The organism is Chromatiales bacterium (genome assembly GCA_024234935.1).
Lineage (GTDB): Bacteria > Pseudomonadota > Gammaproteobacteria > Steroidobacterales.
On record JACKNI010000003.1, the window covers coordinates 57,672 to 115,342 of the forward strand.

General features: G+C 63.0%; 54 protein-coding genes (2 of these 54 cut by a window edge). 29 read left to right on the forward strand and 25 right to left on the reverse strand.

Annotated elements, in window-relative coordinates; genetic code table 11:
• The 4 genes from H6979_08775 to H6979_08790 form a co-directional block, all read right to left on the reverse strand.
• A protein-coding gene (locus H6979_08775) for a cytochrome bc complex cytochrome b subunit (protein ID MCP5139936.1) crosses the window boundary here: on the reverse strand, positions 1 to 700 show its 5' portion. Its footprint begins 572 nt before the window's first position; only the first 700 of its 1,272 coding nucleotides appear in the window; it begins with the start codon at positions 698 to 700; the stop codon falls past the left edge of the window.
• Positions 697 to 1,290: a ubiquinol-cytochrome c reductase iron-sulfur subunit gene (petA, locus tag H6979_08780; GenBank protein ID MCP5139937.1), complete on the reverse strand. Its 594-nt coding sequence runs from the start codon at positions 1,288 to 1,290 to the stop codon at positions 697 to 699. Before petA ends, H6979_08775 begins: the two co-directional genes overlap by 4 nt.
• A 155-nt stretch (positions 1,291 to 1,445) precedes the next feature.
• Positions 1,446 to 2,702 carry a UDP-N-acetylglucosamine 1-carboxyvinyltransferase gene (gene murA / locus H6979_08785; protein MCP5139938.1) on the reverse strand — a complete coding sequence of 419 codons (1,257 nt, stop codon included), beginning with the start codon at positions 2,700 to 2,702 and terminating at the stop codon, positions 1,446 to 1,448.
• Between the two features lie 23 nt (positions 2,703 to 2,725).
• Positions 2,726 to 2,968 (reverse strand): BolA/IbaG family iron-sulfur metabolism protein, encoded by a 243-nt coding sequence (locus H6979_08790; GenBank protein ID MCP5139939.1) that lies wholly within the window; start codon positions 2,966 to 2,968, stop codon positions 2,726 to 2,728.
• 115 nt (positions 2,969 to 3,083) lie between these two features.
• On the opposite strand from H6979_08790, the gene H6979_08795 reads away from it, so the two are divergent.
• Genes H6979_08795 through mgtE form a run of 9 tightly spaced genes read left to right on the forward strand, consistent with a single transcriptional unit; the run spans position 3,084 to position 10,745 of the window.
• Complete coding sequence (locus H6979_08795) at positions 3,084 to 4,061, forward strand: KpsF/GutQ family sugar-phosphate isomerase (GenBank protein MCP5139940.1); 978 nt, start codon at positions 3,084 to 3,086, stop codon at positions 4,059 to 4,061.
• A gap of 13 nt (positions 4,062 to 4,074) precedes the next feature.
• Entirely contained in the window at positions 4,075 to 4,581 is a 507-nt protein-coding gene (locus H6979_08800; GenBank protein ID MCP5139941.1) for an HAD-IIIA family hydrolase, read from the forward strand.
• 3 nt (positions 4,582 to 4,584) lie between these two features.
• Entirely contained in the window at positions 4,585 to 5,157 is a 573-nt protein-coding gene (lptC, locus tag H6979_08805; GenBank protein MCP5139942.1) for an LPS export ABC transporter periplasmic protein LptC, read from the forward strand.
• Positions 5,123 to 5,785, forward strand: a complete 663-nt coding sequence (locus H6979_08810; protein MCP5139943.1) for a hypothetical protein — start codon at positions 5,123 to 5,125, stop codon at positions 5,783 to 5,785. Before lptC ends, H6979_08810 begins: the two co-directional genes overlap by 35 nt.
• 6 nt (positions 5,786 to 5,791) lie before the next feature.
• A complete protein-coding gene (gene lptB, locus H6979_08815; protein MCP5139944.1) occupies positions 5,792 to 6,517 on the forward strand; it encodes an LPS export ABC transporter ATP-binding protein in 726 nt (241 codons plus the stop codon).
• Between the two features lie 37 nt (positions 6,518 to 6,554).
• Positions 6,555 to 8,066 (forward strand): RNA polymerase factor sigma-54, encoded by a 1,512-nt coding sequence (locus H6979_08820; protein ID MCP5139945.1) that lies wholly within the window; start codon positions 6,555 to 6,557, stop codon positions 8,064 to 8,066.
• A gap of 34 nt (positions 8,067 to 8,100) precedes the next feature.
• The gene (gene raiA, locus H6979_08825; GenBank protein MCP5139946.1) at positions 8,101 to 8,421 is read left to right on the forward strand and encodes a ribosome-associated translation inhibitor RaiA; all 321 of its coding nucleotides are present in this window, start codon (positions 8,101 to 8,103) and stop codon (positions 8,419 to 8,421) included.
• Between the two features lie 38 nt (positions 8,422 to 8,459).
• Complete coding sequence (gene rapZ / locus H6979_08830) at positions 8,460 to 9,359, forward strand: RNase adapter RapZ (protein ID MCP5139947.1); 900 nt, start codon at positions 8,460 to 8,462, stop codon at positions 9,357 to 9,359.
• Between the two features lie 36 nt (positions 9,360 to 9,395).
• Positions 9,396 to 10,745 (forward strand): magnesium transporter, encoded by a 1,350-nt coding sequence (mgtE, locus tag H6979_08835; GenBank protein ID MCP5139948.1) that lies wholly within the window; start codon positions 9,396 to 9,398, stop codon positions 10,743 to 10,745.
• A gap of 9 nt (positions 10,746 to 10,754) precedes the next feature.
• Here mgtE and H6979_08840 read toward each other — a convergent pair whose 3' ends face one another.
• The 6 genes from H6979_08840 to tkt all read right to left on the reverse strand — a co-directional run bounded on the left by H6979_08840 (position 10,755) and on the right by tkt (position 19,118).
• On the reverse strand, positions 10,755 to 12,002 hold the full coding sequence (locus H6979_08840; GenBank protein ID MCP5139949.1) for a patatin-like phospholipase family protein: 1,248 nt from the start codon (positions 12,000 to 12,002) through the stop codon (positions 10,755 to 10,757).
• A 141-nt stretch (positions 12,003 to 12,143) separates the two neighbouring features.
• A complete protein-coding gene (locus H6979_08845; protein ID MCP5139950.1) occupies positions 12,144 to 13,409 on the reverse strand; it encodes an MFS transporter in 1,266 nt (421 codons plus the stop codon).
• A gap of 26 nt (positions 13,410 to 13,435) precedes the next feature.
• The gene (gene pyk, locus H6979_08850; GenBank protein MCP5139951.1) at positions 13,436 to 14,866 is read right to left on the reverse strand and encodes a pyruvate kinase; all 1,431 of its coding nucleotides are present in this window, start codon (positions 14,864 to 14,866) and stop codon (positions 13,436 to 13,438) included.
• A 5-nt stretch (positions 14,867 to 14,871) separates the two neighbouring features.
• Positions 14,872 to 16,038 (reverse strand): phosphoglycerate kinase, encoded by a 1,167-nt coding sequence (locus H6979_08855; protein MCP5139952.1) that lies wholly within the window; start codon positions 16,036 to 16,038, stop codon positions 14,872 to 14,874.
• 17 nt (positions 16,039 to 16,055) lie between these two features.
• Positions 16,056 to 17,069, reverse strand: coding sequence for a type I glyceraldehyde-3-phosphate dehydrogenase (gene gap / locus H6979_08860; protein MCP5139953.1), 1,014 nt, complete (start codon positions 17,067 to 17,069; stop codon positions 16,056 to 16,058).
• A gap of 21 nt (positions 17,070 to 17,090) precedes the next feature.
• Complete coding sequence (gene tkt / locus H6979_08865; protein MCP5139954.1) at positions 17,091 to 19,118, reverse strand: transketolase; 2,028 nt, start codon at positions 19,116 to 19,118, stop codon at positions 17,091 to 17,093.
• Positions 19,119 to 19,274: 156 nt separating this feature from the next.
• On the opposite strand from tkt, the gene H6979_08870 reads away from it, so the two are divergent.
• Positions 19,275 to 20,471: a methionine adenosyltransferase gene (locus H6979_08870; protein ID MCP5139955.1), complete on the forward strand. Its 1,197-nt coding sequence runs from the start codon at positions 19,275 to 19,277 to the stop codon at positions 20,469 to 20,471.
• Positions 20,472 to 20,525: 54 nt separating this feature from the next.
• Positions 20,526 to 21,851, forward strand: a complete 1,326-nt coding sequence (locus tag H6979_08875) for an adenosylhomocysteinase (protein ID MCP5139956.1) — start codon at positions 20,526 to 20,528, stop codon at positions 21,849 to 21,851.
• Positions 21,852 to 21,880: 29 nt separating this feature from the next.
• Here the strand turns inward: H6979_08875 and H6979_08880 are convergent, their stop codons facing one another.
• Positions 21,881 to 23,842, reverse strand: a complete 1,962-nt coding sequence (locus H6979_08880) for an LTA synthase family protein (protein MCP5139957.1) — start codon at positions 23,840 to 23,842, stop codon at positions 21,881 to 21,883.
• 233 nt (positions 23,843 to 24,075) lie between these two features.
• Between H6979_08880 and cpdA the strand changes: the two genes are divergently transcribed.
• Complete coding sequence (gene cpdA / locus H6979_08885; protein MCP5139958.1) at positions 24,076 to 24,834, forward strand: 3',5'-cyclic-AMP phosphodiesterase; 759 nt, start codon at positions 24,076 to 24,078, stop codon at positions 24,832 to 24,834.
• A 54-nt stretch (positions 24,835 to 24,888) separates the two neighbouring features.
• On the opposite strand, the gene H6979_08890 is transcribed toward cpdA, so the two are convergent.
• Positions 24,889 to 25,665, reverse strand: coding sequence for a hypothetical protein (locus tag H6979_08890; protein MCP5139959.1), 777 nt, complete (start codon positions 25,663 to 25,665; stop codon positions 24,889 to 24,891).
• Positions 25,666 to 25,937: 272 nt separating this feature from the next.
• On the opposite strand from H6979_08890, the gene H6979_08895 reads away from it, so the two are divergent.
• Both H6979_08895 and H6979_08900 read left to right on the forward strand, forming a co-directional pair.
• The gene (locus H6979_08895) at positions 25,938 to 26,810 is read left to right on the forward strand and encodes a TraB/GumN family protein (protein ID MCP5139960.1); all 873 of its coding nucleotides are present in this window, start codon (positions 25,938 to 25,940) and stop codon (positions 26,808 to 26,810) included.
• A 110-nt stretch (positions 26,811 to 26,920) separates the two neighbouring features.
• Positions 26,921 to 27,646 carry a TSUP family transporter gene (locus H6979_08900; GenBank protein ID MCP5139961.1) on the forward strand — a complete coding sequence of 242 codons (726 nt, stop codon included), beginning with the start codon at positions 26,921 to 26,923 and terminating at the stop codon, positions 27,644 to 27,646.
• 41 nt (positions 27,647 to 27,687) lie between these two features.
• Here H6979_08900 and H6979_08905 read toward each other — a convergent pair whose 3' ends face one another.
• The 3 genes from H6979_08905 to H6979_08915 are packed head-to-tail and all read right to left on the reverse strand — an operon-like array spanning position 27,688 to position 30,198.
• Positions 27,688 to 28,281 carry an LON peptidase substrate-binding domain-containing protein gene (locus H6979_08905; protein ID MCP5139962.1) on the reverse strand — a complete coding sequence of 198 codons (594 nt, stop codon included), beginning with the start codon at positions 28,279 to 28,281 and terminating at the stop codon, positions 27,688 to 27,690.
• Positions 28,282 to 28,302: 21 nt separating this feature from the next.
• Entirely contained in the window at positions 28,303 to 29,667 is a 1,365-nt protein-coding gene (gene mpl, locus H6979_08910) for a UDP-N-acetylmuramate:L-alanyl-gamma-D-glutamyl-meso-diaminopimelate ligase (GenBank protein MCP5139963.1), read from the reverse strand.
• A gap of 12 nt (positions 29,668 to 29,679) precedes the next feature.
• On the reverse strand, positions 29,680 to 30,198 hold the full coding sequence (locus tag H6979_08915; GenBank protein MCP5139964.1) for a hypothetical protein: 519 nt from the start codon (positions 30,196 to 30,198) through the stop codon (positions 29,680 to 29,682).
• A 65-nt stretch (positions 30,199 to 30,263) separates the two neighbouring features.
• Here H6979_08915 and H6979_08920 point away from each other — a divergent pair, with 65 nt between their 5' ends.
• Complete coding sequence (locus H6979_08920) at positions 30,264 to 31,379, forward strand: HRDC domain-containing protein (protein MCP5139965.1); 1,116 nt, start codon at positions 30,264 to 30,266, stop codon at positions 31,377 to 31,379.
• A 19-nt stretch (positions 31,380 to 31,398) separates the two neighbouring features.
• Here H6979_08920 and H6979_08925 read toward each other — a convergent pair whose 3' ends face one another.
• Positions 31,399 to 32,043 (reverse strand): adenylate kinase, encoded by a 645-nt coding sequence (locus tag H6979_08925; protein MCP5139966.1) that lies wholly within the window; start codon positions 32,041 to 32,043, stop codon positions 31,399 to 31,401.
• Between the two features lie 183 nt (positions 32,044 to 32,226).
• Here H6979_08925 and H6979_08930 point away from each other — a divergent pair, with 183 nt between their 5' ends.
• The 5 genes from H6979_08930 to H6979_08950 all read left to right on the forward strand — a co-directional run bounded on the left by H6979_08930 (position 32,227) and on the right by H6979_08950 (position 38,146).
• Positions 32,227 to 33,483, forward strand: a complete 1,257-nt coding sequence (locus H6979_08930; protein ID MCP5139967.1) for a 6-phosphofructokinase — start codon at positions 32,227 to 32,229, stop codon at positions 33,481 to 33,483.
• Positions 33,484 to 33,682: 199 nt separating this feature from the next.
• Positions 33,683 to 35,728: a sodium-translocating pyrophosphatase gene (locus H6979_08935; GenBank protein MCP5139968.1), complete on the forward strand. Its 2,046-nt coding sequence runs from the start codon at positions 33,683 to 33,685 to the stop codon at positions 35,726 to 35,728.
• A gap of 87 nt (positions 35,729 to 35,815) precedes the next feature.
• The gene (locus tag H6979_08940) at positions 35,816 to 36,607 is read left to right on the forward strand and encodes a hypothetical protein (GenBank protein MCP5139969.1); all 792 of its coding nucleotides are present in this window, start codon (positions 35,816 to 35,818) and stop codon (positions 36,605 to 36,607) included.
• Positions 36,608 to 36,614: 7 nt separating this feature from the next.
• Positions 36,615 to 37,646, forward strand: coding sequence for an amidohydrolase (locus H6979_08945; protein MCP5139970.1), 1,032 nt, complete (start codon positions 36,615 to 36,617; stop codon positions 37,644 to 37,646).
• Positions 37,643 to 38,146 carry a hypothetical protein gene (locus tag H6979_08950; protein MCP5139971.1) on the forward strand — a complete coding sequence of 168 codons (504 nt, stop codon included), beginning with the start codon at positions 37,643 to 37,645 and terminating at the stop codon, positions 38,144 to 38,146. Before H6979_08945 ends, H6979_08950 begins: the two co-directional genes overlap by 4 nt.
• On the opposite strand, the gene H6979_08955 is transcribed toward H6979_08950, so the two are convergent.
• On the reverse strand, positions 38,091 to 40,415 hold the full coding sequence (locus H6979_08955) for an EAL domain-containing protein (GenBank protein ID MCP5139972.1): 2,325 nt from the start codon (positions 40,413 to 40,415) through the stop codon (positions 38,091 to 38,093). The genes H6979_08950 and H6979_08955 overlap by 56 nt on opposite strands.
• 253 nt (positions 40,416 to 40,668) lie before the next feature.
• Here H6979_08955 and H6979_08960 point away from each other — a divergent pair, with 253 nt between their 5' ends.
• Together H6979_08960 and H6979_08965 are read left to right on the forward strand one after the other, a co-directional pair.
• Entirely contained in the window at positions 40,669 to 41,313 is a 645-nt protein-coding gene (locus H6979_08960; GenBank protein ID MCP5139973.1) for a protein-L-isoaspartate O-methyltransferase, read from the forward strand.
• Between the two features lie 43 nt (positions 41,314 to 41,356).
• Positions 41,357 to 42,709, forward strand: a complete 1,353-nt coding sequence (locus tag H6979_08965; protein MCP5139974.1) for a TolC family outer membrane protein — start codon at positions 41,357 to 41,359, stop codon at positions 42,707 to 42,709.
• Between the two features lie 20 nt (positions 42,710 to 42,729).
• Here H6979_08965 and waaA read toward each other — a convergent pair whose 3' ends face one another.
• From waaA to H6979_08985, 4 genes are read right to left on the reverse strand one after another with little or no spacing between them, the layout of a single operon-like run.
• Positions 42,730 to 44,022 carry a lipid IV(A) 3-deoxy-D-manno-octulosonic acid transferase gene (waaA, locus tag H6979_08970; protein MCP5139975.1) on the reverse strand — a complete coding sequence of 431 codons (1,293 nt, stop codon included), beginning with the start codon at positions 44,020 to 44,022 and terminating at the stop codon, positions 42,730 to 42,732.
• Between the two features lie 34 nt (positions 44,023 to 44,056).
• Positions 44,057 to 45,490 (reverse strand): bifunctional D-glycero-beta-D-manno-heptose-7-phosphate kinase/D-glycero-beta-D-manno-heptose 1-phosphate adenylyltransferase HldE, encoded by a 1,434-nt coding sequence (gene hldE, locus H6979_08975; GenBank protein ID MCP5139976.1) that lies wholly within the window; start codon positions 45,488 to 45,490, stop codon positions 44,057 to 44,059.
• A gap of 49 nt (positions 45,491 to 45,539) precedes the next feature.
• Positions 45,540 to 46,244 carry an NrdJb gene (locus H6979_08980; GenBank protein MCP5139977.1) on the reverse strand — a complete coding sequence of 235 codons (705 nt, stop codon included), beginning with the start codon at positions 46,242 to 46,244 and terminating at the stop codon, positions 45,540 to 45,542.
• A gap of 37 nt (positions 46,245 to 46,281) precedes the next feature.
• Positions 46,282 to 48,429, reverse strand: coding sequence for an adenosylcobalamin-dependent ribonucleoside-diphosphate reductase (locus tag H6979_08985; protein MCP5139978.1), 2,148 nt, complete (start codon positions 48,427 to 48,429; stop codon positions 46,282 to 46,284).
• Positions 48,430 to 48,872: 443 nt separating this feature from the next.
• Between H6979_08985 and H6979_08990 the strand changes: the two genes are divergently transcribed.
• The 3 genes from H6979_08990 to H6979_09000 are packed head-to-tail and all read left to right on the forward strand — an operon-like array spanning position 48,873 to position 52,497.
• A complete protein-coding gene (locus tag H6979_08990; protein MCP5139979.1) occupies positions 48,873 to 50,246 on the forward strand; it encodes a DegQ family serine endoprotease in 1,374 nt (457 codons plus the stop codon).
• A gap of 21 nt (positions 50,247 to 50,267) precedes the next feature.
• Positions 50,268 to 51,215 (forward strand): complex I NDUFA9 subunit family protein, encoded by a 948-nt coding sequence (locus H6979_08995; GenBank protein ID MCP5139980.1) that lies wholly within the window; start codon positions 50,268 to 50,270, stop codon positions 51,213 to 51,215.
• 25 nt (positions 51,216 to 51,240) lie between these two features.
• On the forward strand, positions 51,241 to 52,497 hold the full coding sequence (locus tag H6979_09000) for a multifunctional CCA addition/repair protein (protein ID MCP5139981.1): 1,257 nt from the start codon (positions 51,241 to 51,243) through the stop codon (positions 52,495 to 52,497).
• Positions 52,498 to 52,502: 5 nt separating this feature from the next.
• On the opposite strand, the gene H6979_09005 is transcribed toward H6979_09000, so the two are convergent.
• The gene (locus H6979_09005) at positions 52,503 to 53,687 is read right to left on the reverse strand and encodes an SAM-dependent methyltransferase (GenBank protein MCP5139982.1); all 1,185 of its coding nucleotides are present in this window, start codon (positions 53,685 to 53,687) and stop codon (positions 52,503 to 52,505) included.
• A gap of 64 nt (positions 53,688 to 53,751) precedes the next feature.
• Here H6979_09005 and H6979_09010 point away from each other — a divergent pair, with 64 nt between their 5' ends.
• Complete coding sequence (locus H6979_09010) at positions 53,752 to 54,534, forward strand: pteridine reductase (protein ID MCP5139983.1); 783 nt, start codon at positions 53,752 to 53,754, stop codon at positions 54,532 to 54,534.
• Between the two features lie 27 nt (positions 54,535 to 54,561).
• Here the strand turns inward: H6979_09010 and folK are convergent, their stop codons facing one another.
• The 3 genes from folK to tsaD are packed head-to-tail and all read right to left on the reverse strand — an operon-like array spanning position 54,562 to position 56,481.
• A complete protein-coding gene (folK, locus tag H6979_09015; protein ID MCP5139984.1) occupies positions 54,562 to 55,044 on the reverse strand; it encodes a 2-amino-4-hydroxy-6-hydroxymethyldihydropteridine diphosphokinase in 483 nt (160 codons plus the stop codon).
• 26 nt (positions 55,045 to 55,070) lie between these two features.
• A complete protein-coding gene (folB, locus tag H6979_09020) occupies positions 55,071 to 55,427 on the reverse strand; it encodes a dihydroneopterin aldolase (protein ID MCP5139985.1) in 357 nt (118 codons plus the stop codon).
• A gap of 25 nt (positions 55,428 to 55,452) precedes the next feature.
• Positions 55,453 to 56,481, reverse strand: coding sequence for a tRNA (adenosine(37)-N6)-threonylcarbamoyltransferase complex transferase subunit TsaD (tsaD, locus tag H6979_09025; GenBank protein ID MCP5139986.1), 1,029 nt, complete (start codon positions 56,479 to 56,481; stop codon positions 55,453 to 55,455).
• Positions 56,482 to 56,651: 170 nt separating this feature from the next.
• Between tsaD and rpsU the strand changes: the two genes are divergently transcribed.
• The 3 genes from rpsU to H6979_09040 form a co-directional block, all read left to right on the forward strand.
• Entirely contained in the window at positions 56,652 to 56,867 is a 216-nt protein-coding gene (gene rpsU, locus H6979_09030) for a 30S ribosomal protein S21 (protein MCP5139987.1), read from the forward strand.
• Positions 56,868 to 56,998: 131 nt separating this feature from the next.
• On the forward strand, positions 56,999 to 57,445 hold the full coding sequence (locus H6979_09035; GenBank protein ID MCP5139988.1) for a GatB/YqeY domain-containing protein: 447 nt from the start codon (positions 56,999 to 57,001) through the stop codon (positions 57,443 to 57,445).
• A 44-nt stretch (positions 57,446 to 57,489) separates the two neighbouring features.
• Positions 57,490 to 57,671, forward strand: the beginning of a protein-coding gene (locus tag H6979_09040; protein ID MCP5139989.1) for a DNA primase. Its footprint extends 1,609 nt past the window's final position; only the first 182 of its 1,791 coding nucleotides appear in the window; its start codon is at positions 57,490 to 57,492; its stop codon lies beyond the right edge, outside the window.

Genomic DNA, 57,671 nt, shown 5'->3' on the forward strand with positions numbered 1-57,671 from the left:
TGCCATCCGGATTCAGTGAGCCGGTGGTATGCAGCGCGAGGATATGCACGACGGCGAGGATCATCAACGCCAGCGGCACGGCAATGACATGCAGCGCGAAAAAGCGGTTCAGGGTGATGTCGGAGATGAAGTAATCACCCCGGATCCATTCGACGATCGCCGCGCCGACTACCGGAATTGCGCCGAACAGCGACACGATCACCTGCGCACCCCAGTAGGACATCTGGCCCCACGGCAGCAGATAGCCGGTGAACGCCTGCGCCATCAGCGCCACATAGATCAGCATGCCGATGACCCACAGCAACTCGCGCGGCGACTTGTAGGAGCCATACATCAGTGCACGGAACATGTGCAGGTAGACGACGATGAAGAAGGCCGAAGCGCCGGTGGAATGCATGTAACGGATCAGCCAGCCCCAGTCGACATCGCGCATGATGTATTCGACGGACGCAAAGGCGTCCTCGGCTGACGGCTTGTAGCTCATGGTCAGGTAGATGCCGGTCACGACCTGCAGGATCAGCACCAGCAGCGCGAGTACACCGAACACATACCAGGCATTGAAACTCTTGGCTGCGTAATATTCGGTGACGTGCTCTTTCATCATGGCCGTCAGGGGGAAGCGCTCATCGACCCAGTCGATGAACCGGGCAAAACGTCCGCCCTGGGAACCGCCCGCAGCCTTGGTACCTGCCGCACTCATGCGCTTGCTCCGGTGTCTTCGCCGACAATGATCATGGTGTCTCCAACAAAGCGGTACGGCGGCACCACGAGGTTGGTGGGCGCCGGAACACCGGCATAGACGCGGCCGGCGAGATCGAACTTCGATCCGTGGCAGGGACAGAAGAAGCCACCCGGCCAGTCCGCACCGAGCTCGGCATCCGCCGGCTGCAGCTTCTCGATCGGCGCGCAGCCGAGGTGCGTGCAGGTTCCAATGACGACCAGTATTTCCGGCCGTATGGAACGCGTGGCATTGGCCGCATAGGGGGGCTGTATCGATTCCCTGGAATCCGGATCGCGCAACTTGTCGCCGTGGTTGCCCAGAAGCTCCAGCATCTCCTTGCTGCGCTTCAGGATCCAGACCGGCTGGCCGCGCCACTGGACACGCACCATCGAACCAGTCTCGAGCTTGGAAATATCCACTTCAACCGGCGCACCGAGCGCCTGGGCACGGGCGCTGGGGCGGAATGACGCGATGAACGGGGCCGCCGTCATCGCCAGACCCACAGCTCCGGTAACGCTGGTGGCCACGGCCAGAAACCGACGACGACTGACGGACGCCTCTTCGCTCACGAGCTATTCCTCTTGAAATTCCTGGTTGCCAGCGACCCGGCAACGACAAGCCCGGTCGATTCGGACGAGCGCCCGGCAATCCCGGTGGGTCTGCGAAAGCCGGCAAATTATACACACGGCTTCCACGGGTTGCCTACCGGACATCTGCGTACTGCTCACGCGATCCGGCGGATCTGCGCACCGATCTGCCTGAGCTTCTCCTCGATGCATTCATAGCCGCGATCGATGTGATAGATGCGATCGACCACCGTTTCCCCCTCCGCCGCCAGGGCCGCGACCACCAGACTGGCCGAGGCACGCAGGTCGGTCGCCATTACCGGCGCGGCATGCAGGGCACGAACCCCCTGCACGATCGCGGTATGGCCCTCGATCTTGATGTTCGCGCCCATGCGCTGCAGCTCCAGCGCATGCATGAAGCGGTTCTCGAACACATTTTCGATGATTCTTCCAACCCCGTCGGCAATACAGTCGAGTGCCATGAGCTGGGCCTGCATGTCGGTGGGAAAGGCCGGATAAGGGTCAGTACTTATATCCACGGCCAGCGGTCGCCGGCCCTGCATGTCGAGATCGATCCAGTCCGGGCCAGTGCTGATGACTGCACCTGCAGCGCGCAGCTTGCTGAGTACCGCTTCCAGATTCAGGGGACTGGTACGACGGGCCCGGACATGACCGCCGGTGATCGCCGCCGCGACCAGAAAGGTACCGGTCTCGATGCGGTCGGGCTGTACCTGATAGCTGGCGCCATGCAGTCGCCGGACGCCGTTGACGACGATACGGTTGGTGCCCGCACCTTCGATCTGCGCACCCATCGCGCAGAGAAAAGCGGCCAGATCGATCACCTCGGGCTCACGTGCAGCATTCTCGATCACGGTTTCGCCGTCGGCCAGACAGGCAGCCATCATCAGGTTTTCGGTACCGGTAACCGTCACCTTGTCCATCAACAGGTGCGTACCGCGCAGGCGACCGGAGCGCGCGCGGATATAGCCGTCCACGATTTCGACCTCGGCGCCCATCGCACGGAGGCCGGCCACATGCAGGTCGACCGGTCTGGCACCGATCGCACAGCCGCCGGGCAGCGAAACATCTGCCTGTCCGTGGCGCCCGAGCAATGGCCCGAGTACCAGTATCGAGGCACGCATGGTCTTCACCAGGGCATAGGGTGCGGCACATTCACGGATCGTCCGTGCGTCCACCTCGACCTGCATGTCTTCATGCACGGTGACGCTCACGCCCATTTGCCCGAGCAGGCTGATCATGGTGGTGACATCGTGCAGGTGCGGAATATTGCCGACCGTCACCTCGTCATCTGCCAGCAGGCACGCGGCGAGTATCGGCAGGGCCGCATTCTTCGCGCCCGAGATGCGCACCTCGCCCTTCAACGGCCCCTTGCCGGTTATGGCCAGTTTTTCCAAGGCTTTCCGTCCTGCCGCAGCCCTCAGGGCTGTCGGGCACTCCATTCTTCCGGGGTGTAAGCCTCGATCGACAGGGCGTGGATCTCGGCACCGATGCGGCTGCCGAGCGCCGCATAGACCAGTCGATGGCGCTGCAGGGTGTGCTTGCCGGCAAAGGCCGGGCTGACCACCACCGCATCGAAGTGCACCCGGTCCGCGGACCGGACGCTGACGGTCGAGTCACTCAGGTGTGCATGAATCAGGGTTTCAATTTCTTCAGGGTTCATCCGGGTACCGAAAAGCGGTGATCGAGGCGCGCGAGTATAGACGGCGACGCCCCCATATCGTGATGACATACAATGCGGCCGAGGCGATTTTGACAGCAGGACCCCGGCAGCAACCATGAGCAGCGGCCAGCACGACTTCAGATCACGGGCCAGGCGGGTTCTCGAAATCGAGGCCAAGGCCATAACCGGCCTTGTTCCGCGCCTCGACCTCGGCTTTGACCGGGCCTGTCAGCTCTGCCTCGATTGCCGTGGCCGGATCATCGTAACCGGCATGGGCAAGTCCGGCCATATCGCGGGGAAGATCGCCGCCACGCTCGCCAGCACCGGTACCCCTGCCTTTTTCGTGCATCCGGGTGAGGCCAGTCACGGCGATCTGGGCATGATCACCCGGGCAGACCTGGTCGTCGCCATTTCCCACTCCGGCGAGACCGCGGAGATCGTCACGCTCCTGCCGCTGCTCAAACGCCTGGACATCCCGCTCATTACCCTCTCCGGCAACCAGCGTTCCACGCTCGCCACTGCAGCCACAGTGGCTCTCGACGTCGGTGTCAGCGAAGAAGCCTGTCCGCTCAATCTGGCGCCGACTGCCAGCACCACCGCCGCACTCGCCATGGGCGATGCGCTGGCCGTGGCCCTGCTGGAGAGCCGCGGCTTTACCCGCGAAGACTTTGCACTCGCGCATCCGGGCGGCACGCTCGGCCGGCGCCTGCTGCTGCGCGTGGATGATGTCATGCATACCGGCGACGGTATCCCGAAGGTCAGACCCGACGCCCTGCTCGCCCAGGGTCTGATCGAAATGAGCCGCAAGGGCCTGGGCATGACCGCCATCGTCGATGCCGACGACCGGCTGACCGGAATCTTCACCGATGGCGACCTGCGCCGGGTTCTCGATCGCGGTGTGGACGTACACAGGACGCAGATGCAGGAAATCATGCACGCCGGTTGCCGCACCATCGCACCCGGCGCACTGGCCGCCGAAGCGGTACACCTGCTCGAGCAGTTCAAGATCAACGCGCTGCTGGTTGTCGATCCCGAACAGCATGTGGTTGGCGCGCTCAATATCCACGACCTGCTGCGCGCGGGCGTGATGTAGGCAGGATATCCGCGTGATAGCCCACCAGGAACTGCTGGCCATCGCTGCCCGGATCAGGCTGCTGGTGCTGGACGTGGACGGTGTACTGACCGACGGGCGGCTCTGGTACGACGCGAACGGGCAGGAAATAAAGAGCTTCCATGTCCGCGATGGATACGGGATACAGCAGGTGCAGGCGGCAGGCATCACGGTGGCGGTGATTTCCGGTCGCGCCTCGCCCGCAGCGGCGGCACGGCTGGCCGAACTCGGGGTGCCGCATGTATTCCTCGGTCGCAATGACAAGAAAGCGGTACTCGATGCGCTGCTGACCGAACTCCACATCGCACCGGAAATGGTCGCCTGCGTCGGTGACGACACCACTGATCTGGAAATCATGCGGATGTCCGGGCTCGGTATCACGGTCGCCGACGCCCACCCGGACGTTCTGGCGAGAGCCACATGGACGACCCGCCAGTCCGGCGGACGGGGTGCGGTACGGGAAATCTGCGAGCTGCTGCTTGCGGCACGGCAAGCGGACTGAAGCATGCGTATGGGGCGCGGCAGCTGGCTGATCGTCCTCGCACTTGCGGCTGTCGGCAGCAGCGTGGTCTTCATGCTTACCCCCGACCGGCAGCCGCCGCCGGAACAGAAGATCCGTACGGAACAGGGCTACTACGTCAAGGACGGCCGGCTGACCGGTACCGGTGCCGATGGCCGGATCCTGTACGCCATCACCACCAGGATCGCCAGGCAGAATCTTGCCGATGGAACGATAGCGATGCAGGAAGTCGCGGTGAACTACATGCCGGCCGAGGGGGTCCCGTGGGACTTGCTCGCCACCCGCGGGCAGATCGCACAGGATAGTAATATCATCCAGCTCTCGGGGGACGTGCTGGTCACGTCCACGGCAGCCACTGCGGCAGATCGCCGCCAGGCGCCACTGACGATTCGGACTGATTACCTCGAGCTTGATCCGGATACGTATATCGCCACCACCGACCGACATGTGGCGATAAAACGGTCGCGGGATACGCTTTATGGCAGGGGGATGCGTGTCTACCTCAAACAGGACCGGCTGCAACTTGAATCCGAAGTCCGCGGAACTTTTCTGCCGTAGCCTGATTGCGCTGCTGTGCTTCAGCAGCATCTCTGTCACTGCCCTCGCCGCCGGCACGCCGCAAATCCCGGAAGCCGACCGGGCCGAACGCGCGCTGCCAATCGAACTCGACGCCGCCTACTCGGAACTCGACCGCCGCAACAACCGCCTGGTGTTCAGGAATCTGCACATCACCCAGGGCAGTCTGGCGATCAGCGCCGATGAGGCGACCGCTGACCCGGCCGACTTCGAGAACAGCACCTGGATCTTCACCGGCAATGTGGAGATCAGGAACGCCGGCCTGACGGCCTGGTGCGACAAGGCAGAGATGAGTTTCAGCAACAACACCCTTCTCCGGACCATCTTGCGTGGCAAGCCGGCACGCTTCGCGCAGCCGCGCCCCGGCGGCGGCTCGACCGAAGGCCGCGGTGACCTGCTCGAATACGACCTCGGCGCGCGAACCATCCAGATGACAGACAATGCCCTGCTCAGCGATGGCACCAATGAAATCACGGGTACGACCATCGCCTACGATCTGGGGCGGGAGGTCGTCACGGCCAGCAACAACGGATCCGGGCAGGTACGCATGAAGATCACGCCGCGCCCGAAACCGCCGCTGGCCAACCCGCCAGCACCGAAAGCGGACTAGTACAGCGTGAGCAGTCTGCGCGCCGAAGGCCTCTACAAGAGCTTCAAGCTCAGGCAGGTCGTCCAGGGCATCTCCTTCGGCCTCGAGAGTGGCGAGATCGTCGGGTTGCTCGGACCAAACGGCGCCGGAAAGACCACCGCGTTCTACATGCTGGTCGGACTGATCCGCTGCGACCGCGGCCGGATCCTGCTCGACGACCAGGATCTCACCGACCTGCCGATGCACCAGCGGGCGCGCCTCGGCCTCGGCTATCTGCCACAGGAAGCCTCGATCTTCCGCAAGCTGAGCGTCGAGGACAACATACTCGCGATCCTGCAGACGCGTCCCGAACTCGACCGGGCCGGCCAGGAACAGCGCCTTGAAGAACTGCTGGATGAACTGCACATCTCGCATGTACGCACCGGGATCGGCATGAGCCTGTCCGGCGGCGAACGCCGACGCGTGGAGATCGCGCGAGCGTTGGCTGCCGAGCCCCGCTTCGTGTTGCTGGACGAGCCTTTTGCCGGCGTAGACCCCATTTCAGTACTCGATATCCAGCACATCATCCGGCATCTCGCCTCGCGCGGCATCGGCATCCTGATCACCGACCATAATGTGCGCGAAACACTGGGAATCTGCAGCAGAGCCTATATTCTCAACGAAGGCGCAATGATCGCCGAGGGTGCACCGGCAGAAATTCTCGCCAACCAGCAGGTTCGGCAGGTGTATCTGGGTGAGGGCTTTAGACTATAGAAGCGGTCGCCTTTGGCGGCCTGTCTCAGGGATGACGATGAAGCCGGCACTGCAACTCCGAATCAGCCAGCAGCTGACCATGACCCCGCAGCTGCAGCAGGCGATACGCCTGCTGCTCATGCCGGTCACGGAGCTCAATACCCAGCTGGAGCAGTTGCTGGCCGAAAACATGATGCTTGAAGCCGAGGAGCCGGAGGCCACGCCTGCTGAAATGGAGGCGCATGTGCCGACCGGCAGCGCTACCGGCGACAGTGACAGCAATGGTGACAGCGGTGATGCGGAAAGCGACCCCTGGAATGCGGGCGATGACCCCGTGGAAGCGGTCGCCGAACCGTCTGGCAGTGAGGATATGGACTCATTGCTGTGGAACGAAACTTCCGGTGGCGGCACCAGCTTCGATGATGACGACGGACGCCCCGAGGCCAGCGACCGCAGCAGCGAGACCCTGCATGCACACCTTATGTGGCAGCTCGAAACCGAACACTTCAGTGCGCGTGAGTTCAGCGTCGGCGAAGCCCTGATCGACGCCATCGATGATGCCGGGTACCTGACGGAGTCGCTCTCATCGATCCTCGACATACTCGACCCGGACGCCGGCTATACGCTCGCCGAAATCGAACAGATCCTTGCAAAGGTTCAGGCGCTAGATCCGGCCGGCATCGGCGCCAGGGACCTGGGCGAATGCCTGCGCCTCCAGTTGCAGCAGCTGGACCCTGAAGAGCCTGGCCGCGAACTCGCGCTCGCCATCACACAGGACGGCCTTGATCTTGTCGCAGAACAGCAATACGCGATGCTGCGTCGCCGGCTCAGCGTGTCGGAAGCGGACCTGGACGCCGCGCTCGCGCTGATCCGCCATTGCAACCCGAAGCCCGGCCTCACCATCCACCCCGCACCCGCCGACTACATCGTGCCCGACGTCTACGTGCGCAAGCGCCAGGGACGCTGGCAGGTCGATCTGAACCGCTCGGTGACACCGCGCCTCAAGGTCAACCAGGAATATGCCAACCTGGTGCGCGGCGACAGCGCCCATACAGTCCTGCGCAACCAGCTGCAGGAAGCCCGCTGGCTGGTGCGCAGCCTGGAGATCCGCGACGACACCCTGCTCAAGGTTGCCACCTGTATCGTCGAGCGACAGTCTGAATTCCTCGATCGCGGCGACGAGGCAATGCGCCCGATGGTCCTGAAGGATGTCGCTGAACTGGTGGGCATGCACGAATCGACGATCTCGCGGGTGACCACCAACAAGTACATGTACACGCCCCGCGGCGTCTTTGAATTCCGGCACTTTTTTTCCAGCCAGGTTACCGGCGATGATGGCAGCGAACAGTCCTCCACGGCGATCCGCGCGCGGATTCGCCGTCTCATCGGCCAGGAGGACCCGGCCCGTCCGCTGTCCGACAGTCAGCTTGCCGCGCTGCTGGCGGAGGAGAACATCAAAGTGGCACGCCGAACAGTGGCAAAATACCGTGAAGCGATGCAGATCGAGCCGTCGAGCGAGCGGAAGCGCCGGCGGCGGCTGAGCGCCAGCAGCCAGGGATCGCAGCCCTGAGAATATCAACCACGACAACCAGGAGGCAGCCACCATGCAAATCAACCTGACCGGCCACCATGTCGAGATCACCCCTGCCCTGCGCACCTACGTAACCAGCAAGCTCTCCCGCCTCGAACGTCATTTCGAACACCTCCTGGATATCCACTGCATCCTTACAGTCGAGAAACTCCGGCACCGTGCCGAGGCCACCGTCAATCTCAAGGGGGCCACGCTGTTTGCCGACGCCACCGAAGAAGACATGTACAAGTCGATCGACATGATGCTCGACAAGCTCGACCGGCAGGTCAGAAGGCACAAGGGAAAGCTCAGCGACCATCACACCACTGAAACAATCAGGCGTGATGTGCCGTGAAGTACCTGCAGGCGCCTGACCAGAACTGCTGAGCACAGATGCGCCTGATCATCGTCAGCGGCCTGTCCGGTTCCGGCAAGACCGTTGCCCTCCATTATTTCGAAGACCTCGGTTTCTACTGCATCGACAACGTGCCGGCTGCCCTGCTGGCGTCAATGATCGAGCAGATCCTGGCCACCGAGGACCCGATGTACAGCAACCTTGCGATCGGCATTGATGCGCGCAACCGTGCCGCGGATCTCGCTCACCTGCCGGCCGTCACCGCAGATCTGCGCGCACGTGGCACCCGCTGCGAAGTGGTGTTCCTGCATGCCGATGACGACGTCCTGCTGAAACGTTTCGGGGAGACCCGTCGCAAGCATCCGCTCAGCGCGGCTGGTCTCAGCCTGCGCGAGGCCATAGACCGGGAACGCCAGTTGCTGGATCCGATCATCGGCGCTGCAGACCTGGTTATCGACACCACGCGGACCAGCGTCCACCAGCTGCGGGACATCGTCCGCCAGCGTATCGGCCGGCACGATCTGCCCGACCTGTCGATACTCATCGAGTCTTTCGGCTTCAAGAACGGCATTCCCGCTGATGCAGATTTCGTCTTCGATGTGCGCTGCCTGCCCAATCCCTACTGGGATGTATCGCTGCGGACACTGACCGGCAAAGATCAGAAGGTTGCGGACTTTCTGCTTGCCAGCAAGAGCGTGCAGCAGATGCTTGAGGACATACTCGGATTTCTGGAGCGGCGGATTCCGCAGTACATCGACTGCAACCGCAACTACCTCACGGTCGCCATCGGCTGTACCGGCGGCCAGCATCGCTCGGTCTATATCGCCGAGAAACTTGCAACCGAGCTTTCAAAACGCCACAAACAGGTCATGACCCGGCACAATGAGCTGCCCGAAACTGAAGGCCGGATCACCGTGCCCCAGTTCGGCGGAACCTGAATCCGGATCTCCAGCCAAAACCCGCGTATTCCCCGTATGGAACCGATCACCACGACGCCACTTGACCTCGACGAGCTCCACACTGCCATGGAGCGTGGTGACGTGGCGCAGATCAGCCGGCTGGTGGCCGACCTGTATCCCGCGGAGATTGCGAGGCTCATCGAGTCACTGCCGGCCGAGGAGCGGCGGGTGATCTGGGCGGCGGTTCCGGCCGACAGCGAAGGCGAGATCCTCGTCGAACTCAACGAAGAGGTCCGTTCCAGCCTCGTCGAGGCGATGGCCAGCCACGAAGTCGTGGCTGCCACCGAAGGCCTGGACATCGACGATCTCGCGGACTTCGTCGCCGACCTGCCGGAAAACCTGACCTACAAGGTCCTGCAGTCCCTGTCCGTGCAGGACCGGGAACGTCTGCAGGCCGTGCTCGCCTACCCGGCCGACAGCGCCGGCGGCCTGATGAACCCCGAAACGGTTTCCGTGCGTCCCGATGTCAGCGTCGACGTCGTGCTGCGCTATCTGCGCATGCGCGGCGAGCTGCCGGACAATACCGACTCGGTTTTCGTGGTGGACCGGGAAGACCGGTACCTCGGCGTGCTTACCTTTGCGCGCCTGCTGACCAGCGACCCGGAAGCAGCCGTCACTGCCCTCATGGATCCCTCCGTCGAGCCCATTCACGCCGCAAGCAGCGCGGCGGAGGTCGCCCGTGAATTCCAGGATCGCGACCTGGTCTCTGCCGCCGTCACCGACAGTGCCGGACGCCTGATCGGACAGATCACGGTCGACGATGTCGTGGACGTGATCCAGGAGCAGGCCGACCACGACATCCTCTCCCGCGACGGTCTGGACGAGGATGACGACATGTTCGCCCCGATCCTGACCAGCAGTCGCCGGCGTGCGGTCTGGCTGGTCCTGCACCTGACGCTGGCCTTCTGCACCGCTGCGGTCATCAATCTTTTCCAGCACACGATGAACCAGGTAATCCTGCTCGCCGTACTGATGCCGATGGTGGCCGCACTCGGCGGCATCGCCGGCAGCCAGACGCTGACCCTGATGATCCGCAGCATTGCGCTCGGCCGCATTCAGGGCTCGAACACCTCGCCGCTGCTGCGCCGGGAACTCGCCATCGGACTGGTCAATGCATTGCTGGGCGCAACAATAGTTTCAGTCGTCACCGCGGTTTTTTTCCGTGACTGGCGGGTGGCCGGAGTGATTGCGGCAGCAACGGCAGCCAATCTGCTGATCGCCGCAGCGGTAGGCTTCGGCGTGCCGCTGGCACTGCGGCGGCTGCGCATCGACCCGGCGCTGGCCGGCTCGGTGATCCTGATTACCGTGACCGACCTGGTGGGCTTTGTCGCCGTGCTCGGACTCGGGACCCTGCTGCTGACCTGAAGAAACGCCTCAGCGTGCGGCGGCCACCGCCGCTTCGTCGACCTTCAGCACCCTCAGGCGCTGCGAATACTCGTCGCTGAGGTCGCGCCAGCCGGAGATCCCGCCAAGCGCCTGCACCGGCTCACCTTCCATGAAGGAGATCAGCTCGGCCTGGCGCGCCATCGCATCCTCATAGCCGAGCTGGATCAGCTCCCGGGTATAACCCGACTCGAAGAGCAGATAGCTGAGCAGCTGACTGCCGGCGTAGTTGGTGGCACCGACACCGCGCATCAGCAGGCGGAACGCCTTCGGCATTTCATCGACATGCCGGCCGGCGATCTCGCGGATATCACGGCTCGGCAGCATGATCAGTGCATCCGTATGGTGCAGAACACCGAATTCGCCCTGCAACACGCGCCCGGGCAACTTTTCCAGGATCAGATTGATGCGCGTCAGGCTCTCCAGATCCGAAGACAGTCCGTCCATGAACAGCGCATCCAGCACATAACCGGCAATCTTTCCGAAGCTCGGATACGGCACCTGCTCACCAAAGCCGGGCAATGGATCGATGACCTCGTTGCGTACACCGATCACCAGGATGCGCTCTGCACCGAGGCGCAGAGCGGGCGACAGCGGCGTTGCCTGGCGCATCGCGCCGTCGCCGAAATACTCCTGGCCGATCCTGACTGGCGGAAAGATCATCGGTACGGCAATGCTCGCCATCAGGTGCTCCAGCGTGATCGTGGCCGGACGCCCTTTCCGGCGCACCCGGTCCCAGCTCTGGTGCGCCGGAGTCCCTTGGAAAAAACTCACCGAACGGGCCGAATCGTAGCCAGCGGCGGTAATCGCCAGCGCGCCCAGGTAACCCTGGTCGATGGCCTCCTGGATCGCATCGAAATTCAGCCGCGCACGGAGCAGTTCCCAAAGCGGCTCGTTGTCGAGCAGCGCACGCGGATTCTGCTCGCCCAGGCCACCGAAGATCAGCGCGGTCAGCCAGCGCAGGCTGCTTTTCAGCATCGTCGCGGTATCACAGCGGAAGATCTGCTCGGAACGGAAATTCGCCCACACGCGCTCGAGATCATTGGTGGCCGCCCGGAACACCCGTGCGCGGGTCGCGAGTACCGCGGCACTGATCGCACCGGCCGATGTACCACTGAGCACGGCGAAAGGATTCGGGGACCGGCGCGGCAGCAACTCGGCCAGTGCCTTCAGCACCCCGACCTGATAGGCGCCGCGGGCGCCGCCGCCCGGCAGGACCAGCCCGATCTGCCTCTCCATGGCCAGAGTCGAAGCAATCTGCTGTTGGCGCGTGCGGCTCATCTGCAGCATCTTCCCGGGAAGCTCACTGGTCGACAGCTAAACGCGATCTTAAGCACACGCAAAATGTCATCACAAGGAACGGGGCCGCAGTCCGCCCGTTCAATCCCGGCCCGGGGGCCGGTCCCTGAGCCGGGCCTGGTGCCCGAGCCACCAGCCGTTCAGTGCCCATAGCGCGGCAAGGGCAGCACCCAGCAGGGCGACACCGACACTGCCGAGTCCGCCCGCCTCAAGGGCTGTCTTGACCTGCGCGGAGAGCGCATCGCCACCGCGATAGACCGGCACGTCGATCAGGTTCTTGGCCTTGTACTTCGATTCGGTGTCGACCCGGCTGAAGAGCATTTCGCGGCCAGGCCGGATGAACGCGTATTCCCCCACGCGACGTGCCACGAATACCACGGCCAGTACCCAGAAGGTGTTCATGACCGCCAGGCCGACAAAACCCGCAACCATGACCAGCGGCACCAACGTCAGAAGGGCCACAACACCCAGACGGGAAGCCAGGCGCCCGGTGATGAACAGCTGCAGGATGATAGTCAGGCCCTGCACGATGTAGTCAAGACGCGCGAATACCTGGGTACGCTGGGCCGTATCCGTAAAGGTGTCGCTGACCAGCCGCAACTGCTCGAAATACAGGAAGGTATTGACCGAAGCGAGCAGGATCACAAACAGCGAGATGCCAAGCAGATATGGCGACTTGAGCACCAGCGTGAAGCCCGCGAACGGGTTGCCCCCCATCGGACGCTCGGGCGCCCGCACCCCGCCAGAGGATGCCGGAGCCGCCCAGATCCTGAGCAGCGCACGCTGGCAGATGATTGCGACGATGAAAAACCCCGCACCCATGAACAGCACACCGGGATTACCGACCAGAGGCACCACCAGGTCGGTCAGCAAGGGCCCGACCAGTGCTCCGGCGGTACCACCGGCAGCAATCACCCCGAACAGGCGCTGCGTCTGCGCGATATCAAACAGCTCGAGCAGGAAGCTCCAGAACACCGAAACGATGAACAGGTTGAGCACGCTGATCCAGACATAGAAGAACTGGGCAACGACGGTGTTGTGCTCGTCCGCGGCCAGCATCAGCCCGACGGCGACAAGTGAACCGGCAACAACGGCATAGATCCAGGGCAGGAACGCGCTGCGCCGGAATCGCGTACATGCCCAGCCATAGACAGGAACGATCAGCAGCGAAGCGATCCAGGTGACTACATACAGGTCGCTCACCCGGTCCGCACCGAGAATCGTACCGACCGTTTCGCGCACCGGCCGGACGGCGAAGTAGCCCCCGAGCACGCAGAAAAACAGCAGGAAAGCCGTGACGACGGACTGCGTCTCGTGTGTCTCGATATTGGTGGTCCGGCCCAGCAGACGGCCGAGCGATGACGAGGAGCGGCTCACTGGCTGCTGACAGACAGGATCTGCATCGAATTGGTTCTGCCGGCAATTCCCGACAGTTCGCCCTTGGTCACCAGCACCAGGTCGCCCTCGTTTACATGCCCGAGTGAAAGGAGCAGCTGGAAAATCTCGCTGTACATGCGCTGCAGGTCGGTATGCGTGATGTCGAATGCCACCGGGTAAACGCCGCGATACATCACTACACGCCGCCGTGTGGCCTCGTGCCGGGTAAAGGCGAAGATGGGAATATCGGAGCGGATGCGCGACATCCAGAGCGCAGTGGAACCCGACTCCGTCAGGGCGATGATGGCCTTCACCGGCAGGTGATTGGCGGTATACATGACGGCCATCGCAATGGCCTCGTCCACCCGTTCGAAGCGGTCATTCATCCGATGGTTCGGCCGGCCGAGGGTCAGGTAATAGCTCTCCGCGCCCACACACACTTCGGCCATGGAGGTCACCGCCCTGACCGGGTGCTCGCCGACCGCAGTCTCCGCCGACAGCATGACCGCGTCGGTCCCGTCGAGTACGGCGTTGGCGATATCGGACACTTCAGCCCGCGTCGGTACCTTGTTGTGGATCATCGACTCCAGCATCTGCGTGGCCGTGATCGCAATCTTGTGCCGGTGCCGGGCCATCTTGAGAATCTGCTTCTGCAGACCGGTCAGGCCCGCATAACCCATCTCCACGCCCAGGTCACCGCGGGCGACCATGACGGCATCCGCGGCATCGATCACCGATTCGAGATTGGCCAGCGCCTCGGCACGCTCGATCTTGGCGACAAGGTGGGCGTCACCGCCTGCCTTGTGCAGCAACTCGCGGGCCTCATGCAGATCATCAGCACAGCGGACAAAAGAAACCGCCAGCCAGTCCACACCAAGCGCCGCCGCCTGAACCAGGTCCTGACGATCCTTGTCGGTGAGGGCCGGTGCCGACAGCCCGCCACCCTGGCGGTTGATGCCCTTGTTGTCGGCAAGCAAACCGCCCTGAACGACCCTGCAGTGGATCTGCGTGCCACTGACACGCTCGACCGTCAGCGTGATGAAGCCGTCGTCGAGCAACAGGTTGTCACCGATGCTCACATCGCCCGGCAGCTGCTGATAGGCAACGCCGACGCCATCCGCCGTGCCGGCCAGCGGATCCATCGCGGCATCCAGTACAAAGGTTTTGCCCTCGACCAGCGACACCGGACCATCGCGGAAACGCTGGATACGGATCTTCGGCCCCTGCAGATCGCCGAGCACGGCAACGTACTTACCGCACTGCTCGGCCACTTCGCGCACCGTGCGCACGCGCTTTTCGCGGGTATCGGCATCCCCGTGCGAGAAATTGACGCGCACCACATCGACACCGGCCTTGAAGAGCTTCGCAAGCGTGGCCGGATCGTCCGTGGACGGCCCAAGCGTGGCGATGATCTTGGTACGACGCATACGGCTCAGCGTCGCCCGTTTCTCGCCCGCGCCTCAAGCGCAGCTACCGCCGGAAGCGTGGCGCCCTCGAGGAATTCAAGAAACGCACCGCCGCCCGTTGATACATAGGAGATCTGGCCGGTCACACCGTATTTGTCGAGCGCGGCCAGCGTGTCGCCGCCGCCGGCGATGCTGAAAGCGGGCGACTTCGCCACCGCCTCGGCGATCCGCCGGGTGCCCTTGCTGAACTGCTCTATTTCAAACACGCCGACCGGTCCGTTCCAGATGATGGTACCTGCCGCTGCGAGAAGCTTCGCATAGTGCGCCGCGGTCTTCGGACCGATATCGAGAATCAGCTCGGCTGCCCCGACCTCGCTGACCGCACGGACAGTCGCCGCAGCGGATGCCGACACGGCCTTGCCGACCACCACATCCACCGGCAGGGGAATCGACGCACGCTGGCGCTTGCCGGCCAGGCGCCTCGCTTCAGGAATGAGATCCGTCTCGCACAGAGACTTGCCAACCGGATAGCCGGCGGCAGCGAGAAAGGTATTGGCGATGCCGCCGCCGACGATAAGCTGGTCGACCTGTCTCGCCAGTGACTTCAGAATCGTCAGCTTGGTCGAGACCTTGGACCCCGCAACGATGGCCACCACCGGCCGCGCCGGCTTGCGCAACACGCGCTCAAGTGCCTCCAGTTCCGCCATGAGCAGCGGACCGGCACAGGCAACCGGCGCAAAACCGGCCACGCCATGCGTGCTCGCCTCGGCCCGGTGCGCGGTACCGAAAGCATCCATGACGTAGATGTCGCAGAGTTTCGCCATCTGCCGCGCCAGCACCGGATCGTTCTTCTTCTCGCCCGGATTGAAGCGCACGTTCTCGCAGAGCACGACCTCCCCGCTGGCGATCTCGAAGCCATGCAGCCAGTCGTGTATCAGCGGCACACTCCGGCCGAGCAGCTCGGACAGCCGCGCAGCGACCGGGCGCAGCGACAGCGCCGGGTCAAAACTGCCTTCTTTGGGGCGGCCCAGATGCGAGAGCAGGATGACGGCCGCGCCGCGGGCGAGAGCATCACGGATCGTCGGCAACGCCGCGCGGATTCGCGCATCGCTGGTCACGCGTCCGTCCTTGACGGGCACGTTCAGATCCACCCGGATCATCACCCGCTTGCCGGCGACACTCAGCTCCGACATCCGCAGCACTTTGGTCGTCACCGTGCGTTGATCAGCGCAAGCGTGGTATCGAGCATCCGGTTGGAGAAACCCCACTCGTTGTCATACCAGCTCAGCACCTTGACGAGCGTGCCACCACCGACCCGCGTCTGCGTCGAATCAAACACCGAGCTGCGCGGATCGTGATTGAAATCCACCGATACCAGCGGCTCGGTGTTGTAGCCGAGTATGCCCTTGAGTTCACCCTCGGAAGCGGCTTTCATGATGCCGTTCACTTCCTCAACGCTGGTGGCACGCGCTGCCGTGAAGGTGAGATCGACGATCGACACGTTGATGGTCGGCACGCGCATGGCGAAACCGTCCAGCTTGCCGTTCAGCTCGGGCAGCACCAGGCCGACAGCGGCCGCGGCGCCGGTCTTGGTCGGAATCATCGACATGGTCGCGGAGCGTGCGCGACGCAGATCCTCGTGATAGACGTCGGTCAGCACCTGGTCGTTGGTATAGGCGTGAATGGTGGTCATCAGGCCGGTCACCACACCGATCTTGTCGTGCAGCGGCTTGACCAGCGGCGCCAGGCAGTTGGTGGTACAGGAGGCGTTGGAGATCACCGTATGCGCGGCCTTCAGCGACTTGTGATTGACGCCATAAACGATGGTCGCGTCCACATCCTTGCCGCCGGGTGCCGAGATCACGACTTTCCTGGCACCCGCCTGCAGGTGCGCGCCGGCCTTTTCCTTGCTGGCAAAGAAGCCGGTGCACTCGAGCACCACGTCGACGCCGAGTTCAGCCCAGGGAAGTTCTGCCGGGTTGCGCTTCGCCAGCACGCGGATCCTGTCGCCATTGACGACCATGCAATCACCATCGACGGCAACGGTGCCCGGGAACTTGCCGTGCGCCGTATCGTATCTGGTCAGGTGCGCATTGGTCTTCGCGTCACCCAGATCGTTGATCGCAACGATGGAAATCTCGCCGGTACGCTTCGATTCATACAGCGCACGCAGTACATTGCGGCCAATTCGGCCATAGCCATTGATGGCAACTTTGACAGGCATCAGACGCACTCCTCGATAAATTCAGGTAACCAGCAGCTCCAGCGCAAGCCCGGCCACATGTTCCGGTGTGAAGCCGAACAAGCGGAACAGTTCCGGCGCCGGCGCGGACTTGCCGAAAGTATCCATGCCGCAAACCCGGCCCTCGGCACCGACCCAGCGGTACCAGCCATCCGTCACGCCAGCCTCGACAGCCACGCGCCTGACCACCGCCGCCGGCAGCACGCTCTCACGGTAGGCCGCATCCTGTGCGGCAAATACCGTCGTCGAAGGCATGGATACGATGCGCACGCCGTGCCCTTTGGCCGCGAGCAGGTCCGCTGCCGCAATCGCGAGTGCGACTTCAGACCCGGTGGCGATCAGGATCAGATCGACCTTTGCCGCATCACGCAGTACATAGGCGCCGCGACGAATGGCGGCGATCTGTGCCTGTGTTCGCGGCTGGGCCGGCAGCGCCTGCCGGGTCAGGATGAGGCTCGTGGGACCCTTGTCCCGTTCGATTGCGTCCTGCCACGCGACCGCGGTCTCCACCGCATCACAGGGGCGCCATACGCACATGTTCGGAATCAGCCGCAGGCTCGCAGTGTGCTCGACGGGCTGATGGGTCGGGCCATCCTCGCCCAGGCCGATCGAGTCATGCGTGAATACATGGATGACACGGATTTCCATCAGCGCAGCCATGCGCAGCGCATTGCGCGAGTAATCGGAGAAGGTCAGGAAAGTGCCGCCAAACGGCACCAGGCCGCCGTGCAGGGCAATGCCGTTCATCGCGGCAGCCATGCCGAATTCACGCACGCCCCAGGAGATATAGTTGCCGGCGACATGGCCCGGCTTGATGGTGTCGGCATTTTTGACGCGGGTAAAATTCGAGCCGGTCAGATCGGCCGAGCCGCCCATCAGTTCGGGCATCCCGGGCACGAATGCATTCAGCGCGTCTTCCGATGATTTTCGCGTGGCCTTCGCAGCTGTCTCGCCGGCAATCTTCGCGATCGCAGCCGCCGCATGCGCCGACCAGCCCGCCGGCAGTTCGCCCGCCATGCGCCGCGTGAATTCGGCAGCCAGCTCGGGATACTCGCGGCCATAGGCCTTGAAGAGGTCGTTCCATTCCTTTTCAAGCCGCCCACCGGTCGGGCGTGCATCCCATGCCGCACTGACTGCCGCCGGGATCTCGAAGGGCGGAAAATCCCAGCCCAGCTGCTTGCGCGCCGCGGCCACTTCGTCAGCGCCCAGCGCCTCACCGTGCACCTTCTCCGTACCCTGCCGGTTGGGCGCCCCGAAACCGATGATGGTCTTGCAGCAAATCAGCGATGGCCGGCCCGTCTCCGCACGTGCCGCCGCGATGGCCGCATGAATCGCCACCGGATCATGTCCGCCTACGTCCGGGACGACATGCCAGCCATAGGCAGCAAAGCGCGCCGGCGTATCGTCGCGGAACCAGGCCTCTACATGACCATCTATCGAAATGCCGTTGTCGTCGTAGAGGCAGATCAGCTTGCCGAGGCCCAGGGTACCGGCGAGCGAGCAGGCCTCATGGGAAATTCCCTCCATGAGACAGCCATCGCCAAGAAACACATAGGTATGGTGATCGACGACGGGATAGCCAGGCCGGTTGAACTCCGCCGCCAGCAGCTGCTCGGCCAGCGCCATGCCGACTGCATTGGCCACGCCCTGTCCGAGCGGGCCGGTGGTGGTTTCGATGCCCAGATGCAGGTCCCGTTCCGGGTGGCCCGCGGTGTGCGAGCCGAGCTGACGGAAGCGCCGCAGATCGTCGATCGACAGCGCATAACCGGTGAGGTGCAACACGGCATAGAGCAGCATCGAGCCGTGGCCATTCGACAGAACAAAGCGGTCCCGGTCGGGCCAGACGGGATTGGCCGGGTTATGCCGCAGGAAATCATTCCACAGGACTTCGGCGATGTCGGCCATGCCCATCGGCATGCCGGGATGGCCTGACCTGGCCTGCTCGACCGCATCCATCGCGAGGGCGCGGACCGCATTGGCCAGATGGCGGCGTTCCGCAGCTGAACGAATTGTCTGGACTGTGGCTGTCATCGCACCCACAAAAAGAGGGAATGGTGGCCTGTAAAGCAGGGCCCGGAGAGCGGCGCGCATTGTCGCGTAACGCTGCCGCAGCCGCAACCCGAGGTCGTGCCGGGCAGCGCCTGTGCCTATAATCAGCGCCCCGAACAATCACCAGCGGAAAGCCAGATGACCACGCGCAAGCTGTTTACCTCCGAATCCGTTGCCGAGGGCCATCCGGACAAGATGGCCGACCAGATCTCCGACGCGATCCTCGACGCGATCCTCGCCCAGGAACCCGAGTCCCGGGTTGCCTGCGAGACGCTGATCAAGACGGGCTTCGTGCTCGTCTCCGGAGAAATCACCACCAACGCCTGGGTTGATCTCGAAGCGCTGGTCCGGCAGGTCGTCTGCGACATCGGCTACGACCATTCCGACAAGGGCTTTGACGGCAATTCCTGCGGCGTTCTCAATGCCATCGGCAAGCAGTCCTCGAATATCGCCCAGGGCATTTCCCGCGGCGCCTCGAAGCGCGACCAGCGCAAACAGGGCGCCGGCGACCAGGGCATGATGTTTGGCTATGCGGCCAACGAGACCGATGTGCTGATGCCGTTGCCGATCACGCTGGCACACCGGCTGGTGAAGCGCCAGTCGGAGATGCGGAAGAAGGGCAAGCTGCCCTGGCTGCGCCCGGACGCCAAGAGCCAGGTCACCGTCGTCTACGAGGATGACCGGCCGGTGGGCCTCGATGCCGTCGTACTCTCGACCCAGCACGCGCCGGGCGTCAAACAGAAGGCGCTGCGCGAGGCGGTGATCGAGGAGATTCTCAAGCCGGTCATCGGCAAGAAGTGGTTTGCCTCCCTCCGCCAGGACAAGATCCACATCAATCCCACCGGCACCTTCGTGATCGGCGGGCCGATGGGCGACTGTGGACTCACAGGGCGCAAGATCATCGTCGATACCTACGGCGGCATGGCCCGTCATGGCGGTGGCGCATTTTCCGGCAAGGATCCGACCAAGGTCGATCGCTCGGCGGCATATGCGGCCCGCTACGTCGCCAAGAACATCGTTGCCGCGGGCCTCGCCGAACGCTGTGAGGTGCAGGTGTCCTATGCGATCGGCGTTGCCGAACCCACTTCGGTCAGCATCGAGACCTTCGGCACCGGCAAGATCGAGGGCGACCGCCTGACACGCATCGTGCGCAAGCATTTCGACCTGACGCCGTACGGCATCCGCGAAATGCTGGACCTGCATCGTCCGATCTATCGCCCCACCGCGAGCTACGGCCATTTTGGCCGGCAGGAAGCCAATTTCAGCTGGGAACGCACTGACAAGGCCGAAGCCTTGAGCCGCGAAGTGAGCCGCACCGTGCGCGCCCGGGCCTGAGCGCAACACACCGGTTATTCAGATACACCGTCTACGCACCCCGAGGATTCCGCGATGAGCACGACCGCCAGCAAAGTACGCACCGCCAGCACGCAGGGCGACTACAAGGTTGCCGACATGACGCAGGCCGCCTGGGGCCGCAAGGAAATCGCCATTGCCGAGACCGAGATGCCCGGCCTGATGGCGGTACGCGAGGAGTTCGGTGCGAAGCAGCCGCTCAAGGGTGCGCGGATCGCCGGCTGCCTGCACATGACGATCCAGACCGCGGTACTGATCGAGACGCTGGTCAGCCTCGGCGCCGAGGTCCGCTGGTCCTCCTGCAACATCTTCTCCACACAGGATCATGCCGCCGCGGCCATCGCCGCCGCCGGCATCCCGGTATTTGCCTGGAAGGGCGAAACGGAAGAGGAATACTGGTGGTGTGTCGAGCAGAGCATCGTCGGCAAGGAGGGCTGGCGGCCCAACATGATCCTCGACGACGGCGGCGACCTGACCGCGATCCTGCACGACAAGTATCCGGAACTGATGCGCGAAGTACGCGGCATTTCCGAGGAGACCACCACCGGCGTCAGCCGGCTCTACGAAATGGCCAACAACGGCAAGCTGATGTGCCCGGCCATCAACGTCAACGACTCGGTCACCAAGTCCAAGTTCGACAACCTCTATGGCTGCCGCGAGTCCCTCGTCGACGGCATCAAGCGCGCCACCGACGTGATGATTGCCGGCAAGATCGCCATGATCGCGGGCTACGGCGATGTGGGCAAAGGCTGCGCGCAGTCACTGCGCGGCCTCGGCGCCACCGTCTGGGTATCGGAGATCGACCCGATCAATGCCCTGCAGGCGGCCATGGAAGGCTATCGCGTCGTGACCATGGGCTACGCCTGTGACAAGGCCGACATCTTCGTCACCGCCACCGGCAACTTCGGCGTCATCACGGCCGAACACATGGCGAAGATGAAGAACCAGTCGATCGTGTGCAACATCGGCCACTTCGACAGCGAGATCGATGTGGCCGGACTGCGCCAGCTGCAGTGGGAGAACATCAAGCCGCAGGTCGATCACGTCATCTTCCCGGACGGCAAGCGGATCATCCTGCTCGCCGAAGGCCGGCTGGTGAACCTGGGCTGCGCGACCGGACACCCGAGCTTCGTGATGTCCAACTCCTTCACCAACCAGGTGCTCGCCCAGATGGAACTCTGGCAGAACGCGACGAAATACCAGAAGAAGGTCTATATCCTGCCAAAGCACCTGGATGAAAAAGTGGCCCGCCTGCACCTGAAAAGGATCGGCGTCGACCTCACGGTGCTCACCCAGCAGCAGGCCGATTACCTGCGCGTGCCGGTCGCTGGTCCGTACAAGCCCGAGCACTACCGCTACTAGGCCAGGGGACTCCCCGCTGGGGCGCGCCCTCAGCGATACCAGCCGCGCCGATAGGCCATCACCGGCAACTGCGTGATGGCCTGCGCGTCGCGCACCAGTTCCGGGTCAGTGTCAGTCGCCACGAGTTTCTGGCCATCAACCCTGAACTGGCTCGGCGCCTGGCCCGGCGCAAGGATCACCACCTCGTCACCCGCGCGATAGGCTGCCGTATCGTGGAACTGCATGATCGCGCGGCCTGGTCCGACCAGATCCTTGCGCGTCTGGTCGATGCCGGTGGCCGGAATATCGGTCTTGATGCCCATGATCGACAGCGCGGTCGGCAACAGATCGATCTGGCTCGCCAGCCGGCTCACGATCTGCGGCTGTACCGGTCCGCCGGCAATGAAGGCGGGAATGTGGAAAGAGAAAACCGGCACGATGCCGTCACCACTGACCCGGCTCTCGTGATCGGCCACCACCATGAACAGGCTGTTGGCCCAGTAATCCGACTGCGCAGCCGTCTCCAGATAGCTTCCCACGGCAAAGTCGGCATAGCGCGCCGCATTGTTCGGCATCATCTTCGGCTCTTCATACAGGTCGATGCGCCCGTCCGGAAAATCATGCGGCGGGTGGTTCGAGGTACTGAACACGAGGAGGAAAAACGGCTGCCCGTCACGCGCATGCCGGCTCGCTTCCTCGTCGACGCGGCGGTAGAGGTCCTCGTCGGAAACACCCCAGGTCGTCATGAATTGCGCTTTTGGCGCGAGATCAGACCAGTCGAGTACTTCGTCGAAACCGTTACCCAGAAAGAAGCGGCGCATATTGTCGAAACTGCTGTCGCCGCCATAGATGAAACCGGTCCGGTAACCCTGCGCCTTCAGCGTCCTGGCCAGCGTGAAGAAATCATGCTGGGCGCCCTCCAGCTTGATCACGCTGCTCGTCCGCGTCGGCAGAAAGCCCGCGCTGACCGCCTCAATGCCGCGGGCCGATCGCGTACCGGTCGCGTACAACTGGTCAAACCACAGGCTGCGCGAACGCCATGTTTCCAACTTCCGGGCGACCGGCAAACCGCCGAGGCTCGCCACATACCGGGCGCCCAGGCTTTCCTGCAACAGGATCACCAGATTGGGCTTCCCGCCCGCAGGCCCGGTCGGGACCAGCGCATGCGTCATCGGCCGCAGGGGATCCTTGAACGCCACGGCCGGCAGCTGCATCCCGGCCCGCACGCGGCGGAGTACTTCATCGTCCGGCAAGTGGCTGTAGGCCTGGATTTCATCGGTCTCGCGTGCCATCTGCACGACAGCGTGAAGCACCGAGTAAGTGGAGTTCAAAGGCAGATCATTGACCAGCGGATCAGTCGATGTGGCCGCATAACTGATGCCGAGCGGCCGGTGCCCGGTACTCCCGCGCATGCCATAGAACAGCACCACGAGCAGCGGCGCCAGAATGACCAGGCGCAAGGGCCAGGGTGGTGCATGGCTAACTGTCGTGCGCATCAGGCGCACGGCCAGAAATCCGCTGATCGCAACCAGCGCGATCCCGATCAGCAAGGCGCTGCGATGCGCCGCCCATATGGTCAGAAAAATCTCGGTCGGCGTGTCCAGATATTCGACGAACAGGCGATTCGGCCGCACCCCGAATTCCGCGATGAAGTCAGGTGTGGCCGCCTCGTTCCATACGATGAGCATCAGCCAGGTCACCAGCCATGCCACAAGCGCACGCCGCCAGAACTTGCCGAGCAGGAAACCGCCCGGGGCCAGCCACTGCACCAGCATCGCCATGAGCAGCACTCCGCAGATCACCACCATGTCGAAGTGCCAGCCGCGCTCCATGACGCCGACCATCGACGAAACTCCCGTCATCTGGCGGGAATGGCTGGACATCAGGAACAGGCGGCTCGCGGTCATGACCGCGAGCGCCAGCAGGAGAAAGCAGAAATAGGGCCAGAGCGATGCCAGCAAGGCCTTTAAATGGCCGACCATCCCACCAGGCCGGCTGATACCGGAAACCATCGAACCTCCCGCAACAGCGACGCCACAACACAGAGTCGTTACCCGCCGCATGACTGCGGTTTGGACGATTGCCTGCCCACATATCAATCGAAACGCGACCATCTTCGCAGATTCGGCGGCTGCTGCACCGCCTGTCTTGCGCAGTGCGAACCCGGTTCATCGTTGATCGGCCCGGATGGCTATAGTTCCCCTCATTGGATCCCCTGCCAGGACAGCACCTTCCGCTGCAACACGTGACCGCAAGACATCTCCGTATCCTGCATATCTCCGATCCACATCTGCATGCCAGACGTGAGGCGCATATGCGTGGCGTCAATACCGACGCCAGCCTGGTGGCGAGCCTTGAACACGCGCTGGCCGATCCGCACAGACCGGAGCTGATACTTGCCACCGGCGATCTGGTGCAGGACGAAAGCCGGCAGGGCTACGAGCGATTCCGGGAACTCCTTGGCAAGCCCGGCATACCTGTGCATTGCCTGCCGGGCAACCACGATTCAACGGGCATGATGCAGGAAGTACTGTCAGACATACCCTTCCGTTTCTGCGGCATCGCTGACTATCCGCCGTGGCGACTGATCATGCTGAACAGCAAGACGGCCGGTGATGACGGCGGGTTTCTGCCCGCGCACGAACTGGAACTGCTGCAACAGGCCCTCGACACCTGCCGGGAAAGCCACGCCCTTGTCGCCCTGCATCACCAGCCGGTCGCCATGGGCAGCCGCTGGCTGGACACCGTCGGCCTGCGCAACGCCGACCAGTTCCTGGCCATCATCGACCGGTACCCGCAGGTACGCGCCATCGTCTGGGGCCACGTACACCAGGCCTCGGACCAGCGGCGCAATGATGTGCGGCTGATCAGCACACCCTCCACCTGCGCCCAGTTCCTGCCCGGCGCTGAAAATTTCAGCCTCGACACGCGCCCACCTGGCTACCGGTGGCTGGATCTCCACCCCGATGGCAGCATGCAGACTTCGGTGGTCTGGGTGGAATAGCGGATTTCCCGGCACGTTCTGCACCCGCGCAGCTGGCCCAATCCCTGAAAAGCGCTAGAGCGCCTTCGAGACGAACACCACGACCTGGTTGTCAGAGGTGTCCGTGCCGGTCGGGGTCGTATAGAAGTCCTTGTCCGCGTCTGTGGATGTGAAATACGCACCGGCGCTGAAACCGTTCGGCAGTGCCCAGGTCGCGCCCAGTTTCCAGTCATTGTAGGAAAGCCTGGATGGCGAAGCCTGATCGTGCTTCACGTCGAGAATCCCGTAGTGCAGGTTCAGCGTGATGCCGGTCTCGCTCACGGGGATATTGGCGTACAGGTCGTAGTAGGCGCTGCCATCGCTGTCGTTGCTGCCCGTATTGCCCTGGTAGCCGAAATAGTTGTCGAGGTTCCATGAAACCTTCAGGCCGATCCACTCGTAGGTCAGTGCACCGTAGATCTCCGCAGAATCCGGATCGAAGTGATCGAGGGTATCGCCGGGATACCAGTAGTAGATGGCGCCCAGGTCATAGCCGAGGCCCGTCTCGCCGATGGAGTTACGGTAACCGGCATAGACGTCGAGTTCCAGGCTGTTGCCGCCATCGGATGAACCGAAGTCGCTGATCCAGCTGATGTTGGAGCCCCATGCGCCGGCGTAGAGCCCGCTCGAGTGGCCGAGATCGAAGCCCCCCTGCACTGCGGGATCCTCATCGGTCTGCGTGATGCCGCGAAATACATACTGGCTGTACAGTCCGACGTTGCCCGTGAAAGTGAAGTCCGCATCTTCGGCCAGTGCAGCGGCGGGAAGTGAAAGTACGGTGATGGCTGCGGCAGCAAGGAAAGTGTTTTTCATCGTGATATCCGATCGAAATCAGGGAGGAGCCCCGCGCTCGACCAAGCAGGAACCGTGCCAGCTGCCAGTCGCGTGGAAAATCAGGGTGATTGCCGCGCCAGCGCGTGCGTGCAGGACCTGATCCCGTGCAGTGCATCGCGGTGAGGCACCAATAGTGTGCGGCCTGAATCCCCTGCAACCAGCCTGAGAGGCCGTTGCCTGTCCGGATACCGGTGGCTGGATCTCCATCCCGATGGCACCATGCAGACTTCGGTGGTCCGGGTGGAATGGAAATGTCGTTAAAACGCGCAGCCGTGCTGTTCATCACTGCATGGCTCGCTGCCGGCAGCGCCTTCGCCCTGCCCCTCTGGGAAATCACCGGCACCCGGAATCACGTGTTGCTGCTCGGCTCGATTCACACGCTGCGCGCCTCCGACTACCCGCTCGACCCCGCAATCGCCGCTGCGCTCGACGAAGCCGATGTCGTTTACATGGAACTCGACATGGACGACATGGATCCGGCTGCCAGCTCGGCGACCGTGGCGAAGCTGGCCCGCGATCCGCGCGGCCGGCAGCTGCCTGAATTGCTCGGTCCCGCGGCATGGCGCAATGCCGTGGAACAGGGACAGAAAATCGGCCTGGACCTGTCGCCGCTGACGCCCTTCGAGCCGTGGTATGCGGCAGTCGTCGTCACCCAGCTGCGCCTCGATCAACTCGGCTTCGATCCGTCCCGCGGCGTGGAGAACCAGATCGTGGTTGACGCGAAGAAAGCCGGCAAGGAAATCCGCGGACTGGAAACGCTTGAAGGTCAGCTGAAGGCGCTCGATGATCTGTCACCCGCTGCGCAGCGCACCTTCCTGCTGCTGACACTGGAAGAGGCCGCCAGCATCGGCGACGAAGTCGATGACATGATCGCCGCATGGAAAGCCGGTGATGTGCCCGCGCTCGACCGGGAAATGCTCGACAGCGTCCGCGAACAACCGGAGGTCTACCGCAGCCTGATCCTCAGGCGCAACGAGGCCTTCAGCCACGCGATCGCCGCACTTGCGAACGACTCGAAGGACTATCTGATCGTCATCGGGACGCTGCATCTGGTCGGCGAGGACAGCGTGCTCGGCATGCTCGCCAGAGAGGGCCTGAAAACCAGACCGGTAGCGGGTCGCTGAATCGGCGCTGCACCTGCCGCACTTCTTCCCGGACCTGATGAGTCGGTCTGGTGTTCGCTGACCTTCTCCTGGTGGTCCTCGCGGCCTTCGGCGCCGGCCTCGTCGATGCAATGGTCGGCGGCGGGGGGCTGATCCAGCTGCCCGCGCTGCTGACTGCGTACCCGTCCACACCGCCTGCCGTGCTTCTGGGCACCAACAAGTTCGCCAGCATCTTCGGTACCGGCAGCGCGGTGCTGCGCTTCGTGCGGGGCACACGGGGCGCACGCGGCGTGCGCATTCCCTGGAAAATGCTCCTGCCGCTGCTACCCGTGGTGTTCCTCGGCGCGCTGGGCGGCGCCGGGGTGGCGACGCTGGTCCCGCCAGACGTTTTCCGGCCGCTGGTGCCGGTCATGCTGGCCCTCGTCCTGATCTACATGCTCTGGCACAAGGACCTCGGCACCCGTCACACGCCGCTCGCCGTCACCCGCAGGCAGACGGTCGCGGCAGCGGTGCTGCTCGGCGGAGTCGGCTTCTACGATGGTTTCTTCGGTCCGGGCGCTGGCAGCTTCTTCATGTTCCTGCTGATCCGCCTGTACGCCTTTGACTTCCTCCACTCGGCAGCCAGCGCACGGGTGCTGAATGTGGCGACCAACGCCGGCGCCCTCGTCTGGTTCGGCAGTCGGCTGGAACTGCTCTGGCTGGTTGCCATACTGATGGCGATCGCCAATGTGAGCGGAGCGGTGGTGGGTACCGGTCTCGCACTGAAACACGGCAGCGGCTTCGTGCGCCGGATCTTCGTCGGGGTGGTTGTAGCGCTGATCGCACGCACGGCCTGGCAGGCCTACTTCACGGCATGAACCTCTTCGACCGAGACCACCAGGCAAGCCGAACCGGGCACCTATTGCCCGCGCTCGTGACGGAAGGGTCGCAGCATCGGCCGCAGCACGCGCAGACGTTCGACCGGATCCGCCAGCTCCAGACAGCTCTGTTTCTCCGCCGAGGGCATGGGCAGGATCTCTGCGAGACGGTAGCCGACCCAGGCGGCATCGTCATAGTGCTTGTCGATGGCGTCGTACAGCCTGCCGAGATCGTCGATGACGGTTTCGAGCAGCGCGGCCATGGGCCTGAATTCCTCCGGCAGCTTCAGGTGCGGCTCGCCGGGTAGCATCCCGACCTCACCGACATACAGCCCGTCCGGCAGACGGCTGATGTCGTAAAGCTGGAATTTGCGCGTGCCGCGCGCCGTAATGCCCAGAATCCCGTCGCTGCCCTGATACCAGTCGACAATACGCGCCAGGGTTCCCACGCCTGCAGTCTCAACCTCGCTGACGTCGGTACCACTGCGGATCTGCACCACACCGAACTCGCTTTCTTCGCGCAGGCAGCGGCTGATCATGTCGAGGTAGCGGGCTTCGAAGATCCGCAATGGCAGGGGGCCGTCCGGAAACAGCACGGCGTTCAGCGGAAACAGCGGGATCGTGATGCGGGTCATCAGCGCGTCACCGCAGGCACCTCAGTCGGTGGCCCCGAGCGCGGTCGCCAGCTGGCCGTGTATGCCCTGGAAATCGCCGTTGCTCATGACGACAACGGCATCGCCCGGCTGTCCCGCAGCGGCAAGCTCACGCACGATGGCCGCAGTGTCGGCACAGACCCGCACCTGCGGCGCATCACGAAATTCGGCATCCAGGTCCCATTGCAGGCCCGCCGGCCGCAGTATCCAGGCGAGATCGGCAGCCGAGAGCGCTGCCGCAAGCGTGTCCTGATAAACACCGAGTTTCATGCTGTTCGAACGCGGCTCGAACACCGCGATCACCCGGCGCACACCGGCACGCCGCCGGATCGCCTCGAGCGTGCGACGTATGGCAGTCGGATGATGTGCAAAATCATCGAAGAGCTGCACGCCTTTGAAATCACCCAGGCGCTGCAGCCGACGGCGCACGCCGCCGAAGCGACCGATGGCCTCGATCGCAACGGCCGGTTCGACGCCGACCGAGGCAGCGGCGAGCAACGCAGCCAGGGCATTCTCCGCGTTATGCGCACCGGACAGCTGCCAGTCACAGCGGCCCACTTCTTCGCCCTGATGCAGGATGGAGAGCGTGCCCGGCGGATCCTCACAGGCCGTCCAGTCGGCCACGGTGCCGTTGCTGCTGGCGAAGCGCTGCAGTGGCGTCCAGCAGCCGAGTTTCAGCAGCGCATCGACGTTGGCATCCTTGCCCGGCACGATCAGCGTGCCATTGCCCGGAATTGCGCGGACCAGCTGGTGAAACTGCCGGGTGATCGCCGCAAGGTCCGGATAGATATCCGCGTGATCGAACTCCAGATTGTTGATGATGAGCGTCTGCGGCCGGTACAGGAGGAACTTGGCACGCTTGTCGAAGAACGCGGTGTCGTACTCGTCGGCTTCGATGACGAACACCGGATCCTTGCCCAGCCGCGCCGAGAATTCAAAATCCACCGGTACGCCGCCGATCAGAAAACCTGCATTGCGGCCCGCATATTCGAGTATCCACGCCACCAGGCTGGTGGTCGTGGTCTTGCCGTGTGTGCCGGACACGCCGATTACCAGCCGGTCGCGCAGTACCGTCGTTGCCAGCCACTCGGGACCCGACATGTAGGGAATACGGCGGTTGAGCAGTTCCTCGATGACCGGCATGCCACGCGTCATCACGTTGCCCACCACGACCATGTCCGGCGCGGGCGTGAGCTGCGCGGCCTCATGGCCTTCGATCAGTTCGACGCCGAGCCGCGCGAGCTGATCGCTCATCGGCGGATAGATATTGCGGTCCGAACCGGTGACGCGGAACCCGGCCTCGCGGGCAATCGCCGCCACGCCACCCATGAAGGTGCCGCAAACGCCGAGTATGTGTACATGCTGCATGCAGAAAACGCCTCAGGCAGGCGGTGGTCCGAGCTGCCAGAAAACCAGGTAATTGAGAAAGAAGTATGCAAGCGAAAGCATGAGGCCTGCCACAAAGGGTATGGACAGCGCCCGCGAAAAGATGTGCCCGTTGACGACCAGCGACCAACTGACGATCGCGAGCAGGCCCGCAGTCGGCAGCAGCGCGGGCTGGCCGGGGACCGACAGCGCATCGAGCCAGAAATTGAAGGGCAACATCAGCACGCCGAGCAATGCGCCGGTACCGAAAAATGCCGTCAGCGTCTGCCTGGAGCGCGACATATGCCGCGTGAGCCACAGGAGGCCCCACACGCAGATGCACAGCAGGCCGATATCGATCAGGACGCTTCTGAACAGCATGACCGACAGGCTGTAGATCGGCAGGGCCAGAAACAGCTGCACGATGCCGTAACACAGGGCGGACAACAGCAGCAGGAAACGCGAATCCGGCAGATCTTCCGGACCCCGGCGGCGCAGTGTGATCTGCAGGAAAAAGTCGATGATGGCAAGCATCGTCTGCAGCCGTGCAATCCATGACCGTGGTGGGAATGGACGATGATCCACTACACTCCGTATTTATGCCAGCCCTTATCCAGACCGGCGTACTGGTCGATCAGCAATCACAACTCGATGACGCCTGTGCGGCAATTTCCCGCGACAGCCTCATCGCCATAGATACCGAGTTCGCGCGCACCACGCAGTTCACGCCGCGCCTTTGCCTGGTGCAGATCGCCGCTGGCGCGCGGATATTTTGCGTCGATGAGCTGGCCGGACTCGATACGCGCCCGCTGTGGGACATCCTCTGCGCTGGAACCGGCATGCGCGTGCTGCACGCGGCGAAGCAGGATCTCGAAGTCGCCTGGGTGACTCACCAATGCCTGCCCCAGCCGCTGTTCGACACGCAGATCGCAGCCGCGCTGGTCGGCCATCCGGCCCAGGTCGGCTACGCGGCGCTGGTCAAGACGCTGCTGGATATCGATGTGGACAAGACCCACACGCGCGCCGACTGGTCGCAGCGGCCACTGCGCCCCGAGCTGATCGCCTACGCCAACACCGATGTCATCCATCTGCCCACCGTACATGCCATGCTCTGCGAGGAACTCGAGCGGCTCGGGCGCCATGCATGGGCAATCGAGGACAGCGCGCGGCTTGTCGATCCTGCCCTGTACCGGAATGATCCCGACGGCGCGTGGCGCCGCCTGTCAGGTCTGCCGCGCATGCCGGTTGCCGTGCAGTTGCGGGCGCGACGCCTGGCGCGCTGGCGGGAGGAGAATGCAATTCGCGCGGACCGGCCACGGCAGTGGATCATCAGCGATCGCGCACTGCTGGATATCGCGCAACGCAATCCGCCAGACGAAACAGCGCTGGCCAACTGCGAAGATCTGCCGGCCGGGGTGGTACGGCGTCAGGGCGGCGCGCTGCTCGCCGAGCTGGCAGCGGCTGCCGCGGAGCTGGCCGACGGTACCGACCTGAGCCAGGAGCTGCGCCCTGAGCTGATCGATCAGGCCGAGATCAAACGCCTGGCCAAAGTCGTCGATGAAGTGGCGAAGATGCTGAACGTGGCGCCGGAAATTCTCGCCACGCGGAAGGACCTCTCGGCACTGATCCGTGGCGAACGCGAGCTGCGCCCGCTCTCGGGCTGGCGGCAATCAGTGATCGGTGAGCCGCTGCTCGCGGCACTCGGGACGGCCTGAGACAGGACGCCCGGACGGTTCAGGCCTTGAGCGCCTGTTGTACCCGCTGATAGACCTCGTCCACGCTGCCCTGGCCGTTGATCGTGCGGAGCAGTCCGGCGGCCCGGTAATGCTCGACCAGCGGCTCGGTCTGGGCACGGTATACCTTGAGCCGGTTGCCGATCGTTTCTTCATTGTCGTCAGCACGCTGCACGAGCTCACCCCCCGCCTTCAGGCAGGCATCCAGCTCCGACTTCGGCGAGAAATGGATGTTCAGCAGTTTGCCGGTAACCGAGCAGGTGCGGCGACCGGTGAGCCGCTTCATCAGGATATCGAAATCCACATCGATGAGTACGGCGGCATCCAGAGGCCGGCCGATACCGGCCAGCACGCCTTCAAGCGCGGTGGCCTGGGCAAGATTGCGCGGAAAGCCGTCGAGCACGAATCCGGCTGCCGCATCGTCCTGTTGCAACCGCTCGCGAATGATACCCAGCACGATGTCGTCGGAAACCAGTTCACCGGCATCCATGGCAGCCTTCGCCCGGCGGCCGAGCTCACTGCCGGCAGCTACTGACTCGCGCAGCAGATCGCCGGTCGACACCTGCGGGATGTGGTGCTCAGCCATGAGCCGCTGGGCCTGCGTGCCCTTGCCGGAACCCGGCGCGCCAAGAAAGACGATGCGCAAGTGGGCGCTCCTGATCGGAATTGAGAGGCCGCGTAAACTACAGTGACAGGCTTTGCCACGTCAAACTGCCCCCCGTGGCAGTGTCCGGCCCGCCGGTCTCGGCAGGAGCGCGCGATGAACGCGCAACCGGCACCGTTGTGCTAATTTTCGCTTCAGAAGAACAGCCCAGGAGAGTCCCGAGCCATGCCGAAGCGGAACGCGTTTTATGCCCAGTCCGGCGGTGTTACCGCCGTCATCAACGCCTCCGCCTGCGGCGTGATCGAGACCGCACGCAAGCATCCTGACCGTATCGGCAAGCTCTATGCGGGTCGCAATGGCATCCTCGGCGCCCTGGACGAGAACCTGATCGATACCGGCAAGGAAAGCGCACGAGCCATCGCCGGCCTGCGCCACACGCCCGGTGGCGCCTTCGGCTCGGCCCGCTACAAGCTGAAGGGGCTCGACGAAAACCGTGCCGAGTACATGCGCCTGATCGAGGTATTCCGCGCCCACGATATCGGCTACTTTTTCTACAACGGCGGCGGCGACTCGGCTGACACTTGCCTGAAGGTATCGCAGCTTGGCGAGCGCCTCGGCTACCCGATCGTCGCGATCCACGTTCCCAAGACAGTGGACAACGACCTGCCGATTACCGACACCTGCCCGGGCTTCGGCTCGGTCGCAAAATACATCGCCACGTCGACACGCGAGGCGGCCCTCGACGTGATGTCGATGTCGCGAACTTCCACCAAGGTTTTCATCCTCGAGGTCATGGGCCGCCATGCGGGGTGGATTGCGGCAGCCGCCGGACTGGCGGGCGAGAAAGCCGGTGAGGCGCCGCACATCATCCTGTTCCCCGAAATACCTTTTGACCGGGATGCCTTCCTGAAGCGGGTCAGCGAGAGCGTGCGCAAATACGACTATTGCGTCGTCGTCGTCAGCGAAGGCGCGCGCTACGCAGACGGACGCTTCCTGGCCGATGCCGGCACCAGCGACGCCTTTGGCCACAAGCAGCTCGGCGGCGTCGCCCCTGTGCTGGCCACGCTGGTCCGGGATGAACTGAAACTCAAGTACCACTATGCAATCGCGGACTACCTGCAGCGCTCGGCCCGTCACATCGCCTCGCGGGTCGATGTGGAACAGGCTTATGCGGTCGGCAAGGCGGCGGTAGAGCTCGCCCTGCGCGGCAGGAATTCGGTAATGCCGACCATCGTCCGGAAGTCCGACCGGCCCTACCGGTGGACCATCGGCACGGCCCCCCTCGACAAGGTGGCCAATCACGAAAAAATGATGCCCCGCTCGTACATAAGCCGTGATGGTTTCGGCATCACTCCGGCGGCACGCCGCTACCTGGCGCCGCTGATTCAGGGTGAAGACTACCCGCCCTACAAGGACGGCCTGCCGGCATATGTCAGCCTCAAGGGCATCCCCGTAAAGAAGAAGCTGCCAAAGCGGCGCTGACTTCCGGGCACCAAAGGCATTCCGGTGCCATCTGGCGCCGCCGCGCTTTAGTGCTATGATTGCGCGCCTTTTTTCCGGCCCGCTAACAGCCTTCGGCCAGGCGGGTTCTTCTGCATAAGAAAGCGGATTCCGGGGGCATCTGCGTCAGGCAAGAAAAACCAGCCTGGCTCCAATTTGAGTAGTCTTGGAGGACTCGACCATGTCAACCGACCTGGCCATTTCGCTGGCCATTGGCGCTTCCCTGCTGGCCCTGATCTATGGCGCCCTGATGGCACGCTGGATCATTGCCCAGTCGCCTGGCAATGCCCGCATGCAGGAAATCGCTGCGGCAATTCAGGCCGGCGCACAGGCCTATCTCAACCGCCAATACATCACCATCGCCTTCGTCGGCGTGGTGCTGGCAATCATCCTCGCGGTGGCACTCGGTCCCGAGACCGCCGGTGGCTTCGTGGTCGGCGCCGTACTCTCCGGCGCCGCCGGTTTCATCGGCATGAACGTATCGGTCCGGGCCAATGTGCGTACCGCCCATGCGGCCGGCATAGGGCTGAACCAGGCACTGCAGATCGCCTTCCGGGGCGGCGCCATCACCGGCATGCTCGTGGTCGGACTCGGCCTGCTCGGGGTCGCCGGATACTTTGCCGTGATGCGTGGCATCATCGGTGACGATGCAGCCCTGCACTCGCTGATCGGCCTCGCCTTTGGCGGTTCACTGATCTCGATCTTCGCGCGTCTGGGTGGCGGCATCTTCACCAAGGGCGCCGACGTCGGCGCCGACCTGGTCGGCAAGGTCGAAGCCGGCATTCCGGAAGATGACCCCCGTAACCCGGCGGTCATCGCCGACAACGTCGGTGACAACGTCGGTGACTGCGCCGGCATGGCGGCCGACCTGTTCGAAACCTATGCGGTCACCGTGGTTGCAACGATGGTACTCGGCGGACTGCTCTTCAAGGGCGCCGATGGCGGCCTCGACCTCCGCTACATCCTCTACCCGCTGGTACTCGGCGCGGTGTCGATCGTGGCCTCCATCGTCGGTACGTTCTTCGTCACCGCACGCGAAGGCGGCAAGATCATGAATGCGCTTTATCGGGGCGTGGCGGTGTCGGGCATTCTGGCCCTGGCCGCGTTCTGGCCCGTGAGCCAGTCCATGATGGGCGAATCGGCCACCAACCTGTTTGCCTGCGCGGTCGTCGGTCTGGTGCTGACTGCAGCGCTGATCTGGATCACCGAGTACTACACCGCCACCGAATACGGCCCGGTACGTTACGTCGCCGCGGCTTCGCAGACCGGTCACGGCACAAACGTCATCGCCGGCCTTGCGGTGTCGATGAAGTCCACGGCACTGCCGGTACTGGCGGTCTGCGCCGCGATCTGGGCCGCCTTCGAAATCGAAGGCCTCTACGGCATCGCGATCGCTGCAACTGCCATGCTGTCGATGACCGGTATGGTCGTGGCACTCGACGCCTACGGTCCGATCACGGACAACGGCGGCGGCATCGCGGAAATGGCCGGCCTGCCGAAGAACGTGCGCACGATCACCGACGCACTCGATGCCGTCGGCAACACGACCAAGGCCGTCACCAAGGGTTACGCCATCGGTTCAGCCGGTCTGGCCGCCCTCGTGCTGTTCGCCGACTACACCCACAACCTCGAAGCTGCCGGAAAACTGCAAGTCTTCAGTCTGTCCGACCCGGCCGTGATCATCGGCCTGTTCATCGGCGGTCTGGTGCCCTACCTGTTCGGTGCCATGGCGATGGAAGCGGTTGGCCGGGCGGCCGGCTCGGTGGTCGTCGAAGTGCGCCGGCAGTTCAAGGAAATCAAGGGCATCATGGAGGGCACCGGCAAACCCGACTACACGCGCGCCGTCGACCTCCTGACCCGTGCGGCGATCAAGGAGATGATCGTCCCTTCGCTGTTGCCGATCCTGGTACCCGTCGTCGTCGGCTTCGGCATGAACCTGCTGATGGGGCCGGGTGCCGGCATCCGCGCACTCGGCGGCCTGCTGATCGGCACCATCGTCACCGGCCTCTTCGTGGCCATCTCGATGTGTACCGGTGGCGGCGCCTGGGACAATGCCAAGAAATACATCGAAGAAGGCAACTTCGGCGGCAAGGGCTCGGAGACGCACAAGGCCGCAGTCACCGGTGATACCGTCGGCGACCCCTACAAGGACACCGCCGGCCCGGCCATCAATCCGTTGATCAAGATCATCAACATCGTGGCTCTGCTGCTGGTGCCGCTGCTCTAGGATCAGCGGATCACTGCAAGAAAACCCCGCCGCGTGCGGGGTTTTTTTGGCGGGACGTTGCCCTTGTCAGGAATTACACTCTGCCGCGTGAAGAGAATCGCGATCACGCTGCTCGTCATGGGGACAATCGTCGTGGGCATGGAGTTGTATACGCGCATGCCACTCGAAGTGTCCCTGCCGGCCATGGCGCTTGATCTGCCGCCGGATACACGTGTGGCCGTGATCGTTGCGCACGGCAGCGCAGATGGCGAAAACCCGCTATTTCCGGAAATCATCGCGCGAATCAGGACACACTACGCGGAAACAGGCCGACGCGATGTCGCGGTGCGCTTCCTGCACTGGGCCCCGTGGTCTGACAATCGCCTGCGTGCAGTTGCAACGGCGGAACGACTCGGTACACAGCTTGGCAAGCTGCTCGCCGGGCATGAAGCATTGCAGGAACTGCAACTCGTCACCCACAGTTCCGGCGCCTACATTGCCGATGCACTTTGCGAAAGCTATCGCCGCAGCCTCCCGACACAGGCGCATCCCGCGCGCGTGACGATGGTCTTTCTGGATCCCTTCCAGTTGCACGGTTTCGTCGACTGGCGACATGGCGCGCGGAATCATGGTCGTTGTGCCGACTTTGCCATGGCCGTGATCAATACCGACGATGTTGCACCGGCCACCAATACACCGCTCGAGAATGCCTGGAATATCGACGTCACGGAACATCCCGGCCGCGCGACATTCAAACGGAACGGTCACTATTGGCCACTGCAGTACTATCGTGATGTACTACCGGGGATAGCCAGTGAGCCGCTGGAGACTTCGCATCTGCGCTATCCGCGCGGTGCGGTGTTTCCCCCACCATCACTGAATTCCGGGCCACAGGATTGAGAGGACCATGCAAGCAACCGTGCGCATTCTGATCACACTCACCATCATCCTGCTCGCCGCTTGCGGACGCGCGCCGGAGCCCGGTGTTCTGGTCGATGGCCGACGCATTCCGGTCATCGACATGCATCTGCATACGGGGACCTGGGCGATGACGCCGCCGGGTTTTCGCCAGCGCCTCACTGACCGGGTACCCACGGGTTTCAAGTGGGTCATGGGCCCGTTTGTCGATTACAACCTGCGCGGCAAGACCATCGTCGGGCAACTGGACAGCGCGGGCATCTCTGCAGGCGGGCTGTTTGCGCTCTATAGCCCGGCCACGACCGGCATCGCCAGCAACGAGTTTGTGGCCGGCGAGATCGCATCAGTTCCGGGTCGCCTGTATGGCTTTGCCAGTCTGCGCGTCGATGACTGGAACAACGACAGTGCGGCAGAACTCGCCCGCCTCGAAGCCGGCGTAAAGCTGCCGGGCATGCACGGCATCAAGCTTGCCCACGCTCATCAGCAGTTTCGTTTCGATGACCGGCGCTTCGATGGCATTTACGAAATCTGTGGCCGTCTGCGCAAACCGGTATATCTGCATACCGGTACCAGCCCGAATCCGGGCACGCGTTACGAACCCCCATATGCAGACCCGGCCTATCTTGAAGGCTCCATCCAGGCATTTCCGGACTGCATATTCATTCTGGGACACTCCGGCTATGACAGTCTTGGCAGGGCATTGACGTACACGGACTCGGCGATCGCACTCGCGCAGAAGTACAGCAACGTATTTCTGGAGCCCGGCGCGCTCGGCGCTGAACGTGCCGATGCCCTGCTCGGGGATTTTCTCCACCGCATCAAGGCTGGCGGCGTGATCGACAAGCTGATCTACGGCTCCGACGGGGTACAGTTCCCGGGCTACGTGAAGTCCCACCTGAGGGCATTTGTGGCCGGGATGCGGGAACAAGGCTATACAGCGGACGAGATGGAGCAGGTGCTGTCAGGCAACTTCCTGCGCGTCTTCAGCCTGCCGCCGATTCAGCTGGGGAGCGGACAATGAAATCCAGGACACTCCGGGTTATCTGTGCGGCAGCCATCGCGGCATTCCTGGCGGCAGCCTGCAGCGAGAAGCCACCGGAAATGCGCAGCCTGAAGATCAGCGGTACCGTGCAAATGCCTGGCGACGCAGCACGCTCTGGCGAATTGCATGTCATGGCCTATCACGCATGGACCGGCGTGGGCGAACTGCGCCACCCGCTGCTCTTCATGGGTGAGTTCACGGCGCCGGTCGGCGACTTCAGCGGAACCATCGAGTACCCGGCGGGTGCCGGCGAGGGCCTGGTGATCTATGCCTGGGCTGATACGGACGGCGATGGCGTGCTCTGCACGCCACAGAACGATACGGAGCTGGCCGGCCTCACAGAAGTCAGGGACTTTCCGGCAGATGAAGTCAGCGTTGAACTGTCACTGGATGCCAACTGCAAGTCGGCAAACTGGTTCTTTCCTAGTGTATCGCCATCTCGCCGCTCGTCTCGCCCAGACGATGCGGCCGGTCGATGAAGTGCCCCTGGATGAAATCCACACCGATGGTACGCAGCGCTTCGAAATCCGCCTGCGCTTCAACCTGCTCTGCAATCACGCGGAAGCCGAGAATGCGTGACATGCCCGTGATGGCGCTCACGACCTGATGATTCAGCGTATCGGGCTTGAGGTCGTGCGTATAGCTGCCGTCGATCTTCAGGTAATCGATTGACAGGTCCCGGAGGGTGGTAAACGAGCCAAAGCCGCTGCCGAAGTCATCGAGGCCAAACTGACAACCCATGCCGTGCAGCACAGCGATGAAACGCCGCGCCTGGTCGAAGCGGTCCATCACCGCCGTCTCGCCGATCTCGAAGCAGATCCGGTTCGGAGCGATCTGGCTGTGATCAAGGCACTCGACGACAAACTCGAGAAAGCCCTCGTCGGCAAGTGACTGCCCCGAGAGATTGATGCTGCAGCTGCGGTCGTCGGGCAGCCGGATGGCGCCATGTGCCAGGGCCGCCAGCGTCGCCTGCACTACCCAGCGATCGATGCCCGGCATGAGTTGATACCGTTCTGCCGCCGGAATGAACTGCCGGGGCAGCACCAGCTTGCCATCCTCGTCGGTCATGCGCAGGAGCACCTCGAAAGCCGGCCCGGCGCTGACCCGGCCGGTGGTCGCGATCACGGGCTGGGTATGGAGTTCAAAGCGGTTTTCACGCAAGGCGGCCTGCAGCAGCTGCAGCCAGTGGATATCGCCGCGCTGCCGTGCCGAAACCTCATCGCGTGACGAGTAGACATGGACGCGGCCGCGGCCCTGCTGTTTGGCCACATAGCAGGCCGAGTCGGCAGCACTGAGCAGGTCCTTGAGCGAACCGGTCTCACGCGCAACCTCAACCAGTCCGATGCTGATTCCGACGGTGAAAATCCGGTCCTGCCAGACGAAGCGGTAGTCCCGGACAGCGTTGCACACGTCGTCGGCGATCTGGCGCGCCTTGTCCAGCGGGCAGCGCAGCAGCAGCATGCCGAATTCGTCGCCGCCAAGCCGTGCCACGAGATCGGAGTCACGAACCTTGTCACGAATCAGCTTGGCGATCTCGCGCAGCATGTTGTCGCCAGCCAGATGGCCACAGGTATCGTTGACCGCCTTGAAGCGGTCGAGATCCATATAGCAGAGTACGGAGTGGGCACCGTCCTCGCGCCCGGACTCGATGGCCTCCTGCACACGTCGCTCGAATTCGCTGCGGTTGGCCAGACCGGTGAGAGCGTCATGAGCGGCCTGGTAAGAGATGCGGCGGGTCAGGCCGCGCATCTCTGTCACGTCGTGCATGATCACCACCGCACCGGCGACGGTATCGCCGGCACCGATGATCGGCGAGGCGGTGAGCTCGACTGAAAGTTCACGCCCATCGTCGACCGTGAGCATCAGAGCGCGACGACCCAGGCTCACCTGGCGCCGCTCCGCCAGACATCGCGACACCGGGTCGCCAAGATCCTTGCGGTCCGACTCGTCGACCAGCTTCAGGAGATCGGTCATGCGCTTGCCAACCGCAAGCTCGCGGCTGACCCCGATCAGCTTCTCGGCCGCACCATTCAGGTAGTCGATCATGCCCTGCGTATCGGTAGTGACTACGCCTTCGCCGATCGACTCCAGGGTGATCTGCGCCTGCTGCTTGCCACGGCCCAGATTCGCTTCGATGCTCTTCCGGTAACTGATATCGCGGGCAATGGTGAGGATGGCCTTTTGTCCGCGATAGTCGATCATCGAACCGGCCGCCTCGACCCACATGCCGCCTTCATCACCCGAGATGAGCTGAATCTCCAGACGGTCCGGCACTGATTCACCGGCCAGCCGACCGCTGAGATTCTTGCGGGTCACGGCCCTGTAGGCCGGCCGCACCAGGTCCGTCACCGGCCGACCAACGAGTTGCTCGGGAGTCAGCCCTATCAGCCCGGCAGCAACGTTATTGGCGAAGATCACACGATCACGATGCACGAGGACGACCTCCGGCATCGTATTGGCCAGATCCTGGAACAGCGCCTCGCGCTGGCGCATCTGCCGGTCCTTGGCATTCAGCGTATCGAACAGGCGGTTGATGTTGTCACCAAGCGCAGAAAAACCCGCCGGGGCCGATGCCGGCTGAGTCACCCGTTTGCCAAAGGCAGACGCCTCTGCGGCATCGAGGATCTCCTGGTTGAGGGCCTCGACACTGCGGGTATAGGCACTGCGTGAGCGCCAGAGGTGCAGGCAGGTGCCAACAAGCCCGAAGCAGATCACGGCAAGCGCCAGGATTAACCACGTCTCGGTCATCTGGACAATGCTACCGGGAGGGTCAGCCGGGCCCCGCCCTCCTCTCATCGTTAATTGCGCCCGTTTCTCTTGCGGCAGAAATACGGCGCGAACCGGCCTCGCGGATGTGGGAGAGCATAGCCGATGGGTCTACCGCCGAGTCCGGGGGTTCACCATAATCCGGCACTCGGGCGATAATGGTCGGGCAGCCGGTCCTGAACTTGTCTGCAATCAGCAAACTCCTTAACCTGAGCCGCTCCGCATGAACACCCATATCGAATTTGCACGCACCCAGATGGTCAACCAGCAGGTGCGGACCTGGGATGTGCTTGATCCGGCAATTCTGGCTGTGCTGGGGACCGTTCCCCGCGAGCAGTTTGTGCCGCCGCGCTACCGTGCCCTTGCCTTTGCCGATACCTGTATACCGCTGCCGGGCGGGCAAACCATGCTGCCCCCGAAACTGGAAGGCCGCCTGTTGCAGGCATTGTCTCCGGCGCCCGCCGAACGGATGCTCGAGGTCGGTACGGGCAGCGGATTCATGACCGCCTGTCTGGTAGCGCTGGGCGGCACAGTAACCAGCCTGGAAATCATCGCGGAACTGGCCAGCACAGCGGAAAAGAAGCTCGCAGCCTTGGGCTTTCGTGGTGCCGAGGTCCACAATAGGGATGTCTTCGACTTCGTACCGGATAGCCGATTCGACCTTATTGCCGTGACCGGCTCTCTGCCGGTCTACGATCGTCGTTTCGCGGACTGGCTTGCCCCCGGTGGCCGCCTGTTCGTGGTTACCGGTAGCGCACCACAGATGGAGGCCCGGCTGGTGCGCCGGCTTGGCGAAAACGAGTGGTCCACGGAATTTCTGCTGGAGACCGTCGTGCCGCCGCTGAAGAATGCGCCGGAACACCAGGCTTTCACTTTCTGAGCAGCTTGCAGCCGCCGCCAGAACAACAACAGGAATGCAGACCATGAGAAATTTCCGCCGGCTTTTGCCCGTCGCCCTGCTTCTGGCACAGGCAGCCCATGCTGATTCGCTGCTGCAGGTCTACGAAAAGGCACTGCAGAGTGACCCACAGGTGCGGGAAGCCGAAGCCAATCGTCTTGCTGTCCTTGAAGGCAAGCCCATTGCACGCGGCGCACTGCTGCCGCAGGTGAGTGGCCGGATGACTCTTGCCAACAATGCCGCCAACGGCACCACCAGCACCTTCTTCGGTGGCCAGCAATTAACCCGCGTGGTCGACTCACGCGACACTGATGCCAGGAACTGGGTACTGGAACTGCGCCAGAGCGTGTTTCGCTGGGATCAATGGGTAACGCTCTCGCAGGCCGGCAAGCAAGCAGCCCAGGCAGATGCGGACTACCAGGCCGCACAGCAGGATCTGATTGTGCGCGTCGCTACCACCTACTTCCTGGTGCTGGCGGGCGAAGACACCCTCGCGTCACAACAGGCGGCCAGGGAATCCATCGGCCGCCAGCTGGAACAGGCACAGAAGCGCTTCGAGGTCGGACTCATTGCGATTACCGATGTGCAGGAAGCCCAGGCGGCATACGACCAGGCGGTTACCGACGAAATCCTTGCCAAGCGTGCGCTCGCCAACAACTGGGAAGCACTGCGCACGATCATCGACGAGATCCCGCCTGCGCTGGCCAAGCCCGCTGCAGACATCCCGCTGGTCTCGCCTGATCCCAACGACGTCGAAGCCTGGGTCAACACCGCCTTGCAACAGAATCGCAGCGTCATATCCAGCCAGATCGGCACCCGGATCGCCAAGGATGACGTCAGCCTGGCGCGTACCGGACACTACCCGACCGTCGATCTGGTACTCAGCAGGAACAATACCGACAACACGGGTTTCGCGCGCTCGCCAGATCGAAACCCCACGGCCACGGATCTGGAGAGTGACAGCATCTCGCTGCAGATGGCGCTGCCCATCTTCAGCGGCGGCCAGACCTCGGCAAGAGTCCAGCAGGCCGTGTACCGGCATCGGGCATCGCGCGAACGCCTCGAACGCACCCAGCGCGATACCGAACAGCAGACCCGTGACGCCTACCTCGGCGTAATCTCGGATATTTCCCGGGTGGCGGCGCTGAAGCAGGCCCTCGAATCGAGCCGTACCGCACTCAAGGCCAGCGAGGCCGGCTACGAAGTCGGTACCCGCACTGCCGTCGATGTACTCGATGCCAAACGCAAGACCTATGTTGCGGAAGCACAGTACCTCCGCAGCCGCTACGACTACCTGATCAACGGCTTGCGTCTCAAGCAGGCGGCGGGCACGCTGGTGGTCGATGATCTCGCCCAGGTCGATACATTGCTGAAGTAGCCCGGGAATACTTTCCGGCTTCAATCCGTATTCGCGGGAATCAGCGGATCGATGAGCTTCAGCAGGCGCTCCAGCGCCCCGCAATTGTCTGCAATGGCGGCCTGGCCGGCCGTGCCGCGCCGCTGCCGCTCTGCCGGATCGGCGAACAGCCGGCAGACCTCTGCAGCGATGCCGTCCGCATCCGAGGCCACGCTCGCCGCCCCGCAGGTCACGAGCAGCGCACAGATGTCGGCAGCGTTTTCGTTGTGTGGGCCGGTAATGACGGGCATCCCGAGCGAGGCCGGTTCGAGCAGGTTGTGACCGCCGATGGCGATCAGGCTGCCACCGACAAAAGCGACATCTGCAGCCGCGTAGAAGGTCGTCAGCTCGCCCATCGTATCGCCGAGAAATACCGTTGTGCGTTGATCTGCAACCGCCGCACTGCTGCGCGTGACATGATTCAGCCCACAGCTTTCGATGAGGGCCGCCACCTCGGAAAATCGCTCAGGGTGACGGGGCACGAGCAGAAGCAGGGCTTGCGGATGCTGCTGCCGGATCAACACATGCGCAGCAAGCAGCACGGATTCCTCACCGTCGTGCGTACTGGCCGCCACCCAGACTGGCCGGTCACGCGCCTGCATCGCACGCAGCGCACGCCCGGCCTGCAGAACCTCAGGCGGCAACTCGAAATCGAATTTGATATTGCCGGTAACGTGCGTACGCGCCGGATTTGCGCCCAGCGAACGAAACCGCCCGGCATCGGCCGGTGTCTGTGCAGCGATGACGATGCCATTGGCCAGCGTATCGCGAAACAGCGGTATCAGCCGGCGATAGCGCCCGAGTGAGCGCGTGGATATCCGGGCGCTGGCCAGAACCAGCGGCACACGCCTCTGGCCACACTCATGATAGAGGTTGGGCCAGAGTTCCGTCTCCATGATGATGGCAAGCGAAGGCCGGGCCCAGTCAAAGAACCGCCGAACCGCTGCGGCGAGATCGTAGGGCACGTAGCTGTGCACGACCGTATCGCCGAACAGCAGCCGGACGCGTTCGCTGCCGGTCGGTGTCATCGTGGTCATCACCAGCGGCAGGCCGGGATAGCGCTTCAGCAGGGCGCGCACCAGTGGCGCCGCCGCCTGGACCTCGCCCACCGATACCGCATGCACCCAGATGGACGGCTGCCGCAGGCGCGCCATCCCGAAGCCGAAGCGCTCGGCGATTCTCTTTCGGTAGGCGGGCGCACTGATACTCCGCCAGTAAAGGTGCACCAGCAACAGCGGTACGAGCAGGTAGCTGAGAACGATATACGCAATCCGCAACCAGGAAGTTCTGCCCATCAGTGACCTGCTTGCCGACTGCCGGATGAAAGGGCTATTGCTTTGCCAGCCGGTTGACGGCCTCGACGATCGTGCTGGTCGAGCGACCTGGATGGAAACCGAGCACCTCGACAGTACCTCCCCGTGCCAGTACGGCGCGCGCTCCCGCAATGTTCTCCGGGCGGTAGTCTCCACCCTTCACGAGTACGTCCGGCAGGACTTCTGATACCAGCGCCTCAGGGGTGTCCTCGCTGAAGGGCACCACCCAGTCAACGGCGGCAAGTCCGGCCAGCACGGCCATGCGATCCGCCAATGGGTTGATCGGGCGTCCCGACCCCTTCAGCCTCGTCACCGATGCATCGTCGTTCACGGCGACGAGCAGGCGATCACCGCGCCGCTTGGCTTCCTCCAGGTAGGCCACGTGGCCGGCATGCAGGATATCGAAACAGCCGTTGGTCATGACCAGACGCTCGCCGCGCGAACGTGCCTCCGCGGCAATCTGCCGCGCTTCGCTTCGACTGAGCAGACCGCGCCCGCCCTGACCGTGTTCGTGCAGCGAAAGCCTGAGTTCCGAGGGTGTAACCGAGGCCACACCGATCTTGCCAACCACCAGTCCGGCCGCCAGATTGGCAAGCCCTGCTGCTTCGTAAAGGGTTTGCCCGCCACCCAGTGCGGCTGCCAGTGTCGCTATGACCGTATCACCGGCACCAGTCACATCGAACACCTGGCGTGCCCGTGCCGGCAGAAACATCGCCTCTTCGCCTGCCGTGATCACCGCCATGCCGCGCTCCCCGAGCGTGATCACCAGCGCCTCGATATCCAGCGCCTCACGCAAGGCGCTGCCACGCTCGGCAATATCATCGTCGCCGTCTGTACGTCCGACCACCTCTTCAAATTCGCTCAGGTTCGGCGTCAGCAGACTGGCACCACGATAGCGGGCGAAGTCGCTGCCTTTGGGGTCGACGAGTACGGCAACCCCGCGTTGCCGACAGATAGTGATCAGCCGCTGAATGTCTGCCAGGGTGCCTTTCCCGTAATCCGAAAAAACACAGATGCTGGTCTTTGGCAGATGCCGCTCAAGCATGCCCGGCAAGGTCCTGACATCGCTCAGCGGGTAGGTGTCCTCGGTATCGAGACGGATCAGCTGCTGGTTGCGGCTCAGCACGCGCAGCTTGGTAATCGTGGGTTGGGCCGCCGACTGGATGAATTCCGCTGTCACGCCATTGTCTTTCAACAGCCGCGCCAGGGTGGCGCCATTGGCGTCGCGACCGACGATACCGGTGAGCGTGGTACGTACACCGAGGCTGGCAAGGTTGATGGCGACATTCGCCGCACCGCCAGCGCGGGACTGGGACCGCGTCACCTGAACGACAGGCACCGGCGCCTCGGGTGATATCCGCGAGACAGGCCCGAACCAGTAGTCATCGAGCATGACGTCACCGACGACCAGGACGGTGACACGACTGAAATCAGGAACGCTGAAGGTCATCCGTTAGTAGTGGTGCCGCTTCTACCCTGCGGATGTTAGCACGCCGTATTCAGCCGCATTTGGAGTCGCCACAGGCGAGGCAGGTCATGCAGCCGTCCATGAAAACCACGGCGACGGTACTGCAGGCAATGCAGATCTGTGCACCGGCCGGATATTCGCTGCGGGCGAACGCATCCTGCTGACGATGCTGCTCCTCGTATTCACGGCGCTTTTCCTCAACCAGCTTGCGCTTGTGCTCATCCATGGTGTCAGCAGGCAGCAGGCCAATGAAACGCAGATGCTTCTCGATGATGTGGCCGAGTTCGGCGATGATCGATGGCATGAACTTGCCACCCGGCTGCCAGTAACCACCCCGGGGATCGAAGACCGCCTTGAGTTCATCCACCATGAAGGTAACGTCGCCGCCCTTGCGGAATACGGCCGACATGAGCCGGGTCAGCGCGACAATCCACTGGTAGTGATCGAGGTTCTTCGAGTTGATGAATATCTCGAAGGGGCGGCGCTGCTCATGCTCGGTACCCGGGTTGAGAACCAGATCATTGATGGTCACATACATCGCATGATCGGAAACCGGGGTCTTCACCTTGTAGGTCGAGCCCTGCAGCATTTCCGGCCGCTCGAGCTTCTCGTGCATGCGCACGACATTACCCTCGACCGACAGGCGTTTCGCTGCAGACCGCTCTGCCTTCTTGTCGGCAGCCTTGCCGTCGTCGCCATCCACGCGATAGCCGACGATCTTCTTTTCAATCCTGATCTTCGCCACGTCTCTCTCCCGCGGGCTTTGCCCTGCGTCAAAACTTGCCGTAATAACCTTCCTTCAGCGCATCGAACAGATTGGCAGCGGTGTGCATCTCGCCGTCATACTCGATCTCTTCATCGCCCCGGAGAGTCACTTCGGACCCGTCTTCCAGCACGAAGGTGTACTTCGTATTCTGCAAATCCTTGCCCTTCACGAGTACGCCCTGGAAAGCTTCGGGGTTGAAGCGGAAAGTGGTACAGCCCTTCAGCCCCTTCTCGTAGGCATACATGTAGATGTCCTTGAACTTCTCGTAATCGAAGTCCGTCGGCACGTTGGCGGTCTTCGAAATCGAGGAGTCTACCCAGCGCTGCGCAGCTGCCTGGATATCCACATGTTCCCGCGGGCTGATGTCCTCCGCGGTAATGAAATACTCCGGCAGCTGCTCATCCGGCCGGGTGCTGCCGGGCATCGCCGCTGCATTGACGAACTGCCGGTAGGCGAGCAATTCAAAGGACAGGACATCGACCTTTTCCTTGGACTTCTTCCCTTCGCGGATCACGTTGCGAAAATAGTGATGGGCAAAACTCGGCTCGATGCCGTTACTGGCATTGTTGGCAAAGGACAATGAAATCGTCCCGGTCGGCGCTATCGAACTGTGGTGCGTGAACCGCGCCCCGGTCTGCTCCAGATCCTTCACCAGTTCCGGAGCCACCTCGGCGATACGCTGCATGTAGCGGCTGTAGCGCGCATGCAGTACCCGCCCGGGTATGCGGTCACCGACTTTCCAGCCATCGCGGGCCATTTCCGGACGCTTGCGCAGCATCTGCGCCGTCACTGCGAAGTCCTCGAGCAGGATCGGCGCCGGGCCCTTTTCGCGGGCCAGGTCCAGCGCGGTCTCCCAGCCAGCCAGCGCCATTTCACGGGCGACATCATCGGTGAATTTCACCGAGTCCTTCGAGCCATAGCGCATGCGCAGCATGGTCAGTGTGGAACCGAGCCCAAGGAAGCCCATGCCATGACGGCGCTTGCGCAGAATCTCCTCGCGCTGCCGCGGCAACGGCAGTCCGTTGATCTCGACCACGTTGTCGAGCATGCGCGAAAACACCTTCACTACCCGCCGGAATTCATCCCAGTCAAAGCGGGCATTTTCTGCAAACGGATCCAGCACGAACTTGGTCAGGTTGACGGATCCGAGCAGGCATGACCCATAGGGCGGCAGCGGCTGTTCGCCGCAGGGGTTCGTGGCCCGGATATTCTCGTCGAACCAGTTGTTGTTCATCTCGTTGACACGATCGACCAGCACGAAACCCGGCTCGGCGAAGTCGTAGGTCGAGGCCATGATCATGTCCCACAGACGCCTTGCCGGCAGCTTCTTGAAGATGCGGCACGCAACCTGCCCGGTGTCGTTGGTCACGTAACCCGCGGTCACCGGCCATTCACGCCACAGCACCTGCGCCGGATCGTTCACGTCGAGACCCAGCTGCTCGAGTTGCCGATGATCGAGCGGGAAGGCGAGCAACCAGTCGCGGTCGTGCTTGACCGCCTGCATGAACTCATCCGTTACCAGCAGGGAAAGATTGAACTGACGCAGCCGGCCGTCCTCGCGCTTGGCGCGAATGAAATCCAGTACATCGGGATGGCCGACATCAAATGTGCCCATCTGCGCACCACGCCGCCCACCGGCAGATGACACGGTGAAGCACATCTTGTCGTAGATATCCATGAAGGACATGGGCCCCGAGGTATGCGCACCGGCACCCGATACGTACGCGCCCTTGGGCCGCAGGGTCGAAAATTCATAACCGATGCCGCATCCGGCCTTGAGCGTCAGGCCTGCTTCATGAACCTTGGTGAGGATGTCCTGCATCGAGTCGCCGATGGTGCCGGAGACCGTGCAGTTGATGGTCGAGGTAGCCGGCTTGTGCTCGCGGGCACCCGCATTCGACATGATCCGGCCCGCCGGGATCGCCCCGCGTCGGAGCGCCCAGAGAAACTGCTCAAACCAGCGGTCCCGGTCCCCCTCGGACTCGACATCAGCCAGTGCACGGGCAACACGCTTGTAGGTGTCGTCCATGGTCTCGTCGACGACCTCGCCGGTCTTCGCCTTCAACCGGTATTTCTTGTCCCAGATATCGATCGACGCTTCCTGGAAGCCGACGGTGCCCGCCCTGACGTTTTCCATTTGTACTGCCGGCTTCATAGCCTTCATATCCCCCAAACCACCCTGTAATCTGCACCCGGAGCCTGCTCTCCGGAACGGAAGTCCATCTCGGCGACACCCCTTCGCCAGCCGATGCACCAAGCGCCAAAACCGCGAAAATTCGCTGGAATCGTCGCCACAAGATGTTGTGGCGACATAAGCGGTACCTTAGGAGCCGACCGCAGCGCTGTCAAGAATTGTTTTCACGGACTGTATAGCGTGAAACTTATTTATAATCATATAGTTAAATAAATACAGGCCCGCTAATTCAGGCCCCCACTTTAATCATTCCCGGTACTGTTGCAGGTTCAGCGGCCACACAAGATATAGGGACATGCCGCGCCGGATCAATCGGCTTGCGGGGTACTCGGCGCAAGCACTCGGCAGCGGACAAAAAACGTTATGATTCCGCGTCTTCAATCACCTGCCGAAGGTTTGTACGCATGACAGGACTGCTCTGTCGGGCTGCACTGATGCTGGCCCTCATCTCCGGTACAGCCGGCGCGCAGCTGCCGGTACGTGCTGGCGGCCAGGAAATGCCTACCCTTGCGCCACTGGTCAAGCAAGTCGAGCCCGCAGTGGTCAGTATCGCCACCAAAGGCACGATCAATGCGCCCACCAATCCGCTGATGGAAGATCCCTTCTTTCGCCGGTTTTTCGGCTTTCCTGACCAGCAGCAACCGCAGCGGCGCCGCGAGGTACAGAGTGCGGGTTCCGGTGTGATCGTGGACGCGGCGAAGGGCTACATCCTGACCAATCACCACGTGGTCGAGAACGCGGAACTGATCGAGATCTACCTCAATGACAACCGCAGCCTCAAAGCCAGGGTCATCGGCTCTGACGCAGGTACGGACATCGCCGTACTGCAGGTTGAAGACAGCAAGAATCTGGTCCAGATGAAGTTCGGCAACTCCGACCAGGTGCAGGTCGGGGATTTCGTGCTCGCGATTGGCAATCCCTTCGGGCTGCAGCACACGGTTACCTCAGGGATCGTGAGCGCGCTCGGGCGCAGCGGTATCAATCCGGACGGTTATGAAGACTTCATCCAGACCGATGCATCGATCAACCCGGGCAACTCCGGCGGAGCGCTGGTCAACCTGCGGGGGGAACTGATCGGCATCAACTCCGCGATCTTCAGCAACAGCGGCGGCAACATCGGCATCGGTTTTGCAATTCCGGTGAACATCGCCAAGTCGATCATGAACCAGATCCTCCAGTACGGTGAGGTGAAACGCGGGCTGCTCGGCGTGAGCATTTCCGACTTCAATGCGGACAGCGCAAAGGCATTCGGCATCGAAGCCACGGCGGAAGGTGCGCTGGTACAGGAGGTCGTCACTGACTCGGCAGCGGAAAAGGCCGGCATCATGGTCGGCGATGTCATCGTTTCGGTCGATGGTCAGAGGGTCAAGGGTGCCTCCGATCTGCGCAACACGATCGGCCTGAAACGCAGCGGTGACTCGGTGCGTGTCGATGTGATCCGCGACGGCAAGCGACGCCAGTTCACCGCTGTACTGAGCGAAATCAGCATCAGCGCACAGATCGACGGCGGCGACGTACACCCCGGCCTTGCGGGCGCCCAGCTCGGCAACCATGAAGGCAAGGGTGAGGACTTCACCGGGCCCGGGGTCAGCATTGATGCCGTCGAGCCCAACAGTCCCGCCGCGCTGGCGGGCATACGGCCGAACGACATCATAGTGTCGGTAAACCGCAAGCGCGTGCGCAACGTACGTGAACTGCAGCAGGCGGCCAGCCAGCAGAGCCTGCTGATCATGAGCGTGCGTCGTGGCAACCGGAACCTGCTGCTGCAAATCCGCTGAAAAAACAGATACCGGGGACATATGGCTTCTTATTGCATACTTGGCGGAACGGGATTCATCGGCTCGCGACTCGTCGCCCACCTGGCCAACCGTGGGCACCGCATCACGGTACCCACGCGCGATCCGGAGCGGGCCCGCCACTTGCGTATCCAGCCATCGGTAAAGCTCGTTCGCGCCGATGTCTTTGCGCCCGGCACGCTGGCCACCCTGCTCACCGGGGCTGATGCCGTCGTCAACCTGATTGGCATCCTGAATGAATCAGGCCGCGACGGCCGGGGCTTTCATCGCGTCCATGTGGAACTGATGGAGACGCTGATCGCTGCCTGTAAAAGCGCAGGCGTCTCGCGGCTTGTACAGCTCAGCGCACTGAATGCCGGGGCGCCGCAGGCAAGCAGTTACTACTTGCGCAGCAAAGGCGAAGCGGAAGCGCTGTTGCGGAAGTCGCAGCTCGACTGGACGATCCTGCAGCCCTCTGTCGTCTTCGGTCCCGGCGACGATTTCATCAACCGCTTTGCAGGGCTGGTCCGGCTGATTCCCTGGGCCTTCACATTGCCCATGCCGAACACCCGCTTTGCGCCGATCCATGTAGACGATCTGGTCAGCGCCATCACGCGCGTACTGGACAGGCCCGATACGACACATCAGACCCTGCAGCTCTATGGAGCCGAGACCTTTACCCTGAAAGAAATCGTCCAGATGATTACTGACACCCTGGGACTCAATCGGCGGATCATCGGCATGTCGAAAGGACTGTCACGGGCCCAGGCAGCCTGGATGGACTTCGTACCTGGCAAACCCTTTTCTACCGACAACTACCGCTCGATGCTTCTCGACAGCGTCGGCACCGAAGACGGACTGCAGCGCCTGGGCATCAAACCGCGCTCACTGACCGCGAACCTGGCCACGACACTGGCAGGAGCCGGCGTGCATAGCCATTACGATATCTGTCGTCGCACGGCCGGGCGCTGATGGCCTGTACCGCGAGGTCCGGCCCATGCAGATCTATCTGGTAGGCGGCGCTGTTCGTGACCGGTTGCTGGGCCTGCCTGTCAGGGAGCGTGACTGGGTCGTGGTCGGCGCAACGCCGGCCGAGCTCGAAGCGCAAGGCTATCGGCGCGTAGGCCGGAGTTTTCCGGTTTACCTCCACCCCGTAACCCATGAGGAATATGCGCTCGCGCGTACCGAACTCAAGACCGGCCCCGGTTATCACGGCTTCGATGTCCGCTCCGACCCCTCGGTAACGCTGGAAGAAGACCTGCAGCGACGCGACCTCACCATCAATGCCATCGCTGAGGACAGCTTCGGCACGCTCATCGACCCGGCCGGCGGCCAGACACACCTGCGTGAACGGCTTCTGCATCACGTCTCCGCCGCTTTCCGCGAAGACCCGGTGCGCATCCTGCGCGTTGCACGCTTTGCAGCCCGCTTTCATGACCTGGGCTTCCGCGTAGCGGACGCCACTCTGCATCTCATGCGCGAGATGGTGGCAGCCGGCGAGGTCGCCGCACTGGTGCCGGAGCGCGTCTGGCAGGAGACCGAATCAGCCCTCGGCGAGTCGCGCCCGGATATCTACTTTCAGGTACTCCACGACTGCGGAGCACTGGCCGTCGTGTTTCCGGAGGTGGCTGTGCTGTTCGGCGTACCGCAACCTGAAAAGTGGCACCCGGAAATCGATACCGGCCGGCACATCCTGCTGGCCCTGCGCGAATCGGCCCGGCTCGGACATGAGCGTGAAGTGCGCTTTGCGGTGCTGGTACACGATCTGGGCAAGGGCACCACACCCAAGAGTGAACTGCCCAGGCATCTCGGGCATGAACAGCGGGGTATCGCGCTCGTAGAGCAGCTTTGCGACAGGCTCGCGATACCCAACCGCTTCAGGGACCTGGCCATCGCGGTAACCCGCCAGCATGGCAACTGCCATCGCGCCCTGGAACTCAAGCCAGCGACGCTGCTCAGCCTGCTTGAGAGTCTGGACGCCTTCCGTCGGGCTGACCGGGTGGAGCCCTTTCTCGACGCCTGCGAAGCAGACGCGCGGGGCCGTACCGGGCTGGAGACACGGCCCTACCCGCAACGTGAGCTGATTCATGCCGTGTGGCAGGCGGCGCGATCCGTTGATACGGCAACGATCGCCAGACAGGGACTTGCCGGCGAGGCACTCGGTGCCGCCATTCGTCAGGCGCGCCTGGACGCCTGTGCCGCGGCCCGCGCCCGTTTCATGGCTGACCGGGCAGCATCCGAGCAGCCCGAGTGAGGCCCTTACAGCCCTGGACGCATGTCGCGCACCGTCAGCTCGAAAGCGGGCTCAAAGTCCCGGGTCAGCGCCAGCATCTTGAATCGTTCACCCATCTCGCCGGGCATCAGCAACTGCCTGAGTTCTGTCGCCATGGCCTGCATCCGGGCCGGTGATTGGCCCTGATTCCCAGTTCCACCGGTTTCCATTTCCTGCAGGATGCCGGTGGCGAGCAGGAAATGAGCCTGCGTCGTGTAGGCCGCCACGTCGAGACCCGCCGCCGCTCCGGCTCGCGCGGCTGCACTGAAATCAACCCACGCCGTGATGTCCTGCAAGCCTGGCAGGAAAAACGGATCGGCATGCCAGTGATGCCGATAGTGGCAGGCGAGAGTGCCCTCTGTACGCTGCGGGTGATAGTACTCACGACGCGAGTAGCCATAGTCCGTGAAGAGTGCAAGCCCCTGACCAAGACTTGTTGCCAGCGTGGCGATCCACGCCGGCTGGCGCAGCGACACCTCGGAGCTGTAGCCATCGGGCAATCTGCCGCCGATATCCTGCTCGATTGCCCGGACCGCAGCTTCAAGCGCTGCAGGCGCCGGTATCGATGCCCAGCAAAGTTTGCCAGCCTGCAATTGCACGCCGAGTTGGCGGGGTTTCCCGTCCTGCATGGTGAAGCGCTCGGCCGGCAGCGCATCGAGCACTTCATTGGCAATCAGGAGACCGGTCAATGGTGTCGCGGGCAGACGATCCAGCCACTGCACCCTGTCAAGCAACTCCGGAACCCGTGCAGCCAGTACAGCGCGCTGGCGCTCACGCAAGTCGGCGCTGACCTCAAGCAGCAGATATTGCCGGGGCGGATTCGCACGCAAGGCCCCGAGCAGGTCGGCTGCCAGTGCACCGGTGCCGCCACCGACCTCCAGCACCACGCCCCCATCAAGCTGGTCGAGAGCCCGGCCCGCCACCCGCGCCAGACAGCCCGCAAACAGACTGCCAAGCCCGGGTGCCGTGACGAAGTCACCCGCCGGTCCAAACTTCTGCGCTCCCGCACTGTAGTAACCGAGGCCCGGCGCATACAGCACCAGATCCATGTAGTCCGCGAAACTGATCCAGCCGCCGCTGTCAGCCAGACGCGCACGCACGAGATCCGCAACACGGGCACTGTGCGCAAGGGCAGAATCATCGGGAACCGGCAGCTCAGACCTGTTGTGCATGGTGGTGTAATCTTAAGCTTCAGCATCAAAACGCCTGCATCGCGCAGACAGGACAGTAACCGCAATGACGAACCCAGCAACTGGCGACACCACCGGGACCGACAGCCCGACGCTGACGGGAAAGTGGGCGCTGATCACCGGTGCCGCACGCCGGGTCGGTGCGGAGATCGCCACGACGCTGCACGCGCAGGGTGCGGGTGTCGCGATCCACTACCGCGGATCCGCAGACCAGGCCCTGACACTGGTACGTCAGCTCAATGACCGACGCCCGGATTCAGCGCTCGCCGTACAGGCCGATCTTGTCCAGACCAGCCAACTGGGCGCGCTGATCGAGACCGTCACGGCCCGTTCCGGCCGGCTCGACATCCTGATCAATAACGCCTCGAGTTTCTACCCCACGCCTTTGGCAACTGTTACCGAAAGCCAGTGGGCAGATCTGATCGGCACCAACCTCAAGGCGCCCTTGTTTCTCGCCCAGGCGGCGCTGCCGCACCTCAAAGCCTCGCGCGGGGTCATCATCAACATAGTGGATATCCACGCCGTCCGGCCGCTCAGGGATCACACCGCCTACGGTGCTGCGAAGGCCGGCCTCGCTTTTCTGACCCGCGCACTGGCTCGCGACCTTGCGCCTGACATCCGCGTGAATGGCGTGGCACCAGGCGCAATTCTCTGGCCCGACGGCGGTGTGAGCGACAGCATGCGGGATACCGTGTTGCGCCAGATTCCCTTGAAGCGGGTCGGCGAGCCGGCCGATATCGCCGGATGTGTGCTGTACCTGGTACGTGACGCCAGTTACGTGACGGGGCAGATCATCGCCGTCGATGGTGGCCGCAGCGCAGGTTGGTAAGCACCGGCAGTTGGCCCGGCAGCAGACTCAGATGATTGTCTCCGTTACCCGCTGCAAGGGATGGGCGGCCTGGTCAAAGGCTGCCCACAGTTCTGCCATCGTTTCGCCAGTCAGCGGATGCCGGAGCCCCGGCGCAAGCTCGGCCAGGGGACCCAGGACAAAGGCATATTTCCTGATGTCCTCGCGCGGCACACGAATCGAAGGCTCGGGCAGCACGGCATCGCCGTAGAGCAGGAGATCCAGATCCAGGGTTCGCGATGAAAACGGGTCCGGACCGCGCACCCGACCGGCCAGCACATGCAGGCGTTCGAGTTCCGCGATGATTGCAGCGGGAGACTCGGCGGTACGAAAGTGCAGCACGAGGTTCAGAAAATCATCGCCGGCAAAGCCGACGGCGGGATTGCGGTATACGCCCGAGATTTCCAGCTCACCAAAGGACTTCCGGAGTTCCCGGCAGGCCAGACGCAGATTCTCTACCGGCGCCACATTACTGCCGGCACTGACATACACGTCGACGGGCGACCGCTTGGCCACCGTCACTCGCGCTGGCCGCGCTCAATGACGACACCGACATCGCGTGACCCGCGAATTGCCCATGGCTTGTGTACCGCCACTCGCACCCAGGGCACGCCGAACTCGTCGACAACAAGCGCCGCAATCTGCTCGGCCATTGTCTCGATCAGATTGAAGCTGGAGCCGGCCACGAACGCCTTCACTCGACGCGTCACCGCCTTGTAGTCCAGCGTATCTTCGATCCGGTCACTGCGCGCTGCACGCCGGATATCGGTATCCATATCCAGATCTATGCTCACGATCTGCGGCATGCGCCGTTCCCACTCCCAGATACCGACGATGGTACGGATGCGGAGGTCGCGCAGAAAAATCGTGTCCATCGTTCTTCCGTGATGTGGGCAGGCTTCAGGGCCGCAGTTCTTCCAGTGGCCAGCGGGGACGGGCGGTGACATGCAAATCCCGAAATGCCTCCGGCGCGGCTGCCAGGCGCAGGCAGCCAGTAAACGCGATCATGGCTGCATTGTCTGTACAGAACTCCGTCCGTGGATAGTAAACAGTGGCGCCAAGGCGTGACAGCCCGTCCCGGAGCCGCTCGCGCAGCAATCGATTTGCCCCTACCCCGCCGGCGATGACCAGTCGCTTGTGGCCGGTTGATTCGATCGCCCGGCAGGACCTGGCCACCAGCGTATCCACGATCGCTTCCTGATAGGAATTCGCAAGGTCCGCCCGGGCACCGCTGTCCAGCGCCGAGATCCCGCCCTGGTCCCGTACCTGCAGGGCCAGAGCTGTCTTCAGCCCACTGAAGCTGAAATCCAGGCCCGGTTTGTTCCACATCGGCCGCGGAAGCGCGTACCGTCCCGGCCGTCCCTGATCGGCGAGGCCTGCGAGCCGCGGGCCACCCGGATAAGGCAGACCCAGCAGTTTGGCCCCCTTGTCAAAGGCTTCTCCCGCCGCATCATCTAGGGTTTCGCCCAGTATCTTGTACATACCGAGCCCCCGCACCTCGACCAGCAGCGTATGCCCACCCGAAACCAGCAGCGCCACAAAGGGAAATCCGGGTGGTTCCGGCTCAAGCAGGGTCGCCAGCAAATGCGCTTCCATATGGTGGACGGGAATCGCGGGGATCCCCCAGCCGAACGCCAGACCCACGCCGGTCGTGGCACCGACCAGCAGGGCGCCAACCAGTCCCGGTCCGGCGGTATAGGCCACCCCGGACAACTCATGGGACCGCACCCCCGATTGCGCGAGGACCGCCTCAACCAGCGGCATCAGCTTGCGGATATGGTCGCGTGAGGCGAGTTCCGGCACCACACCACCGTATGGCGCGTGGGTTTCAACCTGGCTGAACAGACAATGGCCGCGCAGGCCGGAATCCGTGTCATAGACAGCTGCAGCGGTCTCGTCGCAGCTGGTTTCCAGACCGAGAACAATCATCTGTCCGAGCTCCATTCCGGTCATCCGATGGGAATCCTTTGCAAAACGGCGTCTGAGTGGCTATATTTTTGGGTTCGTCCGGCCCAGAGAGCCGGATTTTTTGCCCGTCCAACCAACAACTGGTCCGCTGCCTCTCAGCTTGGCGGACCAACAATTTAAGGATCAGGACCTTGCCCGGCGTTCGAGTACGAGAAAACGAGCATTTTGACGCCGCCCTCCGGCGTTTCAAGCGCGCTTGCGAAAAGGCGGGGGTTCTTACCGAACTTCGTCGCCGGGAATTTTACGAAAAGCCCACGCAGGAGCGTAAACGCAAGAAGGCGGCAGCCGTCAAGCGTCAACAGAAGAAAAGCGCCCGCGAAACCAGTCGGCGAGTCCGCCTCTACTGAATCGTGCCGCGCACAAGCGCGCGGCGCAGAGACCAGTTTGCGGCAAGACCGGACCACCCCACAGGTGAAGGCCGGTGCGACATTCCGGCTGGGGCGCCCAACCGCTATACAGAGGGGAACCGACCGTGTCGCTGCTCAAGGCACAGATCCAGGAAGACATGAAGTCCTCGATGCGGGCTGGCGACAAGAGTCGCCTGTCGGTAGTGCGGATGCTCCTGGCGGCAATCAAGCAGCGCGAAGTCGACGAGCGCACCGAAACCACTGATGCAGCGGTGCTGCAGATCATCGAGAAGCAGATCAGGCAGCGACGCGAATCGGCCACCCAGTTCACTGCTGGTGGCCGCGCAGATCTCGCTGACAAGGAAATTTCCGAGATCGCCGTGCTGCAGACATGGTTGCCGAGCGCGCTGTCGGCGGAGGAACTGGACACGCTGATCGATGAGGTCATGACGGCCAGCGCGGCGACAACCATGAAAGACATGGGCCGCGTGATGGCGGCACTGCGGGAACGTGCCCAGGGCCGCGCCGACTTCGGCGCCATTGGTGAGCGTGTAAAAGCCCGCCTCTCCGGCAAGTAATCAGGCTGCCGGTCAGCCGACCGACAAGGAGCCGGATCTCTATCGTGAGTGGTCGAATTCCGCAGGACTTCATCGACGACCTGGTACAGCGGGCCGATATCGTCGAGGTTGTCGGCTCGAGGGTTCCGCTCACCAAGGCCGGGCGTGAATACAAGGCCCGCTGCCCCTTCCATACCGAAAAAACACCCTCTTTCTGGGTCAGCCCGCAGAAGGGCTTCTATCACTG

Coding starts and splice junctions, on each gene's coding strand:
- H6979_08790 (MCP5139939.1), bottom strand. CDS start 2,968: ATGAACCCTGAAGAAATTGAAACCCTGATTCATGCACACCTGAGTGAC.
- H6979_08795 (MCP5139940.1), top strand. CDS start 3,084: ATGAGCAGCGGCCAGCACGACTTCAGATCACGGGCCAGGCGGGTTCTC.
- lptC (MCP5139942.1), top strand. CDS start 4,585: ATGCGTATGGGGCGCGGCAGCTGGCTGATCGTCCTCGCACTTGCGGCT.
- H6979_08820 (MCP5139945.1), top strand. CDS start 6,555: ATGAAGCCGGCACTGCAACTCCGAATCAGCCAGCAGCTGACCATGACC.
- raiA (MCP5139946.1), top strand. CDS start 8,101: ATGCAAATCAACCTGACCGGCCACCATGTCGAGATCACCCCTGCCCTG.
- rapZ (MCP5139947.1), top strand. CDS start 8,460: ATGCGCCTGATCATCGTCAGCGGCCTGTCCGGTTCCGGCAAGACCGTT.
- mgtE (MCP5139948.1), top strand. CDS start 9,396: ATGGAACCGATCACCACGACGCCACTTGACCTCGACGAGCTCCACACT.
- H6979_08840 (MCP5139949.1), bottom strand. CDS start 12,002: ATGGAGAGGCAGATCGGGCTGGTCCTGCCGGGCGGCGGCGCCCGCGGC.
- pyk (MCP5139951.1), bottom strand. CDS start 14,866: ATGCGTCGTACCAAGATCATCGCCACGCTTGGGCCGTCCACGGACGAT.
- H6979_08855 (MCP5139952.1), bottom strand. CDS start 16,038: ATGTCGGAGCTGAGTGTCGCCGGCAAGCGGGTGATGATCCGGGTGGAT.
- gap (MCP5139953.1), bottom strand. CDS start 17,069: ATGCCTGTCAAAGTTGCCATCAATGGCTATGGCCGAATTGGCCGCAAT.
- tkt (MCP5139954.1), bottom strand. CDS start 19,118: ATGACAGCCACAGTCCAGACAATTCGTTCAGCTGCGGAACGCCGCCAT.
- H6979_08870 (MCP5139955.1), top strand. CDS start 19,275: ATGACCACGCGCAAGCTGTTTACCTCCGAATCCGTTGCCGAGGGCCAT.
- H6979_08875 (MCP5139956.1), top strand. CDS start 20,526: ATGAGCACGACCGCCAGCAAAGTACGCACCGCCAGCACGCAGGGCGAC.
- H6979_08880 (MCP5139957.1), bottom strand. CDS start 23,842: ATGGTTTCCGGTATCAGCCGGCCTGGTGGGATGGTCGGCCATTTAAAG.
- H6979_08890 (MCP5139959.1), bottom strand. CDS start 25,665: ATGAAAAACACTTTCCTTGCTGCCGCAGCCATCACCGTACTTTCACTT.
- H6979_08895 (MCP5139960.1), top strand. CDS start 25,938: ATGTCGTTAAAACGCGCAGCCGTGCTGTTCATCACTGCATGGCTCGCT.
- H6979_08900 (MCP5139961.1), top strand. CDS start 26,921: ATGGTCGGCGGCGGGGGGCTGATCCAGCTGCCCGCGCTGCTGACTGCG.
- H6979_08905 (MCP5139962.1), bottom strand. CDS start 28,281: ATGACCCGCATCACGATCCCGCTGTTTCCGCTGAACGCCGTGCTGTTT.
- mpl (MCP5139963.1), bottom strand. CDS start 29,667: ATGCAGCATGTACACATACTCGGCGTTTGCGGCACCTTCATGGGTGGC.
- H6979_08915 (MCP5139964.1), bottom strand. CDS start 30,198: ATGCTTGCCATCATCGACTTTTTCCTGCAGATCACACTGCGCCGCCGG.
- H6979_08920 (MCP5139965.1), top strand. CDS start 30,264: ATGCCAGCCCTTATCCAGACCGGCGTACTGGTCGATCAGCAATCACAA.
- H6979_08930 (MCP5139967.1), top strand. CDS start 32,227: ATGCCGAAGCGGAACGCGTTTTATGCCCAGTCCGGCGGTGTTACCGCC.
- H6979_08935 (MCP5139968.1), top strand. CDS start 33,683: ATGTCAACCGACCTGGCCATTTCGCTGGCCATTGGCGCTTCCCTGCTG.
- H6979_08945 (MCP5139970.1), top strand. CDS start 36,615: ATGCAAGCAACCGTGCGCATTCTGATCACACTCACCATCATCCTGCTC.
- H6979_08950 (MCP5139971.1), top strand. CDS start 37,643: ATGAAATCCAGGACACTCCGGGTTATCTGTGCGGCAGCCATCGCGGCA.
- H6979_08955 (MCP5139972.1), bottom strand. CDS start 40,415: ATGACCGAGACGTGGTTAATCCTGGCGCTTGCCGTGATCTGCTTCGGG.
- H6979_08965 (MCP5139974.1), top strand. CDS start 41,357: ATGAGAAATTTCCGCCGGCTTTTGCCCGTCGCCCTGCTTCTGGCACAG.
- waaA (MCP5139975.1), bottom strand. CDS start 44,022: ATGGGCAGAACTTCCTGGTTGCGGATTGCGTATATCGTTCTCAGCTAC.
- hldE (MCP5139976.1), bottom strand. CDS start 45,490: ATGACCTTCAGCGTTCCTGATTTCAGTCGTGTCACCGTCCTGGTCGTC.
- H6979_08985 (MCP5139978.1), bottom strand. CDS start 48,429: ATGAAGCCGGCAGTACAAATGGAAAACGTCAGGGCGGGCACCGTCGGC.
- H6979_08990 (MCP5139979.1), top strand. CDS start 48,873: ATGACAGGACTGCTCTGTCGGGCTGCACTGATGCTGGCCCTCATCTCC.
- H6979_08995 (MCP5139980.1), top strand. CDS start 50,268: ATGGCTTCTTATTGCATACTTGGCGGAACGGGATTCATCGGCTCGCGA.
- H6979_09000 (MCP5139981.1), top strand. CDS start 51,241: ATGCAGATCTATCTGGTAGGCGGCGCTGTTCGTGACCGGTTGCTGGGC.
- H6979_09005 (MCP5139982.1), bottom strand. CDS start 53,687: ATGCACAACAGGTCTGAGCTGCCGGTTCCCGATGATTCTGCCCTTGCG.
- H6979_09010 (MCP5139983.1), top strand. CDS start 53,752: ATGACGAACCCAGCAACTGGCGACACCACCGGGACCGACAGCCCGACG.
- folB (MCP5139985.1), bottom strand. CDS start 55,427: ATGGACACGATTTTTCTGCGCGACCTCCGCATCCGTACCATCGTCGGT.
- tsaD (MCP5139986.1), bottom strand. CDS start 56,481: ATGATTGTTCTCGGTCTGGAAACCAGCTGCGACGAGACCGCTGCAGCT.